Genomic DNA, 56,508 nt, shown 5'->3' on the forward strand with positions numbered 1-56,508 from the left:
TCGGCCTGATCGGTTCGCTGTCGGTGTACGCGCGGGTCAACCCGTTCGGGTTCATCGAGACGCCGTACCGCAAGGTCGTCGACGGATACGTCACCGACGAGGTGAACTACCTCACCGCTGACGAAGAGGATCGTTACCTGATCGCCCAGGCGAACTCGGGCATCGACGCCGACAACCGGCTCTCCGACGACCGCGTGCTGGTCCGTAAGAAGGGCTCGGAGGTCGAGTTCGTGCCGACCAGCCAGGTCGAGTACATGGACGTCAGCCCGCGCCAGATGGTGTCGGTCGCAACCGCCATGATCCCGTTCCTCGAGCACGACGACGCCAACCGTGCCCTGATGGGCGCGAACATGCAGCGTCAGGCGGTGCCGCTGGTTCGCAGCGAGTCGCCGTTGGTCGGTACCGGCATGGAACTGCGTGCCGCCATCGATGCCGGAGACGTGATCATCTCGTCGAAGGCCGGTGTGGTGGAAGAGGTCTCGGCCGACTACATCACCGTGATGGCCGACGACGGCACTCGCGACACCTTCCGGATGCGCAAGTTCGCCCGCTCCAACCAGGGCACCTGTGCCAACCAGCGTCCGATCGTGGACGAGGGGCAGCGTGTCGAGGTCGGCCAGGTGCTGGCCGACGGACCGTGCACCGATCAGGGTGAGATGGCCCTCGGAAAGAACCTGCTCGTGGCGATCATGCCGTGGGAAGGCCACAACTACGAGGACGCGATCATCCTGAGCCAGCGTCTGGTCGAAGAGGACGTGCTCACCTCGATTCACATCGAAGAGCACGAAATCGACGCCCGCGACACCAAGCTCGGTGCCGAGGAGATCACCCGGGACATCCCGAACGTCTCCGATGAGGTGCTCGCCGATCTCGACGAGCGCGGCATCATCCGCATCGGTGCGGAGGTCCGCGACGGCGACATCCTGGTCGGCAAGGTCACGCCCAAGGGCGAGACCGAGCTCACCCCGGAAGAGCGTCTGCTGCGCGCCATCTTCGGTGAGAAGGCGCGCGAGGTGCGCGACACCTCGCTGAAGGTTCCGCACGGCGAGACCGGCAAGGTCATCGGCATCCGCGTCTTCTCGCGTGATGACGACGACGACTTGCCTCCCGGCGTCAACGAGCTGGTCCGGGTGTACGTGGCCCAGAAGCGCAAGATCCAGGACGGCGACAAGCTCGCCGGCCGCCACGGCAACAAGGGCGTCATCGGCAAGATCCTCCCGCAAGAGGACATGCCGTTCCTGCCCGACGGCACCCCGGTCGACATCATCCTGAACACCCACGGTGTGCCGCGTCGTATGAACATCGGCCAGATTTTGGAGACCCACCTCGGGTGGATCGCCAAGACCGGCTGGAACATCGACGTCGCTCAGGGCGTGCCGGAGTGGGCGTCGAAGCTGCCCGAGGACATGCTCTCGGTGGAGGCGGACACCAACACCGCGACCCCGGTGTTCGACGGCGCTCGCGAGGAGGAGCTGACCGGTCTGCTGGCGTCGACGCTACCGAACCGCGACGGCGAGGTGATGGTCAACGCCGATGGCAAGGCCACCTTGTTCGACGGTCGTAGTGGCGAGCCGTTCCCGTACCCGGTCTCGGTCGGCTACATGTACATCATCAAGCTGCACCACTTGGTCGACGACAAGATCCACGCGCGTTCGACCGGTCCGTACTCGATGATCACGCAGCAGCCGCTGGGTGGTAAGGCGCAGTTCGGTGGTCAGCGTTTCGGCGAGATGGAGTGCTGGGCCATGCAGGCCTACGGTGCGGCCTACACGCTGCAGGAGCTTCTCACCATCAAGTCGGACGACGTCGTCGGCCGCGTGAAGGTGTACGAAGCGATCGTCAAGGGCGAGAACATCCCGGAACCGGGTATCCCCGAATCGTTCAAGGTGCTGCTGAAGGAACTTCAGTCGCTGTGCCTGAACGTCGAGGTGCTCAGCTCCGACGGTGCTGCCATCGAGATGCGTGACGGTGACGACGAGGACCTCGAGCGGGCTGCGGCCAACCTGGGGATCAACCTCTCGCGCAACGAGTCCGCCACTGTCGACGACTTGGCGAACTGACCTGACCCGCAAGCGGTCAGGCGGCTCGCCAACTGATCGTCCAGATTTACTGACTGAGCAACTGAAAGGTAAATAGTGCTCGACGTCAACTTTTTCGATGAACTCAAGATCGGTCTGGCCACCGCCGACGACATCCACAACTGGTCCTTCGGTGAGGTGAAGAAGCCGGAGACCATCAACTACCGCACGCTCAAGCCAGAGAAGGACGGCTTGTTCTGCGAGAAGATCTTCGGTCCCACCCGGGACTGGGAGTGCTACTGCGGCAAGTACAAGCGTGTCCGCTTCAAGGGCATCATCTGTGAGCGCTGCGGCGTCGAGGTCACTCGCGCCAAGGTGCGTCGTGAGCGGATGGGTCACATCGAGCTGGCCGCCCCGGTCACCCACATCTGGTACTTCAAGGGTGTGCCGAGCCGGTTGGGTTACCTGCTCGACCTGGCGCCGAAGGATCTCGAGAAGATCATCTACTTCGCCGCCTACGTCATCACCGCGGTGGACGACGAACTGCGCCACAACGAGAAGTCCACTCTCGAGGCCGAGATGGAGGTCGAGAAGAAAGGCGTTGCCGATCAGCGCGACGCCGATCTCGAAGAGCGCGCCAAGAAGCTCGAAGAGGACTTGGCAGAGCTGGAGCGCGAAGGCGCCAAGGCCGATGCCCGTCGCAAGGTGAAGGATGCCGGCGAGCGCGAGATGCGCCGTATCCGCGACACCGCGCAGCGCGCTCTCGACGATCTCGAAGAGATCTGGGACAAGTTCGTCAAGCTCGCTCCCAAGCAGATGATCATCGACGAGAAGCTCTACCGCGAGCTCCAGGACCGCTACGGCGAGTACTTCACCGGAGCCATGGGTGCCGAGGCCATCAAGCGTCTGCTCGAGGACTTCGACATCGCGGCCGAGGCCGAGATCCTGCGTGACACGATCCGTAATGGCAAGGGGCAGAAGAAGCTCCGTGCACTCAAGCGGCTCAAGGTCGTCGCGGCTTTCCATCAGTCGGGCAACTCCCCGCTGGGCATGGTTCTCGACGCCGTGCCGGTGATCCCGCCGGAGCTCCGTCCGATGGTCCAGCTCGACGGTGGCCGTTTCGCGACGTCCGACCTGAACGACCTGTACCGCCGCGTGATCAACCGCAACAACCGCCTCAAGCGACTGATCGACCTCGGTGCTCCCGAGATCATCGTCAACAACGAGAAGCGGATGCTGCAGGAGTCCGTCGACGCACTGTTCGACAACGGCCGTCGTGGCCGTCCGGTCACCGGACCGGGTAACCGCCCGCTGAAGTCGTTGAGCGATCTGCTCAAGGGCAAGCAGGGTCGTTTCCGTCAGAACCTGCTCGGCAAGCGCGTCGACTACTCGGGCCGTTCGGTCATCGTCGTCGGCCCGCAGCTCAAGCTGCATCAGTGTGGTCTGCCCAAGCTGATGGCTCTCGAGCTGTTCAAGCCGTTCGTGATGAAGCGTCTCGTCGACCTGAACCAGGCACAGAACATCAAGTCCGCCAAGCGGATGGTGGAGCGTCAGCGCCCCGCCGTGTGGGACGTGCTCGAAGAGGTCATCGCCGAACACCCGGTGCTGCTCAACCGTGCACCCACCCTGCACCGTCTGGGCATCCAGGCGTTCGAGCCGCAGCTCGTGGAGGGCAAGGCCATCCAGCTGCACCCGCTGGTGTGTGAGGCGTTCAACGCCGACTTCGACGGTGACCAGATGGCAGTGCACCTGCCGCTGAGCGCCGAGGCACAGGCCGAGGCCCGCATCCTGATGCTGTCCTCGAACAACATCCTGTCGCCCGCGTCGGGTCGTCCGCTGGCCATGCCGCGTCTGGACATGGTGACCGGTCTGTTCCACCTCACCACGCTCAAGGAGCAAGCGGTCGGCGCGTACACCGCATCGACCGACGGCGACATCGAGCGCGGCGTGTACTCCAGCCCGGCCGAGGCCATCATGGCCGTCGACCGCGGTCTGCTGAGTGTGCAGGCTCCGATCAAGGTCCGGCTGACGCATCAGCGTCCGCCGGCCACCGTCGAGCGTGAGCGTTTCCCCGAGGGCTGGAAGTTCGGCACCCCGTGGGAGATCCACACCACGCTGGGCCGGGTCATGTTCAACGAGCTGCTGCCCAACGACTATCCGTTCGTCAACGAGCAGATGCCGAAGAAGCGTCAGGCCACGATCATCAACGACATGGCCGAGCGCTACCCGATGATCGTTGTCGCGCAGACCGTCGACAAGCTCAAGGACGCCGGTTTCTACTGGGCGACCCGCTCGGGTGTCACCATCGCCATGTCCGACGTGCTGGTCTCGCCGGACAAGAAGCAGATCCTCGACAAGTACGAGGAGCGGGCCGACGGCCTGGAGCGCAAGTTCCAGCGTGGTGCACTCACCGGCGCCGAGCGTCGTGACGCTCTGGTGGAGATCTGGAAGCAGGCGACCGAAGAGGTCGGTGCGGCCATGGAGGCGCACTACCCCGACGACAACCCGATCCCGATGATCGTGAAGTCCGGTGCCGCGGGCAACATGACCCAGATTCGCTCGCTCGCGGGCATGAAGGGTCTTGTGACCAACCCGAAGGGTGAGTTCATCCCGCGTCCGATCAAGTCCTCGTTCCGCGAGGGCCTGACCGTGGCCGAGTACTTCATCAACACCCACGGTGCCCGTAAGGGTCTGGCCGACACCGCGCTTCGTACCGCCGACTCGGGTTACCTGACCCGTCGTCTGGTGGACGTGTCGCAGGACGTCATCGTGCGCGAAACCGACTGTGGCACCGAGCGTGGCATCAACACGATCATCGCCGAGAAGCAGACCGACGGTTCGCTCATCCGTGACGCCCATGTCGAGACGTCGACGTTCGCACGTACGTTGGCCACCGACGCTGTCGACGAGAACGGCAACGTGATCATCGAGCGCGGCCACGATCTCGGTGATCCCGCGATCGAAGCCCTGCTCGAGGCCGGCATCTCGCAGGTGAAGGTCCGTTCGGTCCTCACCTGCAGCACCGGCACCGGCGTCTGCGCCACCTGCTACGGACGGTCGATGGCCACCGGCAAGCTCGTCGACATCGGCGAGGCCGTCGGTATCGTCGCGGCCCAGTCGATCGGTGAGCCCGGAACCCAGCTGACCATGCGTACCTTCCACCAGGGTGGCGTCGGCGACGACATCACCGGTGGTCTGCCGCGTGTGCAGGAGCTGTTCGAGGCGCGTGTCCCCAAGGGCAAGGCCCCGATCGCCGAGGTCTCCGGACGTATCCGGCTCGAGGATGATGATCGCTTCTACAAGATGACGATCACACCCGATGACGGCTCCGAAGAGGTTGTCTACGACAAGATCTCGAAGCGTCAGCGTCTGCGTGTCTTCAAGCACGACGACGGCAGCGAGCGTCTGCTCGCCGACGGCGACCACGTGGAGGTGGGACAGCAGCTCATGGAAGGTGCTGCCGATCCGCACGAGGTGCTGCGTGTGATGGGTCCCCGTCAGGTGCAGGTGCACCTCGTCAACGAGGTCCAGGAGGTCTACCGGAGCCAGGGTGTGTCGATCCACGACAAGCACATCGAGACGATCGTTCGTCAGATGCTGCGTCGCGTGACGATCATCGACTCCGGTGCCACCGAGTTCCTGCCCGGTTCGCTCACCGAGCGTGCCGAGTTCGAGGCGGCCAACCGTCGTGTCGTGGCCGAAGGCGGCGAGCCCGCTGCCGGACGTCCGGTGCTGATGGGTATCACCAAGGCATCGCTCGCGACCGAGTCGTGGTTGTCGGCGGCGTCGTTCCAGGAGACCACTCGTGTGCTCACCGATGCGGCCATCAACAGCCGTAGCGACAAGCTCATCGGTCTCAAGGAGAACGTGATCATCGGTAAGCTCATCCCGGCCGGAACCGGTATCAACCGGTACCGGAACATCCAGGTGCAGCCGACCGAAGAAGCACGTGCGGCCGCGTACGCGGTGCCGTCGTACGACGACACCTACTACAGCCCGGACGGCACCTTCGGTGCCCCGTCGGGTGCGGCTGTCCCGCTGGACGATTACGGCTTCAGCAGCGACTACCGGTAACCAGCGCAACTCAAAGCGGGCGTCCTCTTCGGAGGGCGCCCGCTTTTGTTGTCGGCCCGCCCGGCCCCGCCCGCCCCCCGAATTCGCTCCACCTGCTTGCGTCTGCTCCAGGTGCACTCGGCGCGTTCGACCGCAGGTGGAGCGAATTCGGGTTGTCCACAGGGCGGTTGATATCCACAGGCCGCCGAGATACTGCTCGGACGGGCCCGCTTGCCGTCGGTGGCGAACTCAAGGCTCAGGGCATGAGCGAATCGAAGATCGAAGACCCGAATCTCGTCCGACGCCGGGATGCACTGCAGATCGGCGAACTCGACCGGCATCTGGCCGCTCGTGTGAAAACGGGGGAGCTACGTCGGCTGTATCGGGGGTTCTATACGTTCACGTCTGACCTCGACCAACTCGATCGCCATGTCCGCGACACGGAGATCTATCGGCGCACAGTGCTTGCGGCTGCAGACAACGGTGAACCGAACAAAGCCATCAGTCACTGGTCGGCGGCGGTCCTGCATGGATTGCCGGTTCTCGATGGTGACTCTTCCCGTGTGCATTTCACCGCGAACCGAATCGGGGGAGGACGACGCAGAGGCCGGGCATGTGTTGTGCACGGCTCGACGTGGGAGACCGACGAGGTGGCGATGATCGGCGAGTTTCTCGTGACCACACGGGCCAGGACGGCAGTAGACGTCGCGCGGTCCGGGTCATTCTTCCAAGCCGTCTGTGTGTTCGACGGAGCGCTGCACGCCGGCGTGCCCCGTGATGAACTCGAATCGGTGTTGCGACGAAGCGTCGGCCGTACCGGCATCTCTGTCGCTCGCGCGGCGCTCGCAGTGGCAGACGGCAAGTCCGAGAGCATCGGGGAGTCACTGTCGCGCGCTCTGATGCTGAGTTTCGGCGACATCCCGCTGCCTCGTCTGCAGCACAGATTCCTGACCGGCGACGGAACCTTCGTGGCCCGCACCGACTTCGACTGGGGCGGGCTGGTTGCGGGAGAGTTCGACGGCTACGCCAAGTACATCCGCTACCTTCGTCCGGGCGAAACCACCGAGCAGGCCTACGAGCGCGAGAAGTGGCGTGAGCAACGGCTGCATCGCATCGGAGTCGTTGTGGTGCGCTGGAACTGGAGCGATCTCCAGAACCCGGAGCGTCTGCATCGCATCCTGGTGAACGCGCTGACCGCACGCGGGCTGATGCCGTCCGCCCGACCGTGAATTCGCGCCGCCTACCGGCATGTGCGCCTGTTGCAAGCGGCGCACGCGCAGGCAAGCGGCGCGAATTTGAGGGTGGGGGCCAGCGGGGCGGGGTAGGCAGGTCAGGAATGACGCTGAGGAATGTACTGGACGGCCCAGTGATTGCCGTCGGGATCGTCGAAGGAGAGGAAGTGGCCCCAGGCCTGGACGTCGACCTCACCGGGTTCGACGCCGACGGACCGGAGGTGGGTCTGGGCCTCGTTGATGTCGGAGACACAGACCTGCAGACCTTTGACGGAACCTGGTTCGGCCTCGGTGAGGCCCTTGCCGAAGGCGATGGAGCACGCTGAACCGGGAGGCGTCATCTGTACGAACCGGACGTCGTCCGACACGACGTGATCGTGGTCGACGTTGAATCCGATCTTCTCGTAGAAGTCGCGGGTGCGGTCGACGTCGGTGACGGGCAGGATGACGACTTCAAGTGTCCAGTCCATGATGTGCTCCTCCGGTTGTGGCTGTCGGTTGCTGCTGAGAACAAGATTCGCAGCAATCGCGGACACTTCCGGTCCTAATTGTGAAACTTCAGCGAATAATCTGCACCGTCACCGTGACCACGTCACCTTCCGCGGCTCCGACTGCTCGCCGGACTGCCTTCTTCATCGGCAGAACATAGGTGCCGCGCTTGGAGTCCGGAAAGATCGATGTCTGCCAGTCGATCTCGTCGATCGAGACGCAGACCCGGATCGATCCGAATCCGGGACCCGGTTCCACTGTTGCGCGAATCTCGTCGGCGGAGTCCGCGGGCAGCGAGACGAAGTGCCACGCTCCCATCTCCGGCGCGGTCCAGATCTCGGCGTCGAACGTGATGATCACTTCGACAGTGTGGCCCAGAGGTCGGACGTCTCAGTAGTACACCGGTCCGGGAACGCCACCACCTGCTGCGATGGCGTCCCCGGTGATCGCGACACTGCGCGGCGATGCCAAGAAAGCGACCACGTCGGCCACCTCGGACGCGTCGACGATGCGCCGGATCGAGTTGGTGGCCAGTTCGTTCTCCAGGTCCGCGACGGCCACGCCGGATTCCGCCGACCGCTCCGTGAGTTGATCGGTGAGCCGCTGCGTGCGGGTACGGCCGGGGTGGACAACCGTGACGTTGATGCCGTGCGGACCCAGCTCGTCGGCGAGGTTCTTGGTCAACGCAGCGACACTCACGTTGCGGATGGTCTGTGCGATGGAGTTCGCTTGTCTTGCACCGAGACCGCTGATGTTGATGATTCGGCCCCAGCCCTGCTCGATCAGGTGCGGCGCCACCGCTCGAGCGGTGCGAAGATAGCCGAGCACCTTGATCTCGACCTCACGTCGGACGACATCGTCGGTGGTGGATGCGAAGTCGGTCGGCTTGCCGGCGCTCCACGGTGTGGCTGCCGAATTGACGAGGATGTCGATGCCGCCCAGCTCCGCGACCGTGCGGGTCACGAGGTTCTGCACCGACGCGTCGTCACCGGTGTCGACGGATATCGCGATCACCCGGCGGCCGGACTGCTGGGCGATGTCGGCGGCAGCGGACTCCAGGGCCTCGACCCCGCGTGCGGCGATCACGACGTCGGCTCCCTCTGCGGCCAGGGCATGAGCGATCGCCAGGCCGATGCCCTTGCTGCCGCCCGTCACCAGTGCCCGTTTTCCGGTCAGACCCAGATCCATCTATGTACTCCTCGTGGTCGGTGAACTCATGCTTGTGTACTCGGGAACATACTTGCCCAACAGCACTGCGCCCCCGGCCGACAGTGCGGCCACGGCGAAGACTGCCGCCGACAACGGGAACACGGCCGCGGACAACGCGATCGACAACGGGCCGACGAGAAAGCCACTGTCGTGCGTCAGACGCCATGCGGCGAGGAACTCGGCCCGGCCGGTGCTCGGTGCGACGTCTGCACCGATGGTCATGATGACCCCGTTGCCGAGGCCGTTACCGACACCCATCACCACCGCGACTGCAGTGAACGTGAAAAGCGTTGTGGTGAAGGGCAACAGCAGATATGACACCGACAGCACAACAATCGAGGGCACCGCCACCAACGTGCGCCCGAAACGGTCCATCAGATGGCCTGCGGGGTAGGCGAACAGCACGTCGGCAGCGGCACCCACACCGAAAAGTAGGCTGGCCACAGCCGGCGACAACCCGATGTGGCTGGCCCACAACGGCAAGATCGCGTCACGAGCACTGCGTGCCACGCCGAGCAACAGTGACCCCGCGCCGAGGGTCGCCAACAGCCGACCGTGCTCTGCGAAGACCTGGGAGATGTTGTGCGACTCCACCATCGGTCCGGCGCCCGGCGGGTCGGGGAGCCGGGCCATCATCGACCCGGCGACGACAATCGCTGTCAGCTGCACCAGGAATCCGCCCCGGGTACCGAACACGACGATGGCGCCGGCACCGAGGAGCGGTCCGACAAAGAAGCCGAGCCGCATGGCTCCGCCGAACAGCGACATCGCCCGGGCCCGCCAGGCGAACGGAACGGCCAGCGACAGGTAGTTCTGCCGCGCGAGACCCCACACCGCGTTGGCCAGTCCGACCGCAAAGATGCCCAGGCACAACGTCCATACCGCCGGTGCGAGAAGGCAGGCCAGCGCACCCGACGCCGCAAGCAGACTGGCCACGATGATCGAGCGCCGCTCACCGATCTTGGCGACGATCTGCCCGGAACACGTGTCGCCGACCACCTGGCCGAGTCCGACGATCGCCACGGTGAGGCCAGCCTGAGCTGCGGATGCGCCGAGCTCGAGGGCGGACAGCACCATCACCGGCGCGGCCGCCCCCTGTCCGATCCCGTAGGCCGTCGCCGGCAGGTAGACGGTGCCGGCGAGCGATCTCAGGGGTCGTTCGACGCGTCCGGCCGCTGTCGCCGGATCGTCGATCGATGTCATGCGCTGGCTGCCGCCGGCTCCTTCTCGACGGATCCGGACGGCAGTTCGATGCCGTAGTGGCCGCGGAGGGTGGATGCGGTGTAGTCGTCGCGGAAGCGGCCGCGGGCCTGCAGGATCGGGACGACGTGGTCGACGAAATCCTCGAGGCCGCCGGGCAGGTAGGGAGGCATGATGTTGAAACCGTCGGCCGCACCCGCGTCCACCCAGGCGATGAGGTCGTCGGCGATCTGCTCCGGTGTCCCGGTGATGGTGCGATGCCCGCGACCGCCCCCGAGGCGGCCGATCAGCTCACGGATCGTGAGATCTTCGGAGGCGGCGAGTTGACGTACCAGCGTCGATCGACTCTTGTGGCCCTGGATTTCCGATTCCGGAGGTAGGGGTGGCAGCCGGGAATCGAGTGGGAGGCCGGTGAGATCGACGTTGAAGAAGTTCGACAGCTGGCCCAGCGCATAGTCGGGCGAGATCAGATCGGTGAACTCACGTTCGAGGTCACGTGCTTCCTGCTCGGTACTGCCGATGAACGGCACGATGCCCGGGAGAATCTGGAGGTCTTCGGCGCCGCGACCATAACGCGGCAAACGCCGTTTGAGATCGCGATAGAAGTCCTGGCCTTCGGCGATGGTGCGCTGGGCGGTGAAGACCACCTCCGCGTAGCGGGCTGCGAGGTCCTTGCCGTCCTCGGAAGATCCGGCTTGCACCAGAACCGGCCGACCTTGCGGCGATCGGGGCGAGTTGAGCGGACCCCGGACCCTGAACGCCTCTCCCACATGGTTTATGGGATGCACCCGCTCGGGGTCCGCGAAGATCGCGTTGTCGACGTCGAGCACCACGGCGTCGTCCTCCCAGCTGTCCCACAGCCGGTTCACGACATCGACGAACTCCTGGGCGCGGCGATACCGGCCGGCGTGGTCGGGGATGGAGTCATAGCCGAAGTTGAGCGCCTCTTGTTCCTGACCGGACGTGACGATGTTCCATCCGGCACGGCCCCCGCTGATGTGTTCGAGCGAGGCGAAGGCGCGCGCCAACGTGTACGGGTGGTTGTAACCCGTTGAGGCAGTGGCGATCAAGCCGACCTTGCTGGTCCCGCCCGCGATGGCGGACAACAGTGTGATCGGCTCGAAGATGGCCTGGGTGTTGCGGCGGATGTTGGGTCCTACGGCCAAGCCGTCGGCGAAGAACACGGAGTCGAGCTTTCCGCGTTCGGCGATCTGGCCCAGCCGAACGAAGTGGGCGACGTCGAGCACTTCGTGTTCGGAGGTGCGTGGATGACGCCAGGCGGCTTCGTGATGGCCGACGCCCATCAAGAAGGCGTTCAGGTGCAGGGTGCGTGTCATGTGATCAGTCCTAGTGTGATGTCGGGTGATTCAGTTGGCGGCAGGTGTTCGCCAGCGAGAGAATCGGCGTTCGAGCAGAACGAGTACGTAGTTGAAGACGAGACCGACGAGCGCGATGGTGAGGATGCCGGCATACATCTGCGGGATCTGGAAGTTGAGCTGGCTTGCCATGATGAGGTAGCCGAGTCCCGAACGCGCACCGACCATTTCGGCCGCGATGAGAACCAGGATCGACGATGCGGCCGAGAGTCGGATGCCGGTGAAGATCGTCGGCAGGGCTGCGGGCAGGATCACCTTCTGGAACAACCGGTACGCGGGAAGACCCAGTGAGCGAGCAGATTTGATCAACAACGGGTCAACTGTCCGCACACCCGAGATCGTGTTGAGCAGGATGGGGAAGATGCAGGCGTAGGTCACGAGAGCGACCTTGGAGGTCTCTCCGATGCCGAGGATGAGCACAAAGACGGGGAGCAAGGCCAGTGCGGCCGTGTTGCGGAACAACTCGAGAACCGGGCTGAGGTACTGCGCAAGAGGCCGGTACCAGCCGATCAGGATGCCCAACGGCACGGCGAACACCACCGCGATGGCGAAGCCGCGCAGAGCTCGACCCAAACTCGCGGAGATGTGTTCCCAGAGCTGACCACTCTCGGCCAGATCGACCAGAGCCTTCGCGACCACCGAGAACTCAGGCAGGAACGTCCGGTCGACCAGACCGATGCGCGGCGCGACCTCCCAAAATGCAACCAGGAGCACCAGCGCGATCGAACTGCGGAAGACCCAGGAGCCGGACTTTCGCAGCTTCCCACCGACCCGACGTGTGGATGAGGGGACAGGTGCCGGAGCCGGGGATGCTATCTCCTTCACCGGCGCCGGGCTCGAGACCTTTTCCAACGTGACGCTAGACATGGCTACCCACTCCGATCGTTTCGGCGGCGGCACCGGCCACCTCGGGACGCAACGACAGCCAGATCCGGTGCCGGTAGTCGCGGAACTGTTCAGATGAACGGATGTCGTCGACGGCATCCCGGTCGATGTCGATCGGCAGGATCTCTTTGATCCGACCGGGGCGTTCGGTGAGGATGGCAACCCGGTTGCCGAGGTAGATGGCCTCGTCGATGCCATGGGTGATGAACAGGATGGTCTTGCCCGTGGCCTTCCAGATCCGTAGGAGCTCGCCCTGCAACCCCTCGCGGGTCTGGGCGTCGAGCGCTGCGAACGGCTCGTCCATCAGCAGCACCTCGGGGTCGTACGAGAGGCTGCGCGCGATCGCCACACGCTGTTTCATGCCACCCGACAGCTCGTGGGGGTAGTGGTCGCCGAAGTTGCCGAGACCGACGAGTCCGAGGTACTCATCGGCGATGGCCTTGCGCCGGCGACGCGAGATGCCCTTGGCCTCGAGGCCGAATTCCACGTTCGCACGGGCCGTGCGCCATGGCAGCAGCGCGTACTGCTGGAATACCACACCCCGATCCAGTCCTGGTCCGGTGATGGGCTTTCCGTCCAGCAGGATCTCACCCGCAGTGGGCTTGGTGAGGCCGCCGACCAGGTCGAGCAGGGTGGACTTTCCGCTGCCGCTGGGGCCGACGAGGACAAGGAACTCTCCTTCGGCCGCAGAGATGCTGATGTCGTCGATGGCCACGAACTCGGGCTTGCCCGGCGCGGTGAACGACTTGCGCACCCCGCGCAATTCCAGTTTCGGCGTCGTCATTTCGCTGCCACCACCGGTGCGCCGTCAGGCCCGGAGTCAGGCTGGTACGTGCCGTCGGCGTAAGGGTTGTCGTCGTTGGTGAAAATGTCCTGCGGTGTCAGCTTGCCCTTGTCGAGCTCATTGTTGCGCACGAGCCAATCGATCCACAGCTGGAACTCCTCGGGCTTGATCACCCCGCCCGGCGTGGGGATGGACGAGCTCTTCCAGTACTCGGCCAGAGCGGGATCCTCGCCGCGACCACGCTTGGTGATGATGTCCTTGAAACGTGCGACAACCTCCGCCTGTGGAGTCACCTGCGTCCAGCGGATCGCACGGGCGGTACCCTGGACGAAGTCCTTCACGGCCTCCGGATTCTTCTTGATGAATTCGTCACGGAACACGTAGCTGCCATAGCTGAAGTCTCCGAAGATCCTGTCGGTGAACAGCTCCCGGATCCCGCCGTTCTGCAGCGCGCGCTGCTGGAAGATGCTGTTGAACGCGCCGACATCGATCTGACCTTGGCGCAGCGACGACTCGTTGTTGATCGGCGGCACCACCAGCAACTGGACCGACGCGATCTCGTCCTTCGAAAGTCCCTCACGGGCAAGCCATTCGCGAATGACGAACTCCGAGTGCGCCCCCAACGTGTTGATTCCGATCTTCTTGCCGATCAGGTCCCTCGCGGTGCGGATCGGGGAATCCTCGAGGACATAGAACCCGTTGAATGTCTTCTCGTCGGCGCCGTAGGAATCGACGACGGCCGTGATCGGTGAACCCGCTGACGCCAGCTTGACGATCGCTCCGTTGAAAGCGTGCCCGAAATCGGTGTCGCCCGTCGCGGCGGCCTGAATCGACTGCGGGCCGCTGGTGGTCTCGCCGACCGCCTTGATGCTGACCTTGGTGAAGTACCCGAGATCAGCTGCCAATTCCGGGAATTGAACGGTCGCGGGGAAGCTGAGGTACCGCAGCTCGGTCTTGCCGTCGGCGGTGACGGTGGCCTCGTCGGCGGAGCCGCAGGCGGCAGTCGTCACCCCCACGAGAAGTGCCAGCGCTGCCGCGATGCGGACCCGCCATGGGTGTTTGTGACTCACTGCTTTTCCTTTCGGGTTTCTCGGATTCGCAAACGGTTGTGTTCTCGATCCGAAACTGTCATCGATTTGTTCCGCCGGCACCGAGCACTTCATTCGCGCTGCGAAACACTCTGCCGCGCATAGAACTTGGGGTTCGAGAGATATTTTTCGATACCGGTCCCGGGGTCTTCAACAACCTATTTCACATCATGGAAATAGAGGCCCGATTAAATCGTGGCGGGTAAAAGGCTGCGGTCTTTCGCCCTCACGGAACCGTCGGCCACGGCGTCGCGGAGCATTTCTGCGGCCTGGCGCATCGCCGGTTGGATGCGGACGATCAGGTTCTCATCGAGTCGTGCGCTACGTGCTTGGACTCCGATGGATGCGCGCACCTGGCCTCGGGCATCGAACACGGGCACGGCCACCGCCGTCACGCCACCGGCTGACGACACCGTGAAGCCGCGCTGCCGCGTGGACGCCACGTCCGGAATCGTCCCGAGGCGCCGATTGCGTCGATGACCGAACGCGACGATGGCCTGGCCCATTGCGCTTCCTTCGACCCTGGTTCGCCGGCTGGGCAGCTGGTGGGTACAGAACATCGACGGTGGCCGGGCCGAGTAGACGGTGACCGCGTCGGTGTTGTCGATGACACCGAGGCTGGCCGTGATCCGGATCCCTGACGACAAGAGATGCAGATGGGGGGCGGCAGCGTCGATGTCGATCTGCTGAGCCGCGGTCTGTGCAAGCGCGGTGATCCCGTCGCCGATGCGGTAGGCGCTGTGGCCGTCGCGTGCCAACAGCCGGCCCCGGACAAGCGCTTGGACGATGCGATGTGTGGTGCTCACCGGCAGGTCGACCCGGCTCGCCAGTTCGCTGACCGTTACCGGCCGGTCCTCGCCTTCGAGTGCGTAGAGCACTGCGATTGCCCGTTCCACCGACTGTGAACCGGTACGACCCGGCTGACGCGTCGAGGCCATGTCCTACCCCCTCCGGTTCGTTCTGATGCTTGTCGCCATGGTGGTTGCCAGATGATGAGAGGTGAAGATTTCGGCGCGGCGTGAACCTATCCCCGCTGGTGGCCTGGGTATTTCGACCCGACGGCCTTTCGGATTTCACATTGTGGAAGCAGTGGTTGCCACGCATGTGCGGTCTCGGTAGCCAATGGAAATCGTCAACCACTGAATGCAAAGGATGGGATCTGCGATGACCACACTGATCGAGAGCCGCCAATCGCTATCAAACCGTTTGTCCGTCGAGCCGATTGCCGGCTACCTCGGCGCCGAAGTCTCGGGCGTCGACCTGGTCGACGAGTTGGACGCGGAGGCGCAGCGCGAATTACGTGACGCCCTTTTCGAGTACAAGGTGCTGTTCTTTCGGGATCAGGCAATCGACCACGCACAGCAGATCCGATTCACGAGCTACTTCGGGCCGGTCACGGACGCTCATCCACTCGGGTACACGGACAAGTCGCCGGCCGGCTATCCGCAAGTGCTGGAGGTCGATTCGCGAACCTATGCCAGCCGCGGAGGATCGCGCCGATACAGCTACGCCAACTTCTGGCACCAGGACGTCACGGCGCTGGTGAACCCACCCGCCGTGACCGTGCTGCGTGCCGAACTCGTTCCCGAGGTGGGTGGCGACACCACCTGGGCAGACCTGGGTGCCGCCTACGACAACCTGCCCGCCTCGCTCCAGCGTTTCCTGGAAGGTCTGTACGCGGAGAACCGATTCGGGGGACGCGAAAAGCGTTGGGAGAAGGGATCAGAAGCCGAGTCGCTGACCCAGCAGACCCCGATCATCAGTGAGCATCCGGTGATTCGTGTGCACCCGGTGACCGGTCAGAAACTGATCTACGTCAACCCTGGTTTCACCAGCAGGATCCTCGGAGTCAGTCCCTCCCAGAGCGATCGCATCCTCGACTTGCTGTTCGAGGAGATCACCAACCCGGCCATCACGGTTCGGGTTCGCTGGACACCCGACAGCATCGGGGTGTGGGACAACCGCGCCACCATCCATCAGGCGCCCACCGATCTCGACCATCTCGACGTGGTGCGGGTGCTGCACCGCACGACGGTGGAAGGCGATGTGCCCGAAGGGGTTGGTGGCCGAAGGTCCCGATCCGTCTCCGGTGAACTGTTTCTCGCCAAGAAGAGTGCCTGACCCCCCGACCTGAGGACCACAGCCATGACAATCACCCAACCCGTCACCCGCACCACCCTCGAGTTCCGGCCGGTCGCCGGGCACATCGGAGCCGAGGTCAGCGGCGTGGACCTGCGCCGGCCCCTTGACGATGATCAGTCGGCCGCAGTGATCGACGCGTTGCATCGCCACAAGGTGCTGTTCTTCCGGGACCAGCAGATCGGCCATGCCGAGCAGATCGCCTTCGCACGGACCTTCGGCCCCGTCACCGCCTCGCACCCCTATGACGACGACGCCCCGACCGAGTTCCCCGAGATCTTGGCAATCGACAACCGAGACTACGAGCGCAAGTTCGGCGTGAAGGCGGCCGGCTACACCAACGAATGGCACACGGACGTCACGGCTTTGGTGAACCCTCCGGCCGTCAGTATCTTGCGGTCGGCCATCGCGCCGGCGCGGGGCGGAGATACCAGCTGGACCAACCTCGCAGCCGCGTACGACGGACTGCCCGAGTCGATCAAAGAACTCGTCGACGGCCTTCGGGCCGAGCACCGCTTCGGTGGCCGCCACCCGATCTTCAAGGCCGAGAGTTCCTACGGCAAGAAGGTCAGCAAGGCGCCGCTGATCAGCGAACACCCGGTGGTCCGCGTGCACCCGGTCTCCGGCGAGCGAATCCTGTTCGTGCAACCGGGATTCACCAGCCGGATCGTCGGCTACAGCCGACGACAGAGCGATGCCCTGCTCGACCTGCTGTTCGAGGAGGTGTCTCGGCCGGCCTACACGGTGCGATTCCGCTGGTCGACGGGAAGCATTGCGGTGTGGGACAACCGGGCGACCGCGCACCTGGCTCCGGGGGACATCAACCACCTGGACGTCACCCGTGTGCTCTACCGCACCACCATCGAAGGCGACATCCCCGTCGGTGTCGACGGCACGCCGTCGACGTCCATCTCCGGCGAACAATTCATCGGTTCCTAGCCCGGCGGGTGCCGGGGGGAAACGTAAGGTTCCGCCGGGGTCGTCCGTCGCATATCGTCGGGCACGATGACCACACCACCGATCCGGCGCTTCCGCGCGATCCTGCACGTCGACCTGGACCAGTTCCAGGTGTCGGTGGAGCGTCGCCGGAACCCGGACCTGATCGGCACACCTGTCATCGTCGGCGGGACCGGTGACCCGACCGAACCGCGCAAGGTCGTCACGTGCGCGTCCTACGAGGCCCGTGATCAGGGGGTACGGGCCGGCATGCCGTTGCGGTCCGCATTTCGCAAGATGCCCGAGGCGATCTATCTGCCCCTGGACCACACGTCGTACGACGAGGCATCGGCCGAGGTGATGCAGACGCTTCGAGACTTCGGATATCCCGTCGAGGTGATCGGGTGGGATGAGGCGTTCCTGGGCGTTCCGGCATCGGAGACCGGTCTCGACATCACCGAGTTGGCCCAGGCCGTTCGACAGCGGGTTCTCGATGAGCGCGGGCTGTCGTCGGCGGTCGGCATCAGCGACAACAAACAGCGCGCCAAGATGGCGACCGGATTCGCCAAACGCTCACCCGAGCACGCCTTCACCCTGGACAACCAGAACTGGATGCCCATCATGGGGGAGCGCGGTGTCGGCGACCTCTGGAGCGTCGGTCCCAAGACGACAGCAAAACTGGAGAGGCTGGGGATCAATACCGTTGCCCAGCTTGCCTCAGAGGATGTCGGGCGGCTGGTGGCCGAGTTCGGACCCCACCTCGGCAATTGGCTGTACCTGCTCTCGCGTGGTGGCGGCGACATCGAGGTGAGCGCCGAACCGTACATTCCGCGGTCGCACAGCAAGGTCGAGACCTTCCCGACCGACCTCACCGCCCGCGCCGACATCGATGAGGCGATCCGCAAGCTGACCCGGGAACTGTTGGCGCAGGTCATCTCTGAGGGACGGGTGGCTTTCCGGGTGGCCGTGACCGTTCGGACCATGACGTTCTACACCCGGACGAAGTCGAAGAAGCTGCCCGCCCCGACCACCGACGCCACCGTGATCGAGGCCGCGATGCTCGAGGTGCTGCACAAGTTCGAGCTGGACCGCCCGATCCGCTTGTTGGGTGTGCGTCTTGATCTGGTGATGCCCACAGAAAACATTCCGCCCGACCCGTAGGTGCCCGCACCGCTTCGGTGCTAACTTCCGGGCAGAGATCGGCGAGCGGGAGGGCATCACATGCGGTGGTTCAGGCAGGCGTTGGTGACATCGGTCTTGGTTGGGCTGATAACTGTCGGTCTGGCGCCGAGCGCGCAGGCGGCTCCGCTGCCGGTGCAGTACAACTTCCTGGCCGGCATACCCGCCGAACTCGCCAACCCGAATGGCTCGCTGCCCGGGTCCAACGATTACGCATGCAAGCCGTCTGCTCAGCACCCCGATCCGGTGGTATTGGTCCACGGCACCGCGGGCAGTCAGCAGACCAACTGGATCTCGTTGGTGCCGGTGCTCAAGAACGAGGGTTATTGCGTGTTCGCGCTCACCTATGGCGAGTTGTCGCAGCAGTGGCCGTTGTCGCGGATCGGCGGGCTGGGCGCCAAAGACGTCAGTGCCTGGGAGCTCAAGGTGTTCGTCGACAACGTGCTGGCGAAAACGGGCGCCGCGCAGGTCGACATCGTGGGTCATTCGCAGGGCACACAGATCCCGACCTATTGGGCGAAGTACTACGGGGGCGCGGGAAAGATCGACAAGTATGTGTCGCTCGCGCCGTACTGGCAGGGGTCGGACGGCGACGGCGAGGGCCGGTCGGAGTTGGTGGAGATGTTTGCCGACCGATTGGGATTGCCGCCCGCAGCAGTACCCGACACCGAATGCCCTGACTGCACCGCTGCACCCGGCGACGGTGACTTCGCGGCGGCCATCGATGCCCCCGATGGCCCCTACGTCGCGGGCATCGACTACACGAACATCGTCACCCGCTACGACCAGCTCGTGACCCCGTACACCAGCGGCATCCTGGCCGGGCCGCCCGGCATCGAGGTCACCAACATCGTTGTGCAGGACACCTGCTCGCGGGACCGCTCAGATCATCTGTCGATCGTGTCCAACCAGCGCAGTTCGGCGTTTGTGCTCAACGCCCTCGACCCCGCGCATCCCAGACCCGCACCCTGCCTGGACGTGCCGCCCTACACCGGTGCGTGAGCCAGTTTCAGGAAGGCGTCGAGCAAGGTCGCGCAGTTCTCTTTCGATTCGGCCGCGCGAGCAGCGATCTCAGCCGTGATCTTGTCCAGGTCGATACCGCGTTCGACGACCAGCTGACCCTCGCGGCCGGCGGCCCAGCTCGCCTGCCAGGTGGCCCACACCGCCGGTGAGATCTCCGGATGGAACTGAACGCCCAGGTTCCGACCGAATGTGAAGGCCTGCAACGCTGCTCCGTTGCGGGCGATTTCGCGAGCACCGGGGGGGAGGGTGAATCGGTCGTAGTGCATCTGCATCCACGGCCCGCGTGCAACCAGTTCGGGCGCAACGGTGTCGACGGTGACGTAACCGTGCTCGGGGTGGTCCGACCGCTTGACCTTTCCGCCGAGAACCCGGCTGAGCAGCTGGCCACCGAAGCACACACCGAGAATCGGTACGTTCGCGGCGAGGGCAGCACGTAGGTAGCCGATCTCGGCCGCCAGCCAGGGAACGGAATCGTCGTATGCCGCTTCCGAAGAACCCATCACGACAGCGAAATCGAACCCCGCGACCTCCGGTAGATCTCCGGACGGGTGCACGACCTCCACGTCGTAGCCACGGTCGATGACGTGGTCGCGCAGGGTCCCCGTATCAGCGACTCCGCGGTCGCGGTCGTGATCATGCACCACGAAGAGTGCGCGGTTGCGAGACGCCCCGGGAACTGGCTCGACGAGATCTGGCTCGGCCATCACAACCGGTCGTGGAGCTGGGTCGCGACGATGCAGACCGTCGATGGCGCGACAGCAACGTCGTGTGCTGAAAATTGCACTGCATACTCCTGATACCCGCCGGATCGTGTCCGACGGTGGTGGGTTTTGTCCAGTATGGACAGAACGCGGGGCCGGCGCTCATCCAAGGCCGGCTGCCATGGCACCATGGCCGGGCGATCCGAGTATCGGCCCAGGTGAGGATTCCTGTGAACGTCGGGTTCCCCGAGGCGCATCATTGATTGATGACCGATACGCACGAGGTGATCAATCAAGTTCCGCTGCTCAGTGGATACAACCCGGCGACCAACCCGGCGCTGTCGGAGTCGCTGGTCCGCGAAGGTGGTGGCTGGGGCGCCGACGAGGTCTTCGAACTGGGCGCCATCGCTGCCGGTGAGGAGGCTCAACGGTGGGGGGAACTCGCCGACCGGAACCAGCCGATACTGCGAACGCACGATCGGTACGGTCACCGTGTCGACGAGGTCGAGTACGACCCGGCCTACCACCGGTTGATGGATGTCGCTGTGACGCACGGTCTGCACGGAGCACCCTGGGCCGACGGTCGAGCCGGCGCGCACGTGGTGAGGGCCGCCAAACTCGGGGTCTGGACGGTCGAGGCGGGTCACGTCTGCCCGATCTCGATGACCTACGCCGTGGTGCCGGCGCTGCGGCACAACCCCGACCTGGCCGCCACTTACGAGCCGTTGCTGACCTCCCGAACCTACGATCCGTACCTGTCGGTCCCGGCCGGCAAGTCCGGTGTGATCGCCGGGATGTCGATGACCGAGAAGCAGGGCGGCTCCGATGTCCGTGCGAACCAGACAGCAGCTCAACCCAATTCAGACGGCTCCTACACGCTCACCGGGCACAAGTGGTTCACGTCCGCCCCGATGTCCGACCTGTTCCTCGTGCTCGCCCAAGCTCCCGGTGGACTCTCGTGCTTCTTCCTGCCCCGGGTACTGCCCGACGGCAGCCGCAACCGGATGCGCCTGCAACGACTGAAGAACAAGCTCGGCAACCACGCCAACGCGTCGTCGGAAGTCGAATACGACGGTGCGACGGCATGGTTGGTGGGCGAGGAGGGACGCGGTGTTCGCACCATCATCGAGATGGTCAACCTCACCAGGCTCGACTGTGCGCTGGCCAGTGCGGGCAACATGCGTGTCGGGCTCACCCAGGCCATGCACCACAGCCAGCACCGGAAGGTGTTCGGCGACTACCTGATCGATCAACCGTTGATGCGGAACGTCCTCGCGGATCTCGCGATCGAAGCGGAAGCGGCCACCATGGTGTCGATGCGGATGGCGGGGGCCACCGACGCAGCCGAACGCGGCGACGACACCGAGGCCCTGCTGCGACGTATCGGGCTGCCCGCGACCAAATACTGGTTGTGCAAGCGGGCAACCGCGCACGTCGCCGAGTCGATGGAGTGCCTGGGCGGCAACGGTTATGTCGAGGACTCCGGGATGCCGCGGCTTTATCGCGAAGCACCGCTCTACGGCATCTGGGAGGGCAGCGGGAACGTCAGCGCCCTCGACACGCTGCGTGCGATGGCCACGGCACCCAAGTCGGTGGATGCGCTGTTCGACGAATTGGAGTCGGCGACCGGCATGGACACCCGGTACGACAACTACCTCGACTCCCTGAAGAGCCAGCTGGGAGAGGCAGGCCAGCCGACCGCACGCAGGATCGCCGAGTCGATCTGCATCGCCTTGCAGGGCTCGCTGATGCTGCGGCACGGACATCCGGCTGTGGCGGAAGCCTTTGCGGCCACCCGTCTCGCAGGCGACTGGGCGGGCGCATACGGCACGTTGCCCACCGGTCTCGATCTCGCGCCCGTGCTCGAACGGGCACTGGTCAAATAGGCGCCGGCAGACTCATTCCCGCGGTATGGCCAGCCGGGTCATGTGCGCCGTCGAGTCCGGCGTCAGACCCAGCTGGTCCCACGCGGTCTCGGTCTCCACAACCGCGTACGCGGACGTGGGAAAGCGTGGAATGTGCGCTGCCGGGTCGAGTGTCATCGCCGTGTCCGGCATCCCGGGCTCGTGCCCGATCACCAATATCGTGGCGGCGTCCGCGGGCGCGTGGAGCCTGATCGCCTCGCACACGTCATCGGCGTCTCCGCCGTAGATGTCTTCGACGAATGTGGCCGGTGCGTCGATACCGGTGTGCTGCAACGTCTGGCGCGTACGGACCGCGGTCGAGCACAGGACGGCATCGACCGTGAGTGCGTCGTCGGCCATCCACCGGCCTGCCAATGCTGCTTCGCGCCGGCCGCGCTCGGCGAGCGGACGTTCCTGGTCGGGTGTACCGCTGGGATAGGCAGACTTGCCGTGCCGCATGAGGATCAGTGTTCGTGCCACGAGGTCGACGGTAGCGTCACCGCGTTCGCCTGTCAGGAAACCTTACGATGCCGACCGGTCGACTCATCCGCTCCGCACCGGGAGAGCGCGGCACGGAGGAGCCGCACCGTGTGATTCCAGGCGGATGCTTCCTGTTCGAGGTGCTGGGCGATCTCTTCGTTTCCCCGGTCCCACTCGAGCTCGGCCAACTCACGCAGCTCGACGACTTCGTCGAGTCCGAAGGCAACAAGTTCTTTGATGGAGTCGATGTTCGAGCAGGCCCAGTCGATCTGATCACGCTGCAGCGTCATCAGACGCTCCAGGTCATCACGCAGGGCCGCCTGCGCCGATAGGGATAGACCACTCACCTGTCCCAGGGTGCCCCACCTGCCGTCCGAGTACTAGTTGACGCGCCGACGAGGTGGCTGATGATCGCATCGCGCACGCGGATCGGCGGCATGGTCCCGGTCAAGGCACGATGGTCGCGAGCTCGGCGATGCTCGACAACATCTTCCGCGACATCACGAACGAAACCGGCTCCAGGAGAGTTGGCCCGAACGCCAGTCGGCTCCCGAACCGGTCGCCGTGGGCGTAGCGTCCGCGTTCGATCAGCCGAGAGCGGCCGTCGCCGGTATCGACCAGGTGAAAGGCCCACACCGACGCGTCGGCTGATCCTGCAGTGCCTCCGAACAGCACGAGCGACCGGCCGGGTTCGACAGCCTTGACCTCGAGGCCGGGCGCTCGGGGATGGAGCTTCACCTCGTCACCGATCGCCAGGTTCTGAAACTCCTGCCGAATCTCGGTGGTGTTGTGTATCCGGCAGCCCGCGATGTTCTCCAGACCGCGGTAACTGTAGAAACCGGCGCGGCTCTGGCCGATCTGCACCAGCCAGGGCCATACCCGTTCCGGCGTCGCGGCCACGTCGATCGCATGGGTGTACGACCACGACGGGATCGGTACGAGCTCGTCGCCCGGGAACGTCCGTTCAGCCTCGGCCGGGGTTGCCCCGAAACGTGCACGGACGGCGCGTGAAGGTCGGCCGAGAAACGCACCGGCGATCTGGACGGCCCCGACGATGGACTCTAAGACCACTTCCACTCGCGGATCTCCGGCATGTCCTCGAAGTGGGTGGTGACGTACTCGGTGTGGCGCTGTAGCTGCGACCGGCAGAACTCGGCGAGCTCCTGGCTGCGTTCTGGTACGCGACGGGTTCTGCGCAGGGCTTCCAGAACCAGGTGGTACCGGCTCATCTTGTTCTGCACCACCATGTCGAAAGCAGTTGTGGTGGTGCCCTGTTCGATGAAGCCGCGAACGTGGAACCGGTCGGCGCGGGTGCGGCCGTGCAGCTGCTGGTGGATGGCCCTCGGATAGCCGTGGAAAGCGAACACCACATCGGTTTCTGCGGTGAACAGATCCAGGAACTTCGATTCGGGCAGCCCATGTGGATGTTGATCCTGGGGCAACAGCACCATCAGGTCGACGACATTGACCACGCGGACGCGCAACCAGGGAACCCACTCACGCAGCAGGTGTGCAGCGGCCAGAATCTCTTCGGTCGGAACGTCGCCCGCGGCGGCCAGCACGATGTCGGGCTGCTCGGGGTCCGCGTCGTTGGTCTCGCCCTCGGTACCGGCCCACTCCCAGATCGATGCGCCGGCCTCGGCATGTTTGTGTGCCTGTTCGAGGGTCAGATACTGAGGGTGCTTCTGCTTGTCGACCACGAGGACGTTGACGTGGTCGCGGCTGCGGAAGCAGTGGTCGGCCACCGAGAGCAGGGTGTTCGAATCCGGTGGCAGCCAAACTCGCACCACGCCGGGGGCCAGTGGGATGACGGCATCGATCAGGCCCGGCCCCTGATGGCTGAATCCGTTGTGGTCGTTACGCCAGCAGGTGCTGGTGAGCAGCACGTTGAGCGATGCCACCGGTTCGCGCCACGGCAGCTCGGCCGCGTGCTGCAACCACTTGGTGTGCTGCACCAGCATGGAGACGCTCACCATCGCGAAAGCCTCGTAGGTGGCGAACAGACCATGGCGCCCGGTCAGCAGGTAACCCTCGAGCCAGCCCTGGCACAGGTGTTCACTGAGCACTTCCATCACGCGGCCCTCGGGCGACAGGTTGTCGTCGTTCTCGTTGGTCGGCAACTGCCAGCAGCGGTCGGTCTGCTCGAACACCGCCTGGAGCCGGTTCGACGCTGTCTCATCCGGGCTGAACAACCGGAAGGATCCGCCGTGGTTCGCATCGGAGTTGTCGCGGTAGATGTCGCGCATCAGCTCGCCGAGCACCTTGGTGGTCTCGTAGGCGAGTGCGCCGGGGGCCTCGATGTCGAGGGCGTACGACTCGAGCGGCGGGATCTTGAGGGGGACCAGTGCTCGGCCGCCGTTGGCATACGGCGTCGCACCCATCCGAAGCTCACCACTGGGTGCCAGGTCGGCGAGGTCGTCGATGAGTGCACCCGACTTGTCGAACAGGTCGTCTGGCTTGTACGAGCGCAGCCACTCCTCGAGGAGCGCGAGGTGCTCGGGATTCTCCTTCACCCCCGACAGCGGGACCTGATGACTCCAGTGGGTGCCCTCGATCAGTTTGCCGTCCACCTCGTGCGGTCCCGTCCAGCCCTTGGGGGTACGCATCACGATGGCGGGCCACTTGTCGCCGGACGGGTCGCCTTCCCGAGCGAGCTTCTGGATCTCGACGATCTTGTCGTGCGCGTTCGCAATCGCCTGAGCCATCGCCGGGAACACCGCATGGGGGTCGTCACCGCCGACGAAGATGGGCTCCCAGCCCTGGCCCGACAGGAACGCCGCGATGTCGTCGTCACTGCTCCGGCCGAAGACTGTGGGACTGGCGATCTTTGCGCCGTTGAGGTGCAGGATCGGCAGCACCGCACCATCACGGGCCGGATTGAGGAACGCCGGGATCTTCCACGAGCCGGCCAGGGGGCCGGTCTCGGCCTCACCGTCGCCGACGACACACGCGACCACCAGATCGGGGCTGTCGAAGGCGGCGCCCGCGGCATGGATGAGTGCGTACCCGAGTTCGCCGCCCTCGTGGATCGAACCCGGTGTCTGCACACTCACGTGGCTCGGGATACCACCCGGCGTGGAGAACTGCCTGCACAGCGCTCGGACGCCATCCGCATCCGGGGACACGTGCGGATAGATCTCGCTGTAGGTGCCTTCGAGGTAGGTCGCTGCCACCAGAGCGGGCCCACCGTGCCCGGGGCCCGTGATGTACAGCCACTTCGAATCGGTCTCGCGGATGCGCCGGTTGAGGAGGGTGTAAACCATCGCGAGCCCCGGACTCGTACCCCAGTGGCCGAGCAGTCGGGGCTTGATGTGTTCGACGCTGAGCGGCTCGCGCAGTAAGACGTTGTCCTGCAGATAGATCTGCGCAACCGTCAGGTAGTTGGTCGCGGACCACCACCGCAGATCGAGTTCGAGTTCGGAATCGGTGTATCCGGCCAACGTCATATGCGCACCTTCTGGGTGTTTGCGGACAGGGCATGTCGATTATCGGTCGGGTTCGGGTGACCCGCACGACTCGAGTACCCAATAGTCCAGAGTTCGCGTCGCCGTCACCGAGGTTTTGTTGTCGTCGTGATCGACTCGCTCACACTCCCACCGCGAGAGCACGCTCGCCCCCGGATCCGGCAAGTATTGTCGGCAAAGTGCACTTGTTCCTCCCGGCGCTGCTGGCGACTCTGTCGGCGCTCCTCGTCGCGACCGGGACACTCGTGCGTCAACGCTCCTCGACGGCGTCGGGGGGGATCACCAAACGGTGGTGGCTCGGAGTTCTGATCGCGGCCGCCGGGTTCGCGTTGCAGGCGGTCGCGCTCGGCCTCGGTTCGTTGCTACTGGTGCAGCCGTTGATCGTGCTGTCGGTGCTGTTCGCGCTGCCGATGGAGGCCTATCTCGACCACCGCCGCCTCAACTTCCACGAGTGGAAGTGGGGCATCATCCTCACCGTCTGCATCGCCGCGTTCGTGGTGATCGCCAGACCGGAGGCCGGGGGACACAACGTGTCGGCCGGAACCCTGGCAGGAACCATCGTCGTGGTGGTCGCGGTACTCATCGGTCTGGTGGTCGCGGCTCGGCTCGTGTCACCCCACCACCGGGCACTGCTGTTCGGATCCGCGTCGGGTCTGCTCACCGGAGTGCAGGCGTTTCTCCTCAAAGCGGTCGTGACCCAGCTCGGGGAGAGCGTCGTGGAGGTCTTGACCCACCCCGAGATCTACCTGATCCTGCTTGTCGCCACCGCCTCGGTGGTCACCCAGCAGCTCGCGTTCGCCGCCCACGATCTGCAGACGTCGTTCCCGGCGATGACGGTGATGGAGCCCGCTGTGGCCATGGCGCTCGGCGTGGTGCTGCTCGGTGAAAGTGTCGACGTGAACATCATCGACGGCATCATCGCCGGGCTCTCGCTGGTCATCATGCTGCGTGCGGTGTTCGTGCTCGCGAGGCACGCAGCCGAGCGTGAGACCGAGTTCGAAGTGGCGTTCCCCAAAGCGCCCGCCCCTGCTCCCGGAGGGTCGGCAATGGGCCCGACCGACCACTAGTCGCCTGTGCAGAACATCATGTCGGCGGTACTGGCGGTCGCTGCCGCCTGCCTCATCGCCACCGGGACGGTCTTCCGGCAACGTGCATCGGCGGCCAGTGGCGCCATCACACCAGGATGGTGGCTCGGCGCCGGTCTGGCGGTGTGCGGATTCTCCCTACAGGCAGCAGCCCTGGGTCTCGGCTCCATCCTGCTGGTCCAGCCGTTGCTCGTCCTGGCCGTGTTGTTCGCGCTGCCGCTCGAAGCGTGGTTCGACCATCGCAGGCCCACACGCACCGAATGGGCGTGGGGTGGCGCGCTGACCTGCTGTGTGGCCGTGTTCCTCTGCCTGGCCTCACCGAGATCCTCCGACAGCCGACCCGACCCCATGTTCTTCGTGCTCACGGTGGTGGCCGTGCTCGCATGCCTCGCCGGTTTGGTGATCGCGGCCGAGAGTTGCAACAACCACATGCGGTCGCTGTTTTATGGGCTCACCGCCGGAGCTCTGTTCGGGATCTCGGCGCTGCTCATCAAAGCCGTCATCGGCCAGGCCACCGACGATCTGCCCCGGGTCGGACTTCATCTCGAGATCTACCTGCTGCTCATCGTCATAGCCGCCGGCATCTACGCCCAGCAGCGTGGCTTCGGCTCTGGCGATCTGCAGACGTCGTTCCCGGCGATGACGGTGATGGAGCCGGCGGTGGCCATGGCGCTGGGCATGGCGCTTCTCTCCGAGCGGATCTCGGTCAGCGTGTGGGAGGCCGGGGTGGTGGGGCTGGCGCTCGTGGTCATGGTGGTCGCGGTGGTCGAGCTGGCCCGGCACTCCGCCATCCGGGGCACGTGAGGACTGGAACCGGCCCGCCCGCGATGGCAGGGTGGGGTGATGACTGAATCGACCGCGGAGACAGACAGTTCGATCACCGAGTACGACGTCATCGTCATCGGAGGCGGCCCCGCAGGAGAGGTCGCCGCGCAGTACGCGACCGCCGGTTCTGACCGAACCGCCGCCATCGTCGAACACGAACTGCTCGGCGGGGAGTGCTCCTACTGGGCCTGCATGCCGAGCAAGGCACTGCTCCGTCCGATCGAAGTACATGCCGCGGCATCCAACCTCGAAGGAATCAAGGTCGGCGAGAAACTCAACCCCGAGGAACTGCTGCGTCGCCGCGACACCTGGGTGAGCCAGTACGAGGACGGGGGACAGGAGAAGTGGGCGAACAGCCTCGACATCGCCGTCCTGCGGGGCCACGGGGTCATCTCCGGCGAGCGCACCGTGACCGTCGACAACGGGGGCCAATGTCAGACGGTCCGTGCGCGCCTGGCGGTGATCGTGGCCACCGGCAGCACCGCCGTGATCCCCGAACTCTTCGCCGACGCACAGCCGTGGACGTCCCGGGATGCCACCGGGGTCAGGGAGATCCCGGGCTCTTTGGTCGTGGTCGGCGGCGGGGTGGTGGCCTGCGAGGCCGCTACATGGATGGCGGCGCTGGGCAGCAAGGTCACCTTGCTCTCGCGCGGATCGCTGCTGGGTAAGACCGAACCCTTTGCCGGTGAGATGGTGGCCGAGGCGCTGACCGCCGCGGGCATCGATGTGCGTCAGCACGTCGACATCACCGAGGTGCGCCGACCGGTCTCCGCGGACACCGGCATCGGCCGCATCCACGGTGACCCGGCGACGGTGGTCGCCGGTGGTGAGGAGATCACCGCCGATGAAGTGCTGGTGGCGACCGGACGCCGCCCTGCCCGCAGCGGCATCGGGCTGGACGACGTCGATGCCGATGCGTCGTGGCTCTTCTTCGTCGGCGACGCGTCCGAGGGCCCGGCGCTCACCCACTGGGGCAAGTATCAGGCCCGCAACGTGGGTCGGCTGATCGCCGCCCGTGCCGACGGGCGCCCGGACCCGGTTGTGCCCGACGGAGTTCCGGTGCCGCAGGTGATCTTCACCGACCCGCAGGTTGCCAGCGTCGGTCTCACCGAGCGCGAAGCAACCGACAAGGGGATCGACGTGTCGATCGCCGACATCGCCTTCGAGTCGGTGGCCGGATTCGGGCTGCTCCGCGACGACGCCCACGGCAAGGCGAGGCTGGTGATCGACAAAGCTGCCGGTGTCATCGTCGGTGCCACCTTCGTCGGTCCTGAGGTCGACGAACTCGTCCATGCGGCGACGATCGCCATCGTGGGTCGGGTTCCGGTCGACACGTTGTGGCACGCGGTGCCGTCGTACCCGACGGTCAGCGAAGTGTGGCTACGCCTGCTGGAGTCCTTGCCTGAGTCGTAGCTTCCGCGAAACCCCTGCGGGCGCAGGCTTTTCGTCCGGATACCGGCACTGCGACCCCTGCAGAGAGATACAAGGCCTGCAGACTTCCGTGAGCCAGGTCAGGCGCGCACCACAAACCAACCGTTCGCCGACTCCAAGGAGATGTCGGTGGGCGGGGGAGGTGGTGTCTCGGTGCTGCCGAAGCTGAAGGGTCCACCGTCGAACAGGGCGAGGTCTTCGCAGGTGAACTCGCCTGCAATCATCTCGGCATCGAAGCCCGTGATGGTGACCTCGCAGCCGCTGTGCATGCTGTCGGCGAAGTAGGCGCCGTCGACCTGCAAGCCCATGAAGGCGTCCTTCACCTGATGCGGAACGTCGGCGGGCAGATTACCGGCCGTCTCCCCGTCGACGGTGACCAAGAACCCCGCCGATGTGTCACCGAACCGGACGTCGACCTCCTTGTCGGTGCCGAACTCGCCGCCACCCGAATCCGACTGCACCACCACACATTTGTCGGTGCCGTCGGACAGCACCACGGTGTACGCGGCCTCGCCTGACTCGAAGTCGATGTCAGTGGCCGGCACGGCAACCGGACCCGCGGGGGCGTCCTTGCCACACTGGCCGGTACCGGACTTCGACTCGGTGCCCGTCTCGGATTGGGTGGCAATCGAGTCGGATGTGGCGGGGACGGCTTCCCCTGAATCCTCGGAGCAGGCGGTGAGCAGTCCGAGACAGAGAGCGCTGATGCTCAGAATCGTCGCGGGCAGTCGGTTCGAACGGGAGGCCGGCACGGGGTTTCTCCTTGGCGGTACGAGCAGAATGCACAAGAAGTTACCGTGACCACATCGGTCGCGAAAGATCATGAATTCGTTTGAATGGCAGTGACACCTCGGGCGCCCGCCGATCTCCCGCGGTTACAGCATCGTCCCGGGATTGAGAATGCCCACGGGATCGAGCGCGTCCTTGATCCGCTGCGTCAGCTCGATGACGTCGGGGCCCAGCTGATCGGGCAGCCAGCCCTTCTTCAGACGTCCGACACCGTGCTCGCCGGTGATCGTGCCGCCGAGTCTGATCGCCAGGTCCATCACCTCCCCGAACGCGAGATTGGCACGTTCGGTCTCGTCGCGGTCGTTGGGATCGTGCACGATCAGCGGGTGCGTGTTGCCGTCGCCGGCGTGGGCGATGACAGAGATCAGCACCCGCCGGTCGGCGGCGATGGCCTCGATCCCATCGATGAGATCCGGCAGCTTGTGCAGCGGAACCCCGACATCCTCGAGTAGCAGGGGACCGATCTTCTCGACGGCGGGGATGGCGTACCGCCGCGCAGCGGTGAATGCCTCGCCCTCGTCGGGATCGGTGGTGGCGAACACCTCGGTGGCGCCGCAGGTGGTGAATGCTTGCTCGATGACCTCGACCTCGGAGGCTCCGGCAGCGCCTGGCGCATCGGACTGGGCGACGAGTAGGGCCCCGGCGGTACGGTCGAGGCCCATCTTCAGCTGGTCCTCGACCGCATTGATCGCGACCTTGTCCATGAACTCGAGCATCGCGGGCCGGATGGTCGACGTGATCGCGAGGACTGCCTCGGAGGCGGCATGCACCGACGCGAAGGTGCCCACCACGGTCGACGCCGGCGGCTGTGGGGGCAACAGCCGCAAGGTCACCTCGGTGATGATGCCCAGAGTGCCCTCGCTGCCGACGAACAGTTTGGTCAGCGACAGCCCGGCGCTGTCCTTGAGCCGCGGTCCGCCAAGACGCACTGCCCGCCCATCGGCGAGCACCACTTCGAGGCCGAGGACGTAGTCGCTCGTGACGCCGTACTTCACACAACACAGGCCACCCGCGTTGGTTGCCGCGTTGCCACCGATAGAGCAGATCTCGAACGACGACGGGTCAGGCGGATACCAGAGTCCGTGTTCCTTGACCGCGGCCTTGACCTCGGCGTTGAGCAGTCCGGGCTGGCAGATCGCCGTACGGGTGATCGGATCGACGGTGATGTCGCGCATGTTCTCGGTGGTCAGGACGATGCCGCCGTCGATGGCGGTGGCCCCGCCGGACAGGCCGGTGCCGGCTCCGCGGGGGATCACCGGTATGGCGTTGGCCGCACACCACTTCACGGCCGCGACCACGTCTTCGGTGCTCGTCGCGCGGACCACCGCCATCGCGGTACCCGCGTCGGGATCGAACGCCCGGTCCTGTCGGTAGCCCGCGACGATGTCCGGATCGGTGACCACCGCCCCCGCGGGCAGGGCCGTCACCAGGTCGTCCAACACCGTCTTCGTCGACATGTTCGCAGCGTAATCGTCCCTGTCGGGAGCTGCCGCGAAGTCGCCGATCAATGCCGGCGTCGGGGGGCGCGTCAGCGCAGCGCGGGCGAGATGAGCGAGGAGATCTGCTGTGCCCATTCGGCCGCCTGCACCTTGGCGCTCACCTTCGACGACGCATCGTGGCGTCCGTGCTCGCCCACCTGGGTGGCGCCGAGTTCGGTGAGCTTTTCGGCCATGATCTCGCCGCCGCGGTTGTAGGTGTCGTCGTAGACGCTGTCGCCGAGGCCGAACATGGCAAAGCGGAGACCATCGAGGGCGGGCTTTTCGTCGTCGAGGGCCTCGGCGAACGGCTCGGCTCCGGTGGGGAGTTCGCCCTCGCCATAGGTCGAGCAGACCACCACGTAGAAGTCCTCGGCGGAGAGGTCTTCGACGGCGAACTCGGACATGTCGTACATCGACACGTCATGGTTGTCGGCCAGCACGTCGGAGATGGAATCGGACACCACTTCGGCGGTTCCGGTCTCGCTGCCGTACAGGATCACAACAGACATCTTCTTCTCTCTCCATCCGGTCTCGTCGGCAACTGAGGGTACCCTATGTCGCGGCAGGTGCCGGGTGCCCGATCAGCGATTTTAGCGATCGTCGGGTCAACTTCACAGTCCGTGCCGCCGGGGGATCTTGCCGCCTGGCGGCCTGCGTGATGGCGCGGCGCGGGGACCGTGTCTGCCCGGGGATAATCACCTGACATCGTCGGCTCGGCTCGATACGCTCCGGGAGACGATGTTCAAGCAAAGGAGCAGTCGATGGCCGAAGATTCAGAGACCAAGCGTAAGTTCCGAGAAGCATTGGAGCGCAAGAAGAATCGTGATCTGCCCACGGGTGATCACAAGGATTCGGCATCCAAGGCGTCCGGCCAGCACGGGCCTGAAGGTGGCCCGCATCAGTTCCGGCGCAAAACCGGGTAGTTCCTGAACAGGTCATCTGCTGCTGGAGCTCGCATTACTAGGAAGTCCTAGTATATAGTGATGGGGACAACACGGCAGTAGATGACTTGTGAGGTACCCATGACCAGGCAGATCGATCACTTTATCGATGGGGCGCACAACCCCGGAACAAGCGGCCGCACCGCCGATGTGATGAACCCGAGCACCGGCAAGGTGCAGGCCACCGTGCCGATGGCCAACCAGGCCGACATCGACGCCGCGGTCGCCAGTGCCGTCGAGGCGCAGAAGGTGTGGGCTGCCTGGAACCCCCAGCGCCGTGCGCGCGTGATGATGAAGTTCGTGGATCTCGTCGGTCAGAACATGGACGAGCTCGCCACCCTGCTGTCGATCGAGCACGGCAAGACCGTTCCCGACGCAAAGGGCGACATCCAGCGCGGCGTCGAGGTGATCGAGTTCGCCATCGGCATCCCGCACCTGCTCAAAGGTGAGTTCACCGAAGGTGCCGGCACCGGCATCGACGTGCACTCGGTGCGCCAGCCGCTCGGTGTGGTCGCAGGCATCACCCCATTCAACTTCCCGGCGATGATCCCGCTGTGGAAAGCCGGACCCGCCTTGGCCTGTGGCAACGCGTTCATCCTCAAGCCCAGCGAGCGCGACCCCTCCGTGCCGGTGCGTCTGGCCGAGCTGTTCCTCGAGGCGGGACTGCCGCCGGGCGTGTTCCAGGTGATCCATGGCGACAAGGAAGCCGTCGACGGATTGCTGCACCACAAGGACATCCAGGCGTTCGGCTTCGTCGGCAGCTCCGACATCGCGCAGTACATCTACTCCACCGCGGCCGCGAACGGTAAGCGCGCGCAGTGCTTCGGCGGCGCGAAGAACCACATGATCATCCTTCCGGATGCCGACCTCGACCAGGTCGCCGATGCGCTGATCGGTGCCGGGTACGGCAGTGCCGGCGAGCGTTGCATGGCCATCTCGGTGGCCGTGCCGGTTGGCGAGGCCACCGCAACCCGCTTGCGCGACAAGCTGGTCGACAAGGTGAACGCACTTCGCGTCGGCCACAGCCATGACATCAAGGCGGACTACGGCCCACTGGTCACCAAGGCCGCGCTCGAGCGGGTCAAGGACTACATCCAGCAGGGTGTCGACGCCGGCGCCGAGCTGGTCATCGACGGCCGCGAGCGCACCACCGACGACCTCACCTTCGACGGCGAGAGCCTCGAAGAGGGTTACTTCATCGGACCTACGCTCTTCGATCACGTCAAGAAGGATCAGTCGATCTACCTCGACGAGATCTTCGGCCCGGTCGTCTGCATCGTGCGCGCAAAGGATTACGAAGAGGCGCTTGCCCTTCCGACCGAGCACGAATACGGCAACGGTGTCTCGATCTTCACCCAGGACGGCGACGCCGCTCGCGACTTCACCGCACGTGTGCAGGTGGGCATGGTCGGTGTGAACGTGCCCATTCCGGTGCCGGTGGCCTACCACAGCTTCGGTGGCTGGAAGCGTTCGGGATTCGGTGATCTGAACCAGCACGGCCCCGCGTCGATCCAGTTCTACACCAAGGTCAAGACCATCACGACCCGGTGGCCGTCCGGCATCAAGGATGGCGCCGAGTTCGTCATCCCGACCATGGACTGAGAGACCGGCCGGTGTCTTTCGACATGGATGACGATGACAAGGTCATCGTCGACACCGCCTCGGCGTTCGCGCGCAAGAGGCTCGAGCCACACGCCCTCGACTGGGATGAGCGCAAGCACTTCCCGGTCGAGGAGCTACGCGAGGCGGCCGAACTCGGCATGGCGGGCATCTACACGAGCGAAGACGTGGGCGGAAGCGGTCTGCGGCGGATCGACGGCGTGCGCATCTTCGAGGAATTGGCGAAGGCCGATCCCACCACGGCGGCCTTCCTGTCGATCCACAACATGTGCACGTGGATGGTCGACTCGTACGGCACGGACGATCAACGCACCACATGGGCGGCAAAGATGGCATCGATGGAGGCCGTCGCCAGCTATTGCCTGACCGAACCCGCGGCCGGGAGTGACGCGGCGGCGCTGCGCACCAAGGCAGTTCGCGACGGCGACGACTACCTGCTGAACGGGGTCAAGCAATTCATCTCCGGCGGTGGTGTCTCTGACGTGTACATCGTGATGGCCCGTACCGGTGCGGAGGGTCCCAAGGGGATCTCGACGTTCATCGTGCCGTCGGACACGCCTGGACTCTCGTTCGGCGCCAATGAGCAGAAGATGGGCTGGAACGCGCAGCCCACCGCTCAGGTCATCATGGAGGACGCGCGGGTACCGGCGGCCAATCTCCTCGGTGGCGTGGAGGGGACAGGCTTCGGCATCGCGATGAACGGACTCAACGGTGGTCGCATCAACATCGCCGCATGTTCGCTGGGGGGTGCCCAGGCGGCCTACAACAAGGCCATCACCTACGTGTCCGACCGAGAAGCGTTCGGCGGCAAGCTGATCGACGAACCGACCATCCGGTTCACCCTCGCCGACATGGCCACGTCGCTGGAGACCGCCCGCCTCATCCTGTGGCGGGCCGCCGATGCACTCGACGCCGGTCATCCCGACAAGGTCGAGCTCTGCGCGATGGCCAAGCGGTATGTGACCGACACCTGCTTCGAGGTCGCCGATCAGGCGCTGCAGTTGCACGGCGGATACGGATACCTGCGTGAGTACGGTCTGGAGAAAATCGTCCGAGACCTCCGGGTGAACCGAATACTGGAGGGCACCAACGAGATCATGCGGGTTGTGATCGGCCGCGCAGAGGCGGACAAGTCGACAAAGGGGCAATACCTATGAGCACCATCGCGTTCCTCGGTCTGGGCCACATGGGCGGACCCATGGCAAAGAACCTGGTCAAGGCCGGGCACACCGTGCACGGATACGATCCGTCGCCCGAGGCGGCCGTGGCTGCCAAGGAAAACGGTGTGGAGGTGTTCGCCGGGGGCATCGAGGCGGTTGCCGACGCCGACGTGGTGATCACCATGCTCCCGCACGGCAAGGCTGTCATCGATTGCTACGAACAGATCCTGCCCGGCGCCAAGACCGGTGCGCTGCTGATCGACAGCTCCACCATCTCGGTCGACGACGCCCGCAAGATCCACCAGCACGCGGACGACCACGGGTTCGCGCAGATCGACGCCCCGGTTTCCGGTGGTGTGAAGGGTGCCGACGCCGGGACGCTTGCGTTCATGGTCGGAGGCACCGAAGAAGCGTTCGTCGCCGCGCAGACCATTTTGGAGCCCATGGCCGGAAAGGTCATCCACTGCGGCGACCCCGGCAGTGGTCAGGCCGCGAAAGTCTGCAACAACATGGTGCTCGCCGTGCAGCAGATCGCCATCGGTGAGGCGTTTGTGCTCGCCGAGAAGCTCGGGCTGCAGGCGCAGGCGTTGTACGACGTGATCACCGGCGCCACCGGTAACTGCTGGGCCGTGCACACCAACTGCCCGGTTCCGGGTCCGGTGCCGACCTCGCCAGCCAACAACGACTTCAAGCCGGGGTTCGCCACCGCACTGATGAACAAAGACCTGGGTTTGGCGATGGCGGCGGTGGAGTCAACCGGTGCGACCGCCCCGCTCGGAGAACACGCGGCCACCCTGTACGCAGACTTTGCGCAGGACAACGCCGGTAAGGACTTCAGCGCGATCATCGAAACGCTGCGCTGAGACGCTGCGCTGAGACACAAGGCGTTGCGTTGAAACGCTCCCCTCGGGTACGGGAAAGTCGACCGACCGAACGCTAGTACGGCCGTTCTGCCCGCTGAATCGGTCGATGCGTGAATGATGGGAGGGACGCCCGCCGACGATCCCGAGGAGCACCCCCATGGCACCAACTCACACGCAGAAGTTCTACATCGACGGACAGTGGGTGGACCCGGTGTCCACCTCGACCCTCGACGTCATCAACCCGGCAACCGAAGAGGTCGTCGCGACGATCGCCCTCGGTGACGAGAAGGATGTCGAACACGCTGTTGCGGCGGCGCGCAAGGCGTTCGAGACGTTCTCCGAGACCACCCGCGAAGAGCGTATTTCGTTGTTGGAGAAGATCATCGAGGTGTACTCGCGACGCCTCGGCGACCTCGCCGAAGCGGTCAGCATCGAGATGGGTGCTCCGGTGAGTCTCGCGCAGGGAGCGCAGGCTCCGGCCGGCCTGGGGCATCTCATGTTCGGCCTGGAAGCACTGAAGAACTTCGAGTTCGAGGAGAAGGTCAACTCCACCACGGTGGTCCGCGAACCGGTCGGCGTCTGCGCACTGATCACCCCCTGGAACTGGCCGCTGAACCAGATCGGAGCCAAGGTGGCCCCGGCTCTGGCCGCGGGCTGCACCGTGGTGCTCAAGCCGTCTGAGATCGCGCCGCTCAGCGGACTGGTGTTCGCCGAGATCCTCGACGAGGCGGGCGTGCCGCCTGGCGTGTTCAACCTGGTCAACGGCGACGGCCCGACCGTGGGTGCGGCGTTGTCCTCGCACCCGGAGGTCGACATGGTCTCGTTCACCGGCTCCACGCGGGCGGGCATCGAGGTGGCCAGGAATGCGGCTCCCACGGTCAAGCGTGTGGCGCAGGAACTCGGTGGCAAGTCCGCGAACATCATTCTCGACGACGATGCACTCGCCGACTCCGTGGCGCGTGATGTCGCGGCGATGGTGGTCAACTCGGGCCAGTCGTGCAACGCGGGATCACGCATCCTCGTTCCGGCCGGCCGGATGGACGAGGCAGCTGAGATCGCCAGGGAGACGGCGGCAAAGATCGTCGTCGGGTCGCCCGCGGACGAGAACACGCAGATCGGACCGGTGGTCTCGCAAGCTCAGTTCGACAAGATCCAACGGCTCATCGAAACCGGTGTCGACGAGGGCGCCGACGTGGTCGTCGGTGGTCCGGGCCGCCCGGAAGGCGTCGACGTCGGCTACTTCGTCAAACCGACGGTATTCGCGAACGTCACCAACGACATGACCATCGCCCGCGAAGAGATCTTCGGTCCGGTGATGGTCCTCATCGGGTATCAGGACGAAGACGACGCAGTCCGCATCGCCAATGACTCGAGCTACGGACTCGGCGGCATGGTCTCGTCTGCGGACACCGATCGCGCGCGCAAGGTCGCCCGCAAGATGCGTACCGGAACCGTGCACATCAACGGTGCCCCGCTGGCCATGGATTCACCGTTCGGTGGTTACAAGCAATCGGGCAACGGCCGCGAGTTCGGCAAGTTCGGTATGGAGGAGTTCTTGGAGGTCAAGTCGATCTTCGGAGACAACGCGTAGCCCGGGAGAGCGTTTCGCCTCGTCGGGACATTCGAGTTCGCTAGAGTAGAACGTGTTCTAGTTTCTTGCGAATGGAGTGGTCATGGGTCAGGTGCTCGACCGGATCGAAGAACATGCCGAAGAAATCCGCGCTGCGGGCGTCGAAGGCGACGAGTTGATGCGCCTGCCGGATTCCTCCGCGCAGCGGTTGCGGGAGTCGGGAGTGATCCGTCTCCTGCAACCGGTCGAGCACGGCGGGCTGGCTGTCCATCCCCGCGAGTTCGCCGAGACGGTCATGGGCGTCGCGGCCATGGACGGGGCCGCGGGCTGGGTGTCCGGAATCGTCGGAGTGCACCCGTGGGAGTTGGCGTTCGCCGACCCCAAGGTGCAGGAAGAGATCTGGGGCGACGATCCCGACACCTGGGTGGCCTCGCCCTATGCGCCGATGGGTGTGGCCAAGCCGGTCGACGGCGGGTACGTACTCAAAGGCCGTTGGTCGTTCTCGTCCGGCACCGACCACTGCGATTGGATCGTCCTCGGGGCGATCGTGGGCGACGCAGACGGTAAGCCGGTGATGCCACCGACCATCCTGCACGTCTTCCTGCCGCGCGCCGACTACACCATCATCGACGACTCGTGGGATGTGGTGGGCCTGCGCGGCACCGGCTCGAAGGACGTGGTGGTCGATGGCGCCTTCATCCCGACCTACCGGACCCTCGATTCGGCCGACGTGATGGACGGCAGTGCGCCGCGGGCGGCCGGTCGCACCGAGTCGACCTACCTGATGCCCTTCAGCTGCATGTTCCCCCTCGGCATCACCTCCGCCGTGATCGGGATCGCCGAGGGCGCGTTGGCATGTCACATTGCGGCGCAACGCGATCGGGTGGCGATCACCGGCCAGAAGATCAAGGAGGACCCGTACGTCCTCTATGCAATCGGTGAATCGGCAGCCGAGATCGCGGCGTCGCGGGCCGCTCTGCTCGAGACGGTCGATCGCTTCTACGACAAGACCGAAGCGGGCAAAGAGATCTCGTTCGACGAGCGCGCCATCGGACGGCGCACCCAGGCCGCTGCCGCCTGGCGCGCAGTGCGAGCTGTCGATGAGATCTTCGCTCGGTCGGGCGGCGGCGCTCTGCACCGAAAGTTCCCCATGCAGAGGTTCTTTCGTGATGCGCACGCCGGACTCGCCCATGCCATCCACGTGCCGGGTTCGATCTTCCACGCGTCGGCGCTCACTCAGCTCGGCGGTGAGCCCCAGGGCATGATGCGCTCGATGATCTAGCGCTCAGATGTCGCCCGAGTGCTTTCGGACGGCATTGATCGATTTGACCAATGCCGCCGATTGCGCCTCGGTCATCCCCACGTCGCCGAAGACGTCCCGGTTGAGGGCGATGGTTGCCTCTTCGACTGTCGTGCGGCCTGATTCGGTGATCTCGACCAGAGTGGTGCGGCCGTCGGTGGGGTGCGGAACCCGCCTGACGAGACCGGATTCCTCGAGGCGACGGATCGCATGCGTCACCGAGGTGACGTGTACCTGGAGCCGGTCGCTCGCCTTGGTGATGGGCAGTGCACCGCGGCGGCTGAAGGCCAGCAGCCGGAGGAGTTCGAACCGCGAGAAGCTCAGTTCCCAGGGCTTGAGTACCGATTCCACCCTCGCCAGCAAGATCTGGTGCACCCGCATCACCGAGGTCACCGCCTGCATACCGCCGGCCACATCACCCCAGCCGGCGTTCTCCCAGTTCTTCCGGGCCTCGGCGATCGGGTCGGGTCTGACGTCGCTGGACATGCCCCCATTCAACAGCAGACGAGCGGGCGTTTTCGCGTCTCCGCATCGGTGGCGCCGTTGCCGCCGGTGCATGGCACAGTGATCATTGACACATTCGAGACAGGGGCCTAGCGTCGGAATCACCTGAGAGCTAGGAGGCTCGATGTCAGCACCAGCACGAGAAGCCATCGCGAACAGATTGCTGGCGGGTTCGGTCAAACGCTCGTATTCACCGATCGTCGACCTGGATTGGGATGCCCCACTCGACCCGGCCAAGTACTTCCTCCCACCGCGGGTGTGCAGTCTCTACGGCACCGAACTGTGGAACGGACTCACCGAGGAGCAGCGAATCGAGGTCTCGCGTCAGGAGATGGCCAACATCCTCTCGGTCGGGATCTGGTTCGAGAACCTCCTGAATCGGGCTCTGCTGCAACGGCTCCTGTCCGAAGATCCCGCATCGGCGCAAACCCACTACGCGCTGACCGAGATGGGTGACGAATGCCGGCACATGGTGATGTTCGGGCGCGCCATCGAACGGAGCGGCGCCCGACCCTACGGATTGCTGTGGTGGGAGCGGTTGATCATGACGATGCTGCCCTTCGCGATGCGGGGGTCGCTGTTATGGGTCGCGGCGCTGGTGGGAGAGGAGATCTTCGACGCCTTGCAGCGCGAGATGCTCGACGATCCCGAGTTGCAGCCGCTGGTGTCTCGCTTGATGCGAATCCATGTCACCGAGGAATCCCGCCACATCGGATTCGCCCGTGACGCGGTGGTCCGTCGTCGCGCCGTACGAAGCCGCTGGGAAACATTCGTGGCGGCCAACCTGCATGGTCTCGCCGCACTGCGCTTCAAATATCTGTTCACCAACTCGGCGATGTACGCGCGAGCCGGCCTCGACCGGCAGGAGGCGACGGCCGCGGCCCGAAGCAATCCGAACTTCCAGCAGATGCAGATCGTCGGGTTCTCGAGCCTGGCCGCTTTCCTCGAGGAGAACGGGCTCATGACGAGGTTCTCGCGCAGGCTGTGGCGCCGGGCCGGATTTCTCGAATGAGTGCGCTGACGGTGGGGTTCGAGGGCAACGGACCCGTACTCGTTGCCGTCCGTGATCTGTTGCGGGCGTCGCGGTTGGAGATCGAGGTGGCCACAGACTCAGGCGGTGATCACCCTGCCGGCGTGGTGGTGACGTCGACGCCGGCCCCGGCAGGCATCTTCCTGGGGGTGGCGGATCCCCGGCAGCCCAACGTGTTCTACACGGGGGACGCAACAGCACCCGCGCGGCTGGCGGCCGGCTACATCGTCTCGGCGATCGAGGAGATCATCGTTGCGGGGGCCGTCGAGATGCGAGTTCGGGCACCCATCGCCCGGTCGTGGGCCGGATACGCCGCGGCCAACCACGGCGGCGGACGAAAGCTGATCCGGAAGCTGAAGCGCTTCGACCCCGCGGACTACGACTACCGGTCGGCGCACGACGACGAGGACATCTACGACGGCGCTGCCGTCATCGAGCACGACCTCGAGTCGGTCGCCTGCCGCATCCGGGTGGGCGGCTACTTCGACCCCCTCGACGGCCATTACCACTGGGCCGGAATCGCATTCGGCGAATCAGTCCGAGAGCTCAAAGACGCCCGCGCCCGCGACGTCCTCGTCGCCGTCGACACACGCGACGGAGTCCCGGCCCGTCTCACCGAGATCACGCCTTGGGGCTCTGTGCGCATCGTGGGTGTCGGGCAGCCTCCCTACGCACTCGACGACGTCGAGGTCCTGCGCTCATCGCCCGAGCAACACAGCGTGGGCTCGTAGACTCGGACGCACGGGCGTCAAGCCGGGGTGTGAGGTCGAGGAGGAACCATGGGCAGAGAGATTGACCCAGCCAGACGCAACGCCGTGAGGCAGACGGTCGCCGCCCATCCCGGACTGGTGGTGTTCGCACTCAGTCCGGCGATCGTGGTGTTCGGCGTCCTGTGGTTGCTGACGAACTTCTGGCTCGCACTCATCGTGGGGCTTGTCGTGGGAGGCGGCGCGGCCTGGACGCTGCTGCGCAGGTAGGGCCGGCGTCATGGCTGAGCCCAGTACCCGCGTCGACAGCTGGATCTGGTCGGTCCGGCTGACCAAGACACGATCGGCGGCAGCGTCGGCATGCCGGGCGGGGCATGTCAGGGTGAACGGAACCACCGCCAAACCCGCGCAACACGTCGCCGTCGGGGACGAGGTTCGGGTTCGGGCAGCGGGACGTGAGCGCATCGTCGAGGTCACCAGAGTGGTGTCCAAACGTGTCGGACCGTCGGTGGCCGCCGAGTGCCTGATCGACCGCAGCCCTCCGCCACCGCCCAAGGAACTGTTGTCGGCGCTGCCGTTACGTGACCGCGGAGCCGGCAGGCCGACCAAGCGGGAACGGCGAGAGACCGACCGACTGCGCGGACGCTGACGTCGCGTGGGTACAAGCGGCAGGCAGACACACGCCGACATCGGCGGCGGCATCTCTACACTGCAACCTGTGGACTCCAGGGGTGGCAAGCCGACCGGAACCGGTCTGAGACGAGGCCGAGCTCCGCTGCGCTACGTGGTGGTCCTGCTGGCGGCCGCCATGCTCGTGCTGACCGGTTGCTCCGACGGCGGTTCGAACGACGACAGCCCCACCACGGAGACCGAGAGCGCACCCGGCAAGGCCGGCGAGGGCCCCTTCTTCGGTGAATGCGGGGGAGTCACCACCGAGGACGTCGCGCGGGTGACCAAGGTCGCCGGCCTCACCAACACGGTGAACAACCCGTCGGTGTGCGAGTGGGTCACCTCGCAAGACCAACTCGGACCGCAGTTCTCCTTCAACTGGTACCGGGGCAGCCCCATCGGGCGGGAACGCGCCACCATTCAGTTGTCCCGCGATTCGGTCGAGGACATCACCATCGACGGTCACGGTGGCTTCATGGGATCGAGTAGCGGCATCTGCGAGATCGGTATCGCTTTCGGGGCCGACTTCTTCGAATGGTCGATCTCTTACGGCCTGCCCGCAGACGGCCAGAGCAACCCGTCCGACGACGACATCTGCGCCGCCGCGAAGACCCTGTCCGCCCAATCGATCGAGAACGCGAAATGAGCCGCCGCAGAGTCGTTCCCCTGCTCCTGGCTCTGCTCGCAGTGGTCGCGTTGGCGGCCGGATGCACCCGCGCGGTCGACGGTGACGCCACCTCGATCGGTGGCGGCGACGGCACGTCCGACGGCAACGTCGACACCGACCGGTTCGACGGCTTGATGTACGAGTGCGAGATGCTGACGCCGGAGGCCATCGGCAAGGCCGTCGGCGGGTCCCTTGCCGAACCCGGATTCTTCGGCGCGATCTGCCGCTGGGTGGTGGCCGGTCCGGTCATCACCGACGTCACCTTCAACTGGTTCGAGTGGGGCGACATCGAGGTCGAGAAGTCGACTGCAAAGGAGCTCGGTTACACCACCGAGAACATCAAGGTCGCCAGCGTGACGGCATTCACGCAGCGCAATCCGGCCCGTCCGGCCGCGTGCGGCGTGACCGCCCGTTCACCTGACCGCGGCGTCTACACCTGGTGGGTCGAGCCCCGCAGTTCCACACCGATCGGCGACCCCTGCGCGGCGCCGACCAAGCTCATGGAGCTGCTTCTCGGCGGCGGGCAGTAAACCCCGCAAAGCAGGTCAGGGTCGCTTGGTGACGGTGACCGTCGCAGCCACCTGGTCTTCGACGATCAGCCACATGCGCAGCTGATCGCCGACACGCTCTCGCCGGATGGTGACCGTTGCCGCCGGTGTGACCGCCCGAAGATATTCGATGACGGCCCGGTGCGGGGCGTCCACGAGGTCGGGGTGGTCGAGGAGCTCGTCTTCGACCGCAGCCCAGTATGCGGCGTTGTTCAAGTGCTTGAACGGGTCGAAGTCGGTGGCGCGCAGGACATGTACGCGGTCGCTGTCCGATGCCTCCGGGACCGGCGCGGTGTTCATCGACTTCCACCGCAGCCGGTGCTCATCGGTGGTCTGACTGAGCATCTCGAAGGCTTCGTCGGTCAACCGTGTCGGCATGCCCTGGTCGTTGACGTTGATCCAGAACGCCTCGGTCTCGATCAGGCCGTCCTCGCGGGGCTCGGGATTGAAGCGGTTGGTCTCGTGGACCGATGTCACCCGCACGCGCATGTTGGTCCAACGGGTCGACAGAGCGCCGCACCACCGCTGCAGGGTCACGTTGCCCGGCCACGACACGGGGCGGATCACGTCGATGACGGTGCGCCGCACGATCCAATAGGGGTCGCTGGTGTGAAAGGCCGTCGCCTCGATGTTGTCGTTGGCGATGTCCTGCAGGTAGCGGCTCAGGCCATCGAGGCGCAGGCGCATCTCCTGGTCGACATCACCGGTTCGCACCCGGTAGTTCGACTCGAAGTAGCTCGCGCCTTCCTTGCGTTCCGGTAGATCTACCGGATTCATCGCGACGTCGGTCGGATCGATGGTCGATTTCTCTGGGCTCACCGGGTTCCCTTCGGTTGGGACGATGTCCGCTGCGGGATGAGCCTCGGGCAGGACTCGATCCCAAAGGGGCAGCATAGGTTGCTTCATCTGAAGCGGGGTTGGCACTACCGCCAATGGGACTGACGTCCTAAAGTGTCTCAGTCGGCGGCCTGAATTGTTGCCGCCTGTGAGCAGAGAACTACGCTTGCCTTCGGCGGGTATTGGCGGCTGAGGTAAATTCAAGTAAAAATTGGAACACGTTCCATTTTCGGGGAACGCCGAGAGTACTGAGGTTGAAGGCGTATGGCGCACGTGATCACGCAGCCTTGCTGCAACGATGCCAGTTGCATCAGTGTCTGCCCGGTGAACTGTATTCATCCGACACCGGATGAACCCGAGTTCGCCAGCGCGGAAATGTTGTACATCGATCCCGACACCTGCATCGACTGCGGTGCCTGCATCGATGAGTGCCCGGTGGAGGCGATCTTCCCCGACGACTCGCTCGACGAGGGCCAAGAGCGTTACCTGCAGATCAATGCCGACTACTACACCGACCACGACGTGTCGGGTGGTCTGGTCGCACCCCGCAAGAAGCCCCCGCTGCCTGCAGGCAAGGAACTCCACGTCGCGATCGTGGGTGCAGGTCCCGCCGCGTTCTACGCCGCCGAAGAACTCGTGAAGCACTCGGCCATCAAGGTGGACATGTTCGACCGTCTGCCGACGCCGTACGGGCTCGTGCGCGCGGGTGTGGCGCCGGACCATCCGTCCACCAAGGGTGTGGAGAAGACGTTCGCGGCCACTGCCGCCAAGCGCACGTTTGAGTACTACCTCAACGTGGAGGTGGGCAAGCACCTCGACCACGATGAGCTCCTGGACCACTACGGTGCGGTCATCTACGCCCATGGCGCATCCACGGACAAGCACCTCGGTATCGACGGTGAAGACCTGCCCGGATCCATCGCCGCCACCGACTTCGTGGCCTGGTACAACGGTCACCCCGATCACGCGGACCGCGACTTCGACCTGTCGGCCGAGCGCGCGGTGATCGTCGGCAACGGCAACGTGGCGCTGGACGTCGCCCGGATCCTCCTCGATGACCCCGACCGGCTGGCCAAGACGGACATCGCAGATCACGCGCTGGACAAGTTGCGCTCCAGCAACGTCCGCGAGGTCGTGCTGCTGGGAAGGCGCGGTATCGCACAGGGCGCGTACACGAACTCCGAGTTCCTCGCGATGGGGGACATGCCCGGGGTCGACGTCATCATCGACCCCGACGAGCTCGTGCTGGATGCCGCAAGCCAGGAAGCCCGCGACGCCGGCACCCTCGATTCGACCATCGCAACAAAGGTGCGCATCGCCGAGGAGTTCGCGCAACGCACCCCGACCGACGGCAACAAGCGCGTGGTGTTCCGATACCTCGTCTCACCGGTGGCCATCGAAGGGTCGGACGGCGTCGAAACCGTCCGCTGTGTGCGCAACGAGTTCGTGAATGCGCCCGACGAAACTGCCGATCACGCGGGCCAATCACCCAGGCCTGCATCGGGACGTGTCGCGATCACGCCGACCGGAGAAGAGTTCGATTTGAAGGCCGGCATGGTGTTGCGCGCCATCGGCTACACCGGGCTGCCGCTGGACGGCCTGCCGTTCGACGGAGCCCAGGGTGTGGTTCCCAACGAGTCGGGCCGCGTGCTCGACGCCCGCGGTGGCAGTCCCGTGGAAGGTGTGTACGTCGCGGGCTGGATCAAGCGAGGCGCTACCGGTGGCATCGGCATGAACCGGATCTGCGGTCAGGAGACGGCGTTGGCGGTGATCGCCGACTTCACCGAGGGCAGACTCTCCGAACCGGCCAAGTCGCGCGAGCAGATCCCGGATCTCATCGCCGAACGTGGCGCGGGCCGGGTGGACGGGTCGGGATGGAAGAAGATCGACCTCGCCGAACGGAGCGCGGGCAAGGAAGCCGGAAGGCGCCGGATCAAGTTCGTCAGTATCGAGGCGATGGAATCGGCGGCAAGGGCCTAGTGGTCGCGGTCATGCGGCGCGGTCAGAGGACCGACGTCATCGGTGTGCCCCCTTTTTCGCCGGTGAGCGAAGCAGGTACCGGGCAGCTAACGTTACGGCCAAGAATGGCCCGGTATGAAAGGTCCCAATGCGCATAGCACTGCTGTCTTACCGGAGTAAGCCACACTGCGGAGGACAGGGCGTGTACGTGCGCCACCTTTCGCGGGAACTCGCGTTGCTGGGCCATCAGGTCGAGGTCTTTTCCGGGCAGCCCTACCCCGATCTCGACGATGAGGCGGTCGCTGCCGGCGTCACCCTGACCAAGGTGCCGAGCCTCGACCTCTACAACGACGTGAATCCGTTCCGGACGCCATGGCCGTGGGAGATCAAGAGCTGGATCGACGCCCTCGAGGTGCTCACGATGTGGACGGCAGGATTCCCTGAGCCGCTGACGTTCAGTCTTCGTGCGGCTCGTCTCCTGCGCCGCCGCACCGACGATTTCGACGTGGTGCACGACAACCAATGCCTGGGGTACGGCCTGCTGCAGATCGAACGCAGCGGTCTGCCTGTGGTCGCGACCATCCACCACCCGATCACCCGTGATCGCGAACTCGCCGTGAAGGCCGCCAAGGGGTGGCGCAAGCTGACGGCCCGCCGCTGGCATGCATTCCTGCGGATGCAGGGGCGGGTCGCCCGGCGAATTCCCCGGCTGCTCACGGTATCTCGCAGCAGTGAGGTCGACATCCGCAAGGCTTTCGCCATTCCGGAGGGCCGGCTCACCACCATCCCGCTGGGCGTGAACACCGAACAGTTCCGGCCGTCGCCGGAGCGGGTCGCCGGGCGCATCGTCTGTGTTGCCAGTGCTGACGCCCCGCTCAAGGGAGTCTCGTACCTTCTCGAGGCGGTCGCGAAGGTGCGGGCGGAACGGCAGGTCGAACTGGTCTTGGTGTCCAAGTTGGTCGAGGGCGGTCCGTCGGACACCCGGATCGACCAGCTGTCCATCCGCGACAGCGTGCAGGTGGTGTCCGGCCTGGACGACGACGAGCTCGCCGAACTCCTGGCATCGGCCGAAGTTGCTTGTGTGCCTTCGCTTTATGAAGGCTTCTCGTTGCCGGCGGTGGAGGCGATGAGCTGTGGTACACCGCTGGTCGCCACCCGCGCCGGGGCGATCCCCGAAGTGGTGGGCGAGCAGGAACAAGCGGCGCTGCTGGTACCGCCGATGGATTCAGGTGCCCTGGCCGAGGCGCTGGGCAGACTGCTCGACGACTCCGAGCTGCGCACGCGCCTCGGCGAAGGTGGCCGGGCAAGGGTGGAAGAGCGTTACAGCTGGGCGGCGGTCGCCGCGAAAACGGCTGAGAACTATCAAAAAGCGATCGATCAGTTTGCTCGAGGAGGCAGCGTTGCTAACCGTTGATTTTGATCGACTGGGCGTAGGACCGAACACCAAGGCCATCGATATCGGTGCGGGGCAGGGTCGGCATTCGTTCGAGATGTTCCGGCGTGGCGCCGATGTGATCGCATTCGATCAGTCCGAGAGCGACATGTCCGAAGTTGCCGAGATGTTCGACGCGATGATCGCCGAGGGGCAGGTACCGGCTTCGGCCAAGGCCCGCGCCGAGGTCGGTGACGCCCTGCGGCTTCCCTTCGGTGACGGGGAGTTCGACGTGGTGCTCATGTCGGAGATCCTCGAACACATCCCTGACGACACCGACGCCATCTCTGAGATGGCCCGGATCCTGGCGCCCGGTGGTCTGGCCGCCGTGACCGTTCCGCGGTACTGGCCGGAGAAAGTGTGCTGGACGTTCTCTGACGAGTACCACGCCAACGAGGGTGGGCACGTGCGCATCTACAAGGCGTCGGAATTGGCCGGGAAGCTCAGTGCCGCGGGTCTGGAGGTGACCGGCACCGGTCACGCCCACGCGTTGCACGCCCCTTACTGGTGGCTCAAATGTGCTGTGGGAGTGGAGAACAACGACAATCCACTGGTCAAGGCCTACCACAAGCTCCTGGTGTGGGACATGATGTCGGCGCCCAAGCTCACCCGCGTCGGCGAGCAGGTGCTCAACCCGGTCTTCGGCAAGAGCGTGATCATCTACCTGCGCAAACCGGCTGATCTTCCCACCTCCACGTCCGGCTCCGGCTCCGTCTCCGACTGAGCATGACGCCGATCCCTGAACTCGCGGACCTCATCAGCGCCGAAGAATGCCTGGCCACCGGGCGGGCGATCGCGGCGATGCAGGAAAGCACCGGCGCGATGCCCTGGTTCCCGGGCGGTCAGACCGACCCCTGGGACCACGTCGAGTCGGCGATGGCGCTCAGCGCCACCGGCTTGATCGCCGAGGCAGAGGCGGCGTACGAATGGTCGCGGCGTACCCAGCGCGCGGACGGCTCGTGGGCGATCCGCACCGTGCTGGGCACGGTGACCGACCACAACACCGACAGCAACTTTTGCGCCTACGTGGCGGTCGGGGTGTGGCATCACTACCTGATCACCGGTGATGACCGGTTCCTGCAGAATATGTGGCCGATGGTGTGCTCGGCCATCGACCTGGTGATCAAGTTCCAGGCGCCCAATGGCCAGATCTACTGGGGCGCAACATATCCACTGCCCGATCAGTCGTCCGGTACGTATCCGGGGATCTATCACGAGGCTCTCATCACGGGGAACTCGAGCATCCATCAGGCACTCGGATGCGCGGTATCGATCGCCGAAGAACTGGGCCAGCCGGCCGAGGCGTGGGAGGCCGCGCAGACCAGGCTCGGACACGCGCTGCAGAGCCACCCCGAACTGTTCGCCCCGAAGTCCGAGTACTCGATGGACTGGTACTACCCGGTGCTCGGCGGTGCCGTCCGCGGCCGTGCCGGGCAGGAACTGATCGCCCAGCGGTGGGACGACTTCGTTGTCACCGACCTGGGCATCCGTTGTGTCGATCATCGCCCGTGGGTGACCGGTGCCGAGACCTGTGAGCTGGTCTTGGCTCTCGATGCACTCGGTGACGTCGCGGACGCGACCGCTTTGCTCTCGGACATGCAGCATCTGCGAGACCCGGACGGCTCGTACTGGACCGGTCTGGTGTTCGCCGACGGCAAGCGCTGGCCGGTGGAGAAGAGCTGCTGGACCTCGGCGGCGGTGGTACTGGCGGTGGACGCGCTGAGCCGTACGACGCCTGCCAACGGCATCTTCCGCGACGCCGATCCGCTAGCGGACGGCCCAGGTCTGCGCAAGTTGGCCAAATATAGAACGTGTTACTGTCTGTCTGCCTAGACTGGTGTCCAGGCACCGGTCCATGACCGGTTTGGAGCTGCAGCAGGAGGCACGATGGACTTCGGGATCGTCCAGTTCACCAGCGACCGGGGCTTGGCTCCGGCCACGTTGGCACCTTTGGTGGAAAACGCCGGTTTCGACGCGTACTTCGTACCGGAGCACAGTCACATCCCCACCAAGCGGGATGCCGCCCACCCACAGACCGGCGACTCGTCGCTGCCCGACGACCGCTACATGCGCACCCTCGACCCGTGGGTGTCGCTCAGTGGGGCGGCGGCGGTGACCAGTCGGATCCGGCTCGGTACTGCGGTGGCGCTGCCCGTCCAGTCCGACCCGATCACCCTGGCCAAGATCATCGCGACGCTGGACCACCTGTCGGGTGGCCGGGTCACCCTCGGCGTCGGGTTCGGTTGGAACCTCGACGAACTCTCAGACCACCACGTGCCGCCGAAGCGCCGTCGCACGATGCTGCGCGAGTACATCGAAGCCATGACCGCGTTGTGGTCGCAGGACGAAGCCGAGTTCGCCGGGGAGTTCGTGAACTTCGGTCCCAGCTGGGCATGGCCGAAAACAGTCCAGCAGCCGTCGCCGCCCGTCCTCGTCGGAGCCGCGGGCAACGAGAAGAACTTCAAGTGGATCGCCAAGAGCGCGGGTGGCTGGATCACCACGCCGGGCGAGCAGGACATCGAGGCGTCGGTGGTGCTGCTCAAGCAGATCTGGGCCGACGCCGGTCGCGAGGGTGATCCGCAGATCGTGGTGCTCGACTTCAAGCCGGTGGCCGAGAAGCTGGACAAGTGGCGCGAACTGGGCGTCACGACTGTTCTGTACGGAGTGCCCGACGACAGCGAAGAACGTGCCGGCGCCTACCTGACCAAACTGGCCGGGAAACTGGGACTGAGCCCGGCGACGGTATGACCACCGAGCGGGCCGAAAACTCCGCTGACCGGGCCGAAAAGTCCGCCGACCGGGCCGAAAACTCCGCTGACCGGGCCGAAAAGTCCGCTGACCGGGCCGAAAACTCCGCCGACCGGGCCGTTACCGGCGTCGAGTTTCCCGAATTGGGTTGCTACGGCCTGGCCGGACATTCTGCGAGCCCGCGCGATCTCGTCGACGAGGTTCAGCAAGCGGAAGAGTTGGGTCTCGGCTCGGTCTTCTTGTCCGAACGGTTCAACGTCAAAGATGCTGCGGTGCTGGCCGGCGCCGCGGGTGCGGTGAGTAGGCACATCGGGATCGCCACGGCGGCAACAAATCACAACACCAGGCATCCGCTGGTGACGGCGACGATGGCAACGTCGATGCATAGGCTCACCGGCGGTCGTTATGCGCTCGGACTCGGGCGGGGTTTCAACCTCCTGTTCGACGTGATGGGTGTTCCGCGGGTGACCTCCGCACAGATGGAAGACGCGGCCGGCATCTACCGCACCCTGTGGAAGGGCGAGGCGGTTGTCGGACACGATGGCCCGGCGGGGAAGTATCCGTTCCTGATGCAGGATGCGTCGTTCGACGAAGACATCCCGTTGATGTTGATGGCGATCGGTGATCAGACCCTCAAACTGGCGGGGAGGATCGCGGACGGCGTTGTGCTGCATACGTTCTTCAGCGACGAGACACTCGAACGTTCGGTGGCGATCATCCGCGAGTCGGCGACCGAGAGCGGCCGGGATCCGGCGGCGATCCGAATCTGGTCCGTGCTTGCGACCGTCGAGGAATCGATCCCCGAGGAGCTGCGTCTTCGCAAACTCGTCGGCCGGCTGGCGACCTATCTGCAGGGTTACGGTGAGGTTCTGGTCCGATCGAACGGCTGGCATCTGGCCGACCTCGAGCGATTCCGGAATGATCCTTTTGTGCAGGGCTTTTCGGGGGCGTTCGATGCCGTGGGTACTGTCGACGACCTGACCAGGGTCAGCAAGCTGTTGCCCGACCATTGGCTGGCGGCGTCGGCCACCGGCACGGCTGAGCAGTGTGCGCAGCGGATCGCCGATCAGTTCACCGCAGGCGCCGACAGTGTGATCCTGCACGGCGCCACCCCGACCGAGCTTGCGCCGGTACTCGATGCCTGGCGCTCCATCCGCCCGGGTGATCGATTCGACCGCCTGCCCGCGAACCCCGGAAGGGCCTTGCCGTGATCACCGAGATCGTGACCTCCGCCGAAGATCTGACCGCCGGCTGGGTGTCAGCAGCATTGGGCCGAGAGGTTGATTCGGTAGACGCCGCTGCGGTCGGGACGGGCCAGATCGGTACGTGTTACCGGTTGGACCTCACCGGAAGTGATGTGCCGGAACGGCTTCTGGCGAAGTTGCCTGCGTCAGACCCGGCGACCCGAGAGATGCTCGCTGGCGTCTACCGTTCTGAGGTCCGGTTCTACACTCTGATCGCCGACACCGTGGCGATCCGGGTACCGCGTTGCTTCTACTCGGCGTCATCGGAGACCGGTGCGGACTTCACGCTGCTGCTCGAAGACATGAGTCCCGCCGAGCAGGGCGATCAGTTGGCGGGCTGCACTGTGGATCAGGCCCGCGATGCCGTGATCAATCTCGCCGGCCTCCACGGCCCCCGGTGGTGCGACCCGACTCTGCTCGACATCGATGGGATGTCCATCAACGGCCCCGACGATGCCAAAATGATGGCCGAACTCTACGGTCCGGCGACGGAGATCTTCGTCGAGGCGCTCGGTGACCTGATCGCCGAGGAGGATCGCCAGACGTTGTGGGAATGCGTGGACGTCTGCGAGGCCTGGACGCTGGGACGAGCCGAACGCTTCGGTCTGGTACACGGCGACTATCGGCTCGACAATTTGCTCTTTCCTCCGGACGGCGGGCCGGGAGTGTCGGCCATCGATTGGCAGACACTGAGTTTGGCGCTGCCGGCACGCGATCTCGCATACTTTCTGGGCACCAGCCTCTCACCACAGCAGCGGCGAACCCACGAATCGGCACTGGTCGCGGACTACCACCAAGCACTTGTGTCATACGGGGTCACCGACTACGACCTCGATGCGTGCTGGGACGACTATCGGTTCGCGATGGTCCAGGGACCACTGGTGTCGGTGTTCGGGTGTGCATACGGAAGTCGCACCGATCGTGGCGACCGGATGTTCGCGGCGATGGTGGCTCGATCGTGTGCGGCTATCCGCGATCTCGGCACGATCGCGTTGGCAGCCGGATCCCCGTCGAGCTGAGGGTTGGCTGATGCCGGTCGCCGCTGAGAGAAAGACGCGCGTGATCCAATGGGCCACCGGGGCAGTGGGTATCGAGGCCTTGCGCGGCATCCTCGACCATCCCGATCTCGAACTGGCCGGTGTCAGGGTGTACTCGAGTAACAAGCATGGTGTCGATGCCGGTGTGTTGGCCGGCCGATCGACGGTGGGCGTCGCGGCGACCACCAGTCTCGACGAGGTGGTCCAGTCGGACGCCGATTGTGTCCTCTACACACCCCGCAGTCCGTCGATCGAAGACGTATGCTCCCTTTTGGCGTCCGGGAAGAACGTCGTGACAACATCATTCGGCTTTCACACCGCGCGTGCTGACGGTCCCGACAAAGACCGCCTTCGCGAGGCCTGTGAGGCGGGCGGAACGTCATTGCACGGCACGGGCCTCAACCCCGGCAACCTCGGCGTCGTGTTGCCTTTGGCATTGTCCGGGCTGACGCGCGACGTCACGAACGTGAAAGTTCAGGAGCGGGCCGATTGGTCTGTCTACGAGAGTCTGGACATAACGTTCGACCAGATGCGGTTCGGAAGTCCGGTGGGTGAGGTGACACCGGAATGCGAAGGCCTGAAGTTCACCAGTGACCTTTTCCGGGAACAGGTGTGGCTCGTGGGGGACGCACTGGGCCTCGACCTGGACGAGGTGGTGACCGACCTGCAGGTGATCCCGGCGTCCGTCGACCACGAGGTCTTCGGTCGCACCCTCAAGGCCGGCACGGTGGCAGGTCAGTGGTGGCGGTGGATCGGTCGCTCAGCGGGACACATCCGCGTCGAGGTGGAGGCCGTGTGGACGGTGGGGGAGCGTCCGCCGTCGGATTGGCCCGCGCCTCAACATGGTTGGACGATCACACTCGAGGGCACCCCATCGGCTCAGGCCCACATCGTCACCCTGGCCAGTTTCGTTCGTGATGTCTCCCTGGCAGAACACGTCAACGCGGCCAGCGTCGCCACTGCCGCTCAGGCCGTGAACTCGGTGGCCGCAGTGGTCGCCGCACCACCGGGATTTGTCACCATCGCGGATCTGCCCCTGATTCGGAACCGTCATGCGGTGGCCAGAGCGACCTGAGCTGCGGTTCGCGTTCAGGCCGTGTATCCATGCGGACGTGTTGTAAACGTTTGTCCGTACTGGGTTGTCCAGGTAATTGATCGGTCGGTGTGCATACGCGATTCCCAGTAGCCGAGTGTTTTGCGTTTGTGGTCGGGGCGGCAGGCAGCTTCGAGGTTCTCCTCGATCGTCCATCCGCCCGATTCGGCGTCGGAGTGGTTGAACGGGATGATGTGGTCGATTTCGCAATCGGCGGCTGGTGTTGTGCATTCGGGGGCGCGACAGGTTCCGTCACGCGCGACGATGAAATCGCGCAGTGCCTGTGAGGGCTGGTAGGTGAGAGCTCCCGGTGGTGGTTCAGTATGTCCGCCGTGGCCATCGGCTGGGAACAGCCCGGGTGGTGGCGACATCGCGCCGGGCTTACGATGGCGACCCTGAGCGAAGTTGTTCGCTTCTTGGAACAGCCCCTGCCAGGTGGCGTCGGCGGCGAGTTGTTGGGCCAGAGCGGGATCGATGACACCGTAACCCTCGAGAATCGGTACTCGTCCGACCAGTCCGGCCAACGTTTGGGCGTCGGTGTGGATCTTGATCAACGGTCTGGGTGATGCGGGCGCCGGGCGGCGGTCTTTTTCCGGGCAGTCATCGCGATCGCAGATGCAATCGAGGTGGCCCCGGCCCCGCATGACTGCAATGAATGCGTCAGCCCGTCGCTGGTGAGGTTCACGTCGGTCGCGGGCACAGACGGAGTCCATCGCTGCCCTTATCCGGCTGTCGAGTTCGGCGGCTTCGGCGGCGCCGATCGTAGCGGAGACGTGTGCCAGCCCGTTCAGATCTCGAGACGACCGATAGTCGCGATGCGGCTCTACTGATCTGCGTCGCTCAGCAGCACCGTGGGGGTCGGCGGCGATGACCAGCCTGTCAAGTTCGTCGCGCAAGGTTGTTCGCGGAAGTCGTTGCCGGGCAATGGCAATCGCCCCGGATTCGAGTTGGGACAGCAAGTTGTCGTCCAGGCCCTGTAGCGCGGTGACAATCTCGCGGACATGAGTGAAGCCGATGTCTCCTGCTTCGAACGCCGCCCTCGTGTGGTGGAAGCGGTCGCGTAGTTGCAGTCCGTTGTCGATGTAGATCCCGGCCATCGTGCGCGAGACTTCGAGCAGCATCGACACTTCTGCCACCGGAATACGGGCCGCTTTGTCCAGGTTCCCCGAGATGGCGAGTTCTTCCTGCACCCGCAGGTCTGCGAGTTCGACAACGTCTGCAATCTTTTGTGCGAATCGCCGATTCTCCTCGCGCGGGACCAGTAGCAAATCCTCGGCCAGCTGTGTGATCCGAGTTCCCCCCTCGACCAGCATCATGACCCCAGTATAGAGACGGGGTCTGACATCTTTTCGGACGAATGAGAGTGCCTTGCAACGTTTGTCGGGTCAGCATCGTCAACTGCGGTATCTACCCCAACAACAACTCGCCACTCTTGACCCCGGCGACCACGCCTCCGTCGACGAGGAGGTCGGTACCGGTGATGAAGCCGGCCTTGACCGGTTCGAGCAGGAATTCGGCTGCGGCAGCCACGTCTTCGGCGGTGCCGAAACGGCCGGCCGCAGAGTGGTTCACCATCGCCTCGTACGCCTGATGTGCGAACTCGGCGTTGAACTCGGCCCAGCCCATGGCGGTGGCGATGACGCCGGGGCTGATGCAGTTCACCCTGGCGCCGCGCCGAGCCCATGTTGGCGCTGCGTACTGGACGCGTAGCTGATTGCCCCGTTTGCAGTAGCCGTAGGTCAGGGCCCGGGTCAGATCGTCGGGCAGGCCCGTGATGTCGAGGACCTTGGCCGCGGACAATTCGTCGACGGGCGCTGTCGCAAGGATCTTTGCTGCCTCTTCGTCGACCGCGGCACCGAGGATATGGCCGGCAACGCTGGCGATGTAGACGCCGGCGCCACCGTCGGCGATCACACCGCCGAACACGTCCAGCGACAAGGCAGTTCCGACGAGATCCACCTCGATTATTCGCGCGGCCGGAGCCTGGGCGGGGGAGAGGCCGGCCGTGTGCACGAGCGAGGTGATCGAGCCGAGGCCGAGCGCGATATCGGCAAGGCGGCTCAGTGACTCGCGGTCACTGACATCGACCTGTTGTGTATGGACGTCGTACCCGCTGTGTCGCAGCGATTCTGCGAGTGACTCGAGTCTGTCGACGTCGAAGTCGGCCAGGACAACCGGACGGCCGGTGCCCAAGCGTCTCGCTATCGCTTCACCCATGCCGCCCACGCCGATGACAACCAGGACAGATTTCGACATGAACAACTCCTCGTTTTGCCCGGTCGCCAGGAGGCGCCGGGATTGTCTCAGGTCGGGCCGGACTGCAAGCCGGGCAACACATATCGGCGGATGTACCTCAGCACGGCCGCGTCGTCGTCGGGGTCGAGTGTGTCGCCGGGCACGGTCGCGATGCTGATGAGCGAACGCGCCACCCATTCCGAGGCCGCGACGATGTCGATGTCGGGATGGAGTTCGTGATTCTCCTGGGCGATCTCGAGGTAGGGCCGCCAGAACGCGGCGAGGTCGGGAACCAGGCCCTGCACGCCCGCGCCCGCACAGGCGGCGAACTCCTCGGGCTCATTGACCCGCAACTTCATCAACAATGCTCCGGGAGCGTCGTATGCGCTACGGCCGATGCGCACGCCGGCCGCCACCCGCTGGTCGAATCCCTCCACCTCGGCCAAAGTGGAGTGCGAATCTGCCCAGAAGGTCTCGTTCAATCGGACGATTGCGCCGCCCAGCAACGCCGACTTGTCCGGGAAGTGGCGATAGAGCCATGCCCGCGATACGCCGGCCACCTCGGCGACCTCGAGC

53 protein-coding genes (2 of these 53 only partly in view) are annotated in these 56,508 nt (G+C 65.0%); 31 read left to right on the forward strand and 22 right to left on the reverse strand.

What is annotated here, in order from left to right; translation table 11 throughout:
* The 3 genes from rpoB to CSW57_RS16880 all read left to right on the forward strand — a co-directional run.
* On the forward strand, positions 1–2,060 hold the 3' portion of the coding sequence (gene rpoB, locus CSW57_RS16870; RefSeq protein ID WP_099384550.1) for a DNA-directed RNA polymerase subunit beta. 1,429 nt of this gene lie to the left of the window's left edge; the window shows 2,060 of its 3,489 coding nt (coding positions 1,430–3,489); its start codon lies off the left edge, out of view; the stop codon is at positions 2,058–2,060.
* A gap of 75 nt (positions 2,061–2,135) precedes the next feature.
* Complete coding sequence (locus CSW57_RS16875; protein ID WP_099383827.1) at positions 2,136–6,092, forward strand: DNA-directed RNA polymerase subunit beta'; 3,957 nt, start codon at positions 2,136–2,138, stop codon at positions 6,090–6,092.
* A 242-nt stretch (positions 6,093–6,334) separates the two neighbouring features.
* On the forward strand, positions 6,335–7,300 hold the full coding sequence (locus tag CSW57_RS16880) for a hypothetical protein (RefSeq protein WP_099383828.1): 966 nt from the start codon (positions 6,335–6,337) through the stop codon (positions 7,298–7,300).
* 101 nt (positions 7,301–7,401) lie between these two features.
* Here the strand turns inward: CSW57_RS16880 and CSW57_RS16885 are convergent, their stop codons facing one another.
* The 9 genes from CSW57_RS16885 to CSW57_RS16925 form a co-directional block, all read right to left on the reverse strand.
* Positions 7,402–7,773, reverse strand: a complete 372-nt coding sequence (locus CSW57_RS16885) for a VOC family protein (RefSeq protein WP_099383829.1) — start codon at positions 7,771–7,773, stop codon at positions 7,402–7,404.
* Positions 7,774–7,861: 88 nt separating this feature from the next.
* Positions 7,862–8,152, reverse strand: a complete 291-nt coding sequence (locus CSW57_RS16890) for a DUF1905 domain-containing protein (RefSeq protein WP_099383830.1) — start codon at positions 8,150–8,152, stop codon at positions 7,862–7,864.
* A 30-nt stretch (positions 8,153–8,182) separates the two neighbouring features.
* Complete coding sequence (locus CSW57_RS16895; protein ID WP_099383831.1) at positions 8,183–8,980, reverse strand: SDR family NAD(P)-dependent oxidoreductase; 798 nt, start codon at positions 8,978–8,980, stop codon at positions 8,183–8,185.
* The gene (locus CSW57_RS16900; protein ID WP_099383832.1) at positions 8,981–10,204 is read right to left on the reverse strand and encodes an MFS transporter; all 1,224 of its coding nucleotides are present in this window, start codon (positions 10,202–10,204) and stop codon (positions 8,981–8,983) included.
* The gene (locus CSW57_RS16905) at positions 10,201–11,538 is read right to left on the reverse strand and encodes an LLM class flavin-dependent oxidoreductase (protein ID WP_099383833.1); all 1,338 of its coding nucleotides are present in this window, start codon (positions 11,536–11,538) and stop codon (positions 10,201–10,203) included. Before CSW57_RS16905 ends, CSW57_RS16900 begins: the two co-directional genes overlap by 4 nt.
* 30 nt (positions 11,539–11,568) lie before the next feature.
* A complete protein-coding gene (locus CSW57_RS16910) occupies positions 11,569–12,444 on the reverse strand; it encodes an ABC transporter permease (RefSeq protein ID WP_099383834.1) in 876 nt (291 codons plus the stop codon).
* Positions 12,437–13,246, reverse strand: a complete 810-nt coding sequence (locus tag CSW57_RS16915; RefSeq protein WP_023954228.1) for an ABC transporter ATP-binding protein — start codon at positions 13,244–13,246, stop codon at positions 12,437–12,439. Before CSW57_RS16915 ends, CSW57_RS16910 begins: the two co-directional genes overlap by 8 nt.
* Positions 13,243–14,316, reverse strand: a complete 1,074-nt coding sequence (locus tag CSW57_RS16920; RefSeq protein ID WP_370623977.1) for an ABC transporter substrate-binding protein — start codon at positions 14,314–14,316, stop codon at positions 13,243–13,245. Before CSW57_RS16920 ends, CSW57_RS16915 begins: the two co-directional genes overlap by 4 nt.
* Before the next feature lie 206 nt (positions 14,317–14,522).
* A complete protein-coding gene (locus CSW57_RS16925; RefSeq protein WP_099383836.1) occupies positions 14,523–15,272 on the reverse strand; it encodes an IclR family transcriptional regulator in 750 nt (249 codons plus the stop codon).
* A gap of 226 nt (positions 15,273–15,498) precedes the next feature.
* Between CSW57_RS16925 and CSW57_RS16930 the strand changes: the two genes are divergently transcribed.
* The 4 genes from CSW57_RS16930 (at position 15,499) to CSW57_RS16945 (ending at position 19,590) form a co-directional block, all read left to right on the forward strand.
* A complete protein-coding gene (locus CSW57_RS16930; protein WP_099383837.1) occupies positions 15,499–16,455 on the forward strand; it encodes a TauD/TfdA dioxygenase family protein in 957 nt (318 codons plus the stop codon).
* Between the two features lie 24 nt (positions 16,456–16,479).
* Positions 16,480–17,412, forward strand: a complete 933-nt coding sequence (locus CSW57_RS16935; protein ID WP_099383838.1) for a TauD/TfdA dioxygenase family protein — start codon at positions 16,480–16,482, stop codon at positions 17,410–17,412.
* Positions 17,413–17,478: 66 nt separating this feature from the next.
* Positions 17,479–18,570: a DNA polymerase IV gene (locus CSW57_RS16940; RefSeq protein WP_099383839.1), complete on the forward strand. Its 1,092-nt coding sequence runs from the start codon at positions 17,479–17,481 to the stop codon at positions 18,568–18,570.
* A gap of 60 nt (positions 18,571–18,630) precedes the next feature.
* Positions 18,631–19,590 carry an esterase/lipase family protein gene (locus tag CSW57_RS16945; protein WP_099383840.1) on the forward strand — a complete coding sequence of 320 codons (960 nt, stop codon included), beginning with the start codon at positions 18,631–18,633 and terminating at the stop codon, positions 19,588–19,590.
* Here the strand turns inward: CSW57_RS16945 and CSW57_RS16950 are convergent.
* A complete protein-coding gene (locus CSW57_RS16950; RefSeq protein WP_099383841.1) occupies positions 19,575–20,315 on the reverse strand; it encodes a type 1 glutamine amidotransferase in 741 nt (246 codons plus the stop codon). The genes CSW57_RS16945 and CSW57_RS16950 overlap by 16 nt on opposite strands.
* 263 nt (positions 20,316–20,578) lie before the next feature.
* Here CSW57_RS16950 and CSW57_RS16960 point away from each other — a divergent pair, with 263 nt between their 5' ends.
* Positions 20,579–22,198 (forward strand): acyl-CoA dehydrogenase family protein, encoded by a 1,620-nt coding sequence (locus CSW57_RS16960; RefSeq protein ID WP_099383843.1) that lies wholly within the window; start codon positions 20,579–20,581, stop codon positions 22,196–22,198.
* Positions 22,199–22,210: 12 nt separating this feature from the next.
* Here CSW57_RS16960 and CSW57_RS16965 read toward each other — a convergent pair whose 3' ends face one another.
* From CSW57_RS16965 to CSW57_RS16980, 4 genes are all read right to left on the reverse strand, one after another.
* A complete protein-coding gene (locus CSW57_RS16965; RefSeq protein WP_099384551.1) occupies positions 22,211–22,675 on the reverse strand; it encodes a SixA phosphatase family protein in 465 nt (154 codons plus the stop codon).
* Positions 22,676–22,728: 53 nt separating this feature from the next.
* Complete coding sequence (locus CSW57_RS16970) at positions 22,729–23,043, reverse strand: hypothetical protein (RefSeq protein WP_143696558.1); 315 nt, start codon at positions 23,041–23,043, stop codon at positions 22,729–22,731.
* 100 nt (positions 23,044–23,143) lie between these two features.
* Positions 23,144–23,773: a hypothetical protein gene (locus tag CSW57_RS16975; protein ID WP_099383845.1), complete on the reverse strand. Its 630-nt coding sequence runs from the start codon at positions 23,771–23,773 to the stop codon at positions 23,144–23,146.
* Positions 23,758–26,142 (reverse strand): phosphoketolase family protein, encoded by a 2,385-nt coding sequence (locus CSW57_RS16980; RefSeq protein ID WP_099383846.1) that lies wholly within the window; start codon positions 26,140–26,142, stop codon positions 23,758–23,760. The genes CSW57_RS16975 and CSW57_RS16980 overlap by 16 nt, the downstream gene beginning before the upstream one ends.
* Positions 26,143–26,339: 197 nt before the next feature.
* Here CSW57_RS16980 and CSW57_RS16985 point away from each other — a divergent pair, with 197 nt between their 5' ends.
* Genes CSW57_RS16985 through CSW57_RS16995 form a run of 3 tightly spaced genes read left to right on the forward strand, consistent with a single transcriptional unit; the run spans position 26,340 to position 29,483 of the window.
* Complete coding sequence (locus CSW57_RS16985) at positions 26,340–27,227, forward strand: DMT family transporter (protein ID WP_099383847.1); 888 nt, start codon at positions 26,340–26,342, stop codon at positions 27,225–27,227.
* Between the two features lie 18 nt (positions 27,228–27,245).
* Positions 27,246–28,049 (forward strand): DMT family transporter, encoded by an 804-nt coding sequence (locus CSW57_RS16990; protein ID WP_223249317.1) that lies wholly within the window; start codon positions 27,246–27,248, stop codon positions 28,047–28,049.
* Between the two features lie 39 nt (positions 28,050–28,088).
* Positions 28,089–29,483, forward strand: coding sequence for a dihydrolipoyl dehydrogenase family protein (locus tag CSW57_RS16995; protein ID WP_099383849.1), 1,395 nt, complete (start codon positions 28,089–28,091; stop codon positions 29,481–29,483).
* Positions 29,484–29,581: 98 nt separating this feature from the next.
* Here the strand turns inward: CSW57_RS16995 and CSW57_RS17000 are convergent, their stop codons facing one another.
* The 3 genes from CSW57_RS17000 to CSW57_RS17010 form a co-directional block, all read right to left on the reverse strand.
* Positions 29,582–30,253 (reverse strand): hypothetical protein, encoded by a 672-nt coding sequence (locus tag CSW57_RS17000; protein ID WP_099383850.1) that lies wholly within the window; start codon positions 30,251–30,253, stop codon positions 29,582–29,584.
* 123 nt (positions 30,254–30,376) lie between these two features.
* Entirely contained in the window at positions 30,377–31,747 is a 1,371-nt protein-coding gene (locus tag CSW57_RS17005) for an FAD-binding oxidoreductase (protein ID WP_099384552.1), read from the reverse strand.
* 71 nt (positions 31,748–31,818) lie between these two features.
* Complete coding sequence (locus tag CSW57_RS17010; protein ID WP_099383851.1) at positions 31,819–32,277, reverse strand: flavodoxin domain-containing protein; 459 nt, start codon at positions 32,275–32,277, stop codon at positions 31,819–31,821.
* Positions 32,278–32,529: 252 nt separating this feature from the next.
* Between CSW57_RS17010 and CSW57_RS24515 the strand changes: the two genes are divergently transcribed.
* From CSW57_RS24515 to CSW57_RS17040, 6 genes are all read left to right on the forward strand, one after another.
* A complete protein-coding gene (locus CSW57_RS24515) occupies positions 32,530–32,691 on the forward strand; it encodes a DUF5302 domain-containing protein (protein WP_023954190.1) in 162 nt (53 codons plus the stop codon).
* 99 nt (positions 32,692–32,790) lie between these two features.
* Positions 32,791–34,311, forward strand: coding sequence for a CoA-acylating methylmalonate-semialdehyde dehydrogenase (locus CSW57_RS17020; protein ID WP_099383852.1), 1,521 nt, complete (start codon positions 32,791–32,793; stop codon positions 34,309–34,311).
* Between the two features lie 23 nt (positions 34,312–34,334).
* Positions 34,335–35,486, forward strand: a complete 1,152-nt coding sequence (locus tag CSW57_RS17025; protein ID WP_099383853.1) for an acyl-CoA dehydrogenase family protein — start codon at positions 34,335–34,337, stop codon at positions 35,484–35,486.
* Positions 35,483–36,352: a 3-hydroxyisobutyrate dehydrogenase gene (gene mmsB / locus CSW57_RS17030; RefSeq protein WP_099383854.1), complete on the forward strand. Its 870-nt coding sequence runs from the start codon at positions 35,483–35,485 to the stop codon at positions 36,350–36,352. The genes CSW57_RS17025 and mmsB overlap by 4 nt, the downstream gene beginning before the upstream one ends.
* Positions 36,353–36,509: 157 nt before the next feature.
* On the forward strand, positions 36,510–37,943 hold the full coding sequence (locus tag CSW57_RS17035) for an aldehyde dehydrogenase family protein (RefSeq protein WP_099383855.1): 1,434 nt from the start codon (positions 36,510–36,512) through the stop codon (positions 37,941–37,943).
* Between the two features lie 82 nt (positions 37,944–38,025).
* A complete protein-coding gene (locus CSW57_RS17040; protein ID WP_099384553.1) occupies positions 38,026–39,204 on the forward strand; it encodes an acyl-CoA dehydrogenase family protein in 1,179 nt (392 codons plus the stop codon).
* Between the two features lie 3 nt (positions 39,205–39,207).
* Here the strand turns inward: CSW57_RS17040 and CSW57_RS17045 are convergent, their stop codons facing one another.
* A complete protein-coding gene (locus tag CSW57_RS17045) occupies positions 39,208–39,708 on the reverse strand; it encodes a MarR family winged helix-turn-helix transcriptional regulator (RefSeq protein ID WP_099383856.1) in 501 nt (166 codons plus the stop codon).
* A 142-nt stretch (positions 39,709–39,850) separates the two neighbouring features.
* Between CSW57_RS17045 and CSW57_RS17050 the strand changes: the two genes are divergently transcribed.
* The 6 genes from CSW57_RS17050 (at position 39,851) to CSW57_RS17075 (ending at position 43,329) form a co-directional block, all read left to right on the forward strand.
* Positions 39,851–40,738 (forward strand): AurF N-oxygenase family protein, encoded by an 888-nt coding sequence (locus CSW57_RS17050; RefSeq protein ID WP_099383857.1) that lies wholly within the window; start codon positions 39,851–39,853, stop codon positions 40,736–40,738.
* Positions 40,735–41,487, forward strand: a complete 753-nt coding sequence (locus tag CSW57_RS17055) for a DUF4873 domain-containing protein (protein WP_099383858.1) — start codon at positions 40,735–40,737, stop codon at positions 41,485–41,487. The genes CSW57_RS17050 and CSW57_RS17055 overlap by 4 nt, the downstream gene beginning before the upstream one ends.
* Before the next feature lie 48 nt (positions 41,488–41,535).
* Positions 41,536–41,733: a hypothetical protein gene (locus CSW57_RS17060; protein WP_099383859.1), complete on the forward strand. Its 198-nt coding sequence runs from the start codon at positions 41,536–41,538 to the stop codon at positions 41,731–41,733.
* A 10-nt stretch (positions 41,734–41,743) separates the two neighbouring features.
* Positions 41,744–42,112 carry an RNA-binding S4 domain-containing protein gene (locus tag CSW57_RS17065; RefSeq protein WP_031331119.1) on the forward strand — a complete coding sequence of 123 codons (369 nt, stop codon included), beginning with the start codon at positions 41,744–41,746 and terminating at the stop codon, positions 42,110–42,112.
* Between the two features lie 69 nt (positions 42,113–42,181).
* Positions 42,182–42,778 carry a DUF3558 domain-containing protein gene (locus CSW57_RS17070; protein WP_223249318.1) on the forward strand — a complete coding sequence of 199 codons (597 nt, stop codon included), beginning with the start codon at positions 42,182–42,184 and terminating at the stop codon, positions 42,776–42,778.
* A complete protein-coding gene (locus CSW57_RS17075; RefSeq protein WP_099383860.1) occupies positions 42,775–43,329 on the forward strand; it encodes a DUF3558 domain-containing protein in 555 nt (184 codons plus the stop codon). Before CSW57_RS17070 ends, CSW57_RS17075 begins: the two co-directional genes overlap by 4 nt.
* A gap of 15 nt (positions 43,330–43,344) precedes the next feature.
* On the opposite strand, the gene CSW57_RS17080 is transcribed toward CSW57_RS17075, so the two are convergent.
* On the reverse strand, positions 43,345–44,124 hold the full coding sequence (locus tag CSW57_RS17080; protein WP_099384555.1) for an acyl-[acyl-carrier-protein] thioesterase: 780 nt from the start codon (positions 44,122–44,124) through the stop codon (positions 43,345–43,347).
* A gap of 324 nt (positions 44,125–44,448) precedes the next feature.
* Between CSW57_RS17080 and CSW57_RS17085 the strand changes: the two genes are divergently transcribed.
* The 8 genes from CSW57_RS17085 (at position 44,449) to CSW57_RS17125 (ending at position 53,679) form a co-directional block, all read left to right on the forward strand.
* Positions 44,449–46,164, forward strand: a complete 1,716-nt coding sequence (locus tag CSW57_RS17085) for an FAD-dependent oxidoreductase (protein WP_099383861.1) — start codon at positions 44,449–44,451, stop codon at positions 46,162–46,164.
* Positions 46,165–46,291: 127 nt separating this feature from the next.
* On the forward strand, positions 46,292–47,557 hold the full coding sequence (locus CSW57_RS17090) for a glycosyltransferase family 4 protein (RefSeq protein WP_099383862.1): 1,266 nt from the start codon (positions 46,292–46,294) through the stop codon (positions 47,555–47,557).
* Positions 47,544–48,299 carry a class I SAM-dependent methyltransferase gene (locus CSW57_RS17095; RefSeq protein ID WP_099384556.1) on the forward strand — a complete coding sequence of 252 codons (756 nt, stop codon included), beginning with the start codon at positions 47,544–47,546 and terminating at the stop codon, positions 48,297–48,299. The genes CSW57_RS17090 and CSW57_RS17095 overlap by 14 nt, the downstream gene beginning before the upstream one ends.
* Positions 48,300–48,301: 2 nt before the next feature.
* Positions 48,302–49,408 carry a prenyltransferase gene (locus CSW57_RS17100; RefSeq protein WP_223249319.1) on the forward strand — a complete coding sequence of 369 codons (1,107 nt, stop codon included), beginning with the start codon at positions 48,302–48,304 and terminating at the stop codon, positions 49,406–49,408.
* Between the two features lie 54 nt (positions 49,409–49,462).
* A complete protein-coding gene (locus CSW57_RS17105; RefSeq protein WP_023954162.1) occupies positions 49,463–50,323 on the forward strand; it encodes an LLM class F420-dependent oxidoreductase in 861 nt (286 codons plus the stop codon).
* The gene (locus CSW57_RS17115; protein WP_223249320.1) at positions 50,320–51,534 is read left to right on the forward strand and encodes a TIGR03857 family LLM class F420-dependent oxidoreductase; all 1,215 of its coding nucleotides are present in this window, start codon (positions 50,320–50,322) and stop codon (positions 51,532–51,534) included. Before CSW57_RS17105 ends, CSW57_RS17115 begins: the two co-directional genes overlap by 4 nt.
* On the forward strand, positions 51,531–52,586 hold the full coding sequence (locus CSW57_RS17120; RefSeq protein WP_317615602.1) for a phosphotransferase: 1,056 nt from the start codon (positions 51,531–51,533) through the stop codon (positions 52,584–52,586). Before CSW57_RS17115 ends, CSW57_RS17120 begins: the two co-directional genes overlap by 4 nt.
* A gap of 10 nt (positions 52,587–52,596) precedes the next feature.
* Complete coding sequence (locus CSW57_RS17125) at positions 52,597–53,679, forward strand: NAD(P)H-dependent amine dehydrogenase family protein (RefSeq protein WP_099383865.1); 1,083 nt, start codon at positions 52,597–52,599, stop codon at positions 53,677–53,679.
* 14 nt (positions 53,680–53,693) lie between these two features.
* Here the strand turns inward: CSW57_RS17125 and CSW57_RS17130 are convergent, their stop codons facing one another.
* The 3 genes from CSW57_RS17130 to CSW57_RS17140 all read right to left on the reverse strand — a co-directional run.
* Positions 53,694–55,013, reverse strand: a complete 1,320-nt coding sequence (locus CSW57_RS17130) for an HNH endonuclease signature motif containing protein (protein WP_099383866.1) — start codon at positions 55,011–55,013, stop codon at positions 53,694–53,696.
* A 91-nt stretch (positions 55,014–55,104) separates the two neighbouring features.
* Positions 55,105–55,953, reverse strand: coding sequence for an SDR family oxidoreductase (locus tag CSW57_RS17135; RefSeq protein WP_099383867.1), 849 nt, complete (start codon positions 55,951–55,953; stop codon positions 55,105–55,107).
* Positions 55,954–56,000: 47 nt separating this feature from the next.
* A protein-coding gene (locus CSW57_RS17140; protein WP_223249321.1) for a TetR/AcrR family transcriptional regulator crosses the window boundary here: on the reverse strand, positions 56,001–56,508 show its 3' portion. 95 nt of this gene lie beyond the right edge of the window; the window shows 508 of its 603 coding nt (coding positions 96–603); its start codon lies beyond the right edge, outside the window; its stop codon occupies positions 56,001–56,003.

The organism is Williamsia muralis, assembly GCF_002735905.1.
In the GTDB taxonomy this organism is placed as follows: Bacteria; Actinomycetota; Actinomycetes; order Mycobacteriales; family Mycobacteriaceae; genus Williamsia; species Williamsia muralis_A.

What these genes read in the sequence shown, in the direction of transcription:
- CSW57_RS16880 (WP_099383828.1), top strand. Translation starts at nt 6,335, where the DNA reads ATGAGCGAATCGAAGATCGAAGACCCGAATCTCGTCCGACGCCGGGAT.
- CSW57_RS16885 (WP_099383829.1), bottom strand. Translation starts at nt 7,773, where the DNA reads ATGGACTGGACACTTGAAGTCGTCATCCTGCCCGTCACCGACGTCGAC.
- CSW57_RS16895 (WP_099383831.1), bottom strand. Translation starts at nt 8,980, where the DNA reads ATGGATCTGGGTCTGACCGGAAAACGGGCACTGGTGACGGGCGGCAGC.
- CSW57_RS16900 (WP_099383832.1), bottom strand. Translation starts at nt 10,204, where the DNA reads ATGACATCGATCGACGATCCGGCGACAGCGGCCGGACGCGTCGAACGA.
- CSW57_RS16905 (WP_099383833.1), bottom strand. Translation starts at nt 11,538, where the DNA reads ATGACACGCACCCTGCACCTGAACGCCTTCTTGATGGGCGTCGGCCAT.
- CSW57_RS16910 (WP_099383834.1), bottom strand. Translation starts at nt 12,444, where the DNA reads ATGTCTAGCGTCACGTTGGAAAAGGTCTCGAGCCCGGCGCCGGTGAAG.
- CSW57_RS16915 (WP_023954228.1), bottom strand. Translation starts at nt 13,246, where the DNA reads ATGACGACGCCGAAACTGGAATTGCGCGGGGTGCGCAAGTCGTTCACC.
- CSW57_RS16925 (WP_099383836.1), bottom strand. Translation starts at nt 15,272, where the DNA reads ATGGCCTCGACGCGTCAGCCGGGTCGTACCGGTTCACAGTCGGTGGAA.
- CSW57_RS16930 (WP_099383837.1), top strand. Translation starts at nt 15,499, where the DNA reads ATGACCACACTGATCGAGAGCCGCCAATCGCTATCAAACCGTTTGTCC.
- CSW57_RS16935 (WP_099383838.1), top strand. Translation starts at nt 16,480, where the DNA reads ATGACAATCACCCAACCCGTCACCCGCACCACCCTCGAGTTCCGGCCG.
- CSW57_RS16940 (WP_099383839.1), top strand. Translation starts at nt 17,479, where the DNA reads ATGACCACACCACCGATCCGGCGCTTCCGCGCGATCCTGCACGTCGAC.
- CSW57_RS16945 (WP_099383840.1), top strand. Translation starts at nt 18,631, where the DNA reads ATGCGGTGGTTCAGGCAGGCGTTGGTGACATCGGTCTTGGTTGGGCTG.
- CSW57_RS16950 (WP_099383841.1), bottom strand. Translation starts at nt 20,315, where the DNA reads ATGGCCGAGCCAGATCTCGTCGAGCCAGTTCCCGGGGCGTCTCGCAAC.
- CSW57_RS16960 (WP_099383843.1), top strand. Translation starts at nt 20,579, where the DNA reads ATGACCGATACGCACGAGGTGATCAATCAAGTTCCGCTGCTCAGTGGA.
- CSW57_RS16965 (WP_099384551.1), bottom strand. Translation starts at nt 22,675, where the DNA reads ATGCGGCACGGCAAGTCTGCCTATCCCAGCGGTACACCCGACCAGGAA.
- CSW57_RS16980 (WP_099383846.1), bottom strand. Translation starts at nt 26,142, where the DNA reads ATGACGTTGGCCGGATACACCGATTCCGAACTCGAACTCGATCTGCGG.
- CSW57_RS16990 (WP_223249317.1), top strand. Translation starts at nt 27,246, where the DNA reads ATGTCGGCGGTACTGGCGGTCGCTGCCGCCTGCCTCATCGCCACCGGG.
- CSW57_RS16995 (WP_099383849.1), top strand. Translation starts at nt 28,089, where the DNA reads ATGACTGAATCGACCGCGGAGACAGACAGTTCGATCACCGAGTACGAC.
- CSW57_RS17005 (WP_099384552.1), bottom strand. Translation starts at nt 31,747, where the DNA reads ATGTCGACGAAGACGGTGTTGGACGACCTGGTGACGGCCCTGCCCGCG.
- CSW57_RS17010 (WP_099383851.1), bottom strand. Translation starts at nt 32,277, where the DNA reads ATGTCTGTTGTGATCCTGTACGGCAGCGAGACCGGAACCGCCGAAGTG.
- CSW57_RS24515 (WP_023954190.1), top strand. Translation starts at nt 32,530, where the DNA reads ATGGCCGAAGATTCAGAGACCAAGCGTAAGTTCCGAGAAGCATTGGAG.
- CSW57_RS17020 (WP_099383852.1), top strand. Translation starts at nt 32,791, where the DNA reads ATGACCAGGCAGATCGATCACTTTATCGATGGGGCGCACAACCCCGGA.
- CSW57_RS17025 (WP_099383853.1), top strand. Translation starts at nt 34,335, where the DNA reads ATGGATGACGATGACAAGGTCATCGTCGACACCGCCTCGGCGTTCGCG.
- mmsB (WP_099383854.1), top strand. Translation starts at nt 35,483, where the DNA reads ATGAGCACCATCGCGTTCCTCGGTCTGGGCCACATGGGCGGACCCATG.
- CSW57_RS17035 (WP_099383855.1), top strand. Translation starts at nt 36,510, where the DNA reads ATGGCACCAACTCACACGCAGAAGTTCTACATCGACGGACAGTGGGTG.
- CSW57_RS17040 (WP_099384553.1), top strand. Translation starts at nt 38,026, where the DNA reads ATGGGTCAGGTGCTCGACCGGATCGAAGAACATGCCGAAGAAATCCGC.
- CSW57_RS17045 (WP_099383856.1), bottom strand. Translation starts at nt 39,708, where the DNA reads ATGTCCAGCGACGTCAGACCCGACCCGATCGCCGAGGCCCGGAAGAAC.
- CSW57_RS17050 (WP_099383857.1), top strand. Translation starts at nt 39,851, where the DNA reads ATGTCAGCACCAGCACGAGAAGCCATCGCGAACAGATTGCTGGCGGGT.
- CSW57_RS17055 (WP_099383858.1), top strand. Translation starts at nt 40,735, where the DNA reads ATGAGTGCGCTGACGGTGGGGTTCGAGGGCAACGGACCCGTACTCGTT.
- CSW57_RS17060 (WP_099383859.1), top strand. Translation starts at nt 41,536, where the DNA reads ATGGGCAGAGAGATTGACCCAGCCAGACGCAACGCCGTGAGGCAGACG.
- CSW57_RS17065 (WP_031331119.1), top strand. Translation starts at nt 41,744, where the DNA reads ATGGCTGAGCCCAGTACCCGCGTCGACAGCTGGATCTGGTCGGTCCGG.
- CSW57_RS17075 (WP_099383860.1), top strand. Translation starts at nt 42,775, where the DNA reads ATGAGCCGCCGCAGAGTCGTTCCCCTGCTCCTGGCTCTGCTCGCAGTG.
- CSW57_RS17080 (WP_099384555.1), bottom strand. Translation starts at nt 44,124, where the DNA reads ATGAATCCGGTAGATCTACCGGAACGCAAGGAAGGCGCGAGCTACTTC.
- CSW57_RS17085 (WP_099383861.1), top strand. Translation starts at nt 44,449, where the DNA reads ATGGCGCACGTGATCACGCAGCCTTGCTGCAACGATGCCAGTTGCATC.
- CSW57_RS17090 (WP_099383862.1), top strand. Translation starts at nt 46,292, where the DNA reads ATGCGCATAGCACTGCTGTCTTACCGGAGTAAGCCACACTGCGGAGGA.
- CSW57_RS17100 (WP_223249319.1), top strand. Translation starts at nt 48,302, where the DNA reads ATGACGCCGATCCCTGAACTCGCGGACCTCATCAGCGCCGAAGAATGC.
- CSW57_RS17105 (WP_023954162.1), top strand. Translation starts at nt 49,463, where the DNA reads ATGGACTTCGGGATCGTCCAGTTCACCAGCGACCGGGGCTTGGCTCCG.
- CSW57_RS17115 (WP_223249320.1), top strand. Translation starts at nt 50,320, where the DNA reads ATGACCACCGAGCGGGCCGAAAACTCCGCTGACCGGGCCGAAAAGTCC.
- CSW57_RS17125 (WP_099383865.1), top strand. Translation starts at nt 52,597, where the DNA reads ATGCCGGTCGCCGCTGAGAGAAAGACGCGCGTGATCCAATGGGCCACC.
- CSW57_RS17130 (WP_099383866.1), bottom strand. Translation starts at nt 55,013, where the DNA reads ATGATGCTGGTCGAGGGGGGAACTCGGATCACACAGCTGGCCGAGGAT.
- CSW57_RS17135 (WP_099383867.1), bottom strand. Translation starts at nt 55,953, where the DNA reads ATGTCGAAATCTGTCCTGGTTGTCATCGGCGTGGGCGGCATGGGTGAA.